A 47,672-nucleotide genomic window follows, 5' to 3' on the forward strand; every position below is an offset into this window, starting at 1 on the left:
GTTAAGATGTCAATTTTGAATCCGAAGATTCGTTTTGTCTCTTCCGCCGACGGGGTCGGCTTTGAGACTTTATTTGTTGACGTTTTGCTGTTCAGTTTTCAAGGTTCATTTACCGTCGTTTTTGACGGCGACTTTTCTATCTTAACACTTCCGATCTCTATCGTCAAGTGTTTCCGAAAAAGTTTTTTTAGATAATTATTGGAGCGGGTGAAGGGAATCGAACCCTCATCATCAGCTTGGAAGGCTGAGGTTTTACCACTAAACTACACCCGCGTATATTTTATAAATGTATGGCGCGCCCGACAGGAGTCGAACCCATAACCTTCTGATCCGTAGTCAGACGCTCTATCCAATTGAGCTACGGGCGCTCATTATAAATCAAAGTTTGGTGCGGTAAAGAGGACTTGAACCTCCACGGGGTTAACCCCCACTAGGCCCTCAACCTAGCGCGTCTGCCATTCCGCCACTACCGCATGATCATTATGCGACAAACTTTATTATACAACTCTCTATTCATTTGTCAATAAGTTTTTTAGAAAGAATGGTGAGCCATACAGGATTCGAACCTGTGACCCTCTGATTAAAAGTCAGATGCTCTACCGACTGAGCTAATGGCTCGTATATATTGTTTGGAAAGGTTTTTTCGTCAATCTTGCTACTAATACCTCGTGGTGTTTCTTTCTAAATGAAGAGTCACGATTTGCTCCTAATACCTTCCGGCATTACTCGCAAACCATTCTTTTCGTGGAGCGAAAAAAATGATTGGCTGGGGTAGCTGGATTCGAACCAACGAATGACGGAGTCAAAGTCCGTTGCCTTACCGCTTGGCTATACCCCAACGGATTAGCATTACGTAAACACACAGTTTGTTGTTTCCCTTTTATACTGTGTTCCAAACTCGGAATAATATACTATAAAAAATGGTGACCCCTACGGGATTCGAACCCGTGTTACCGCCGTGAAAGGGCGGTGTCTTAACCGCTTGACCAAGGGGCCGTTTAGTTATTTCATTCATGTTCGATCGAGAAGCTGTTTCGCATTTCCTAATCGACTTTTTCTATTATAGACACACTTGATTCATTCGTCAACACTTTTATTGAAATTAATCTATAATCAATAAAGAAATGCATAAGACCGCGTTTCGCGGCCTTATATCATCTAATAACCTTAATACATTTCATATGAAACGTTCCACTTCAATGATGAATAGCATCTTACAATTTTAAGGGGGTAGATCAATTACTCATACAATCCATTTGCGTTTGCTGATTAAAGACTAACGTAAACAATTTCACCTTTGCATTTTCCGCATCTATACTTTCGCACGTCCATTCTCCGCCGTCTTTTATAAACGAAAGAACATGATTTGCATTGATAAGTGTGGATAACGGATTGCTGCTTTGGCTTGGCCTGCAACGGTTTGCAATATCTTGGTGATCCGGTTTGCTGCAGCAGCATTTTAAAATCTGCGTCTCCATGTTTATAGCCTTTTCCTTCAAGGTGCAAATGGTAGTGGCATAACTCGTGTTTAATAATCCCGATTAATTCTTCTTCGTCATATAACTCGATTACCTTTGGATTAATTTCAATCGAGCCATCAGAAAGCTTATATCTTCCTCCTGTCGTTCGCAAACGGCCGTTAAAGGAAGCTTCGTGACGGAATGTTTTTCCGAAGTGCTCCAAAGACAATTGTTCGACAAGCAATTGCAAATCCTTATTATCCATATCTAAACTTCAATCTGCCTTATTTGGACGCTGGTGGGATCATTGTTAATGAAATACGCCCTTTTTGCTTGTCTACTGCTTCAACCCAAACCGTTACGATATCTCCGGAAGCCACGACATCTAATGGATGTTTGACAAACCCCTTTTTGAGCTTCGATATATGAACTAACCCATCCTCATGTACACCAATATCGACAAAAGCCCCGAAGTCTACAACGTTTCGGACAGTCCCTTGCATTTCCAAACCTTCATAAAGATCTTTCATATCCAATACATCCGCTTTTAGCAAAGGTTGAGGATAGTCATCCCGCGGATCTCGGTTCGGGCGTTTAAGTGTATCAACAATATCCCGCAACGTCACTTCCCCGACTTCCAACTTTTTGGCTGTCGCCTCGATGTCGAGATCAGTTAACGCTGCTACAGCTTCTTCTTTTCCTAATTGATCTTTTGTAATGCCCGCCACTTCCAAAATGCGCTCGGCAACCGCATAACTTTCCGGGTGGATGCCTGTTGCATCAAACTTGTCCTTCGCTTCAGGAATACGCAAAAATCCGATTGCTTGTTCATAGGTCTTCGCTCCGAGACGCGGGACTTTCTTCAATTGCGTCCTTTTTTGAAACAGCCCATTCTCTTCCCGTGCTTTTACGATATTATCAGCTACCGTTTTTGACAGCCCTGCCACGTATTGTAACAATGAAGAAGATGCAGTATTAACATTCACCCCTACCCGGTTAACAGCAGTTTCAACAACAAAGGATAAAGACTCGGACAGTTTCTTCCTTGCAACATCATGCTGATATTGGCCAACGCCAATTGATTCCGGGTCAATTTTGACTAATTCCGATAGCGGATCCTGCAATCTCCGCGCAATGGAAACCGCACTTCTTTGCTCTACCTGCAAATCAGGAAACTCCGCCCTTGCCTGTTCAGATGCAGAGTATACACTGGCACCCGCCTCATTGACAATGACATAGGATGCTTTGTGAGGCGAATCCTTCAGGCAATCAGCAATAAACTGTTCTGTTTCTCTTGAAGCCGTTCCATTCCCGATCGCGATCAACGGGATTGAATACTTTTCAAGCAATGAGAGAACTGTCTTTTTCGAACCTGCTTTATCAGGTTTTGGCTGATGCGGATAAATAACTGCGATTTCAAGCATTTTACCGGTTTCATCTATGACTGCTAACTTACAGCCTGTCCGGAATGCAGGGTCAACGCCCAACACCATTCTTCCTTTAAGCGGCGGCTGCAGTAATAGGCTTTTCAAGTTTTCGGAGAATACATGAATCGCCTGTGCTTCAGCTTTTTCTGTTAATGCAGCACGCACTTCCCGTTCAACAGATGGTGCGATCAATCGTTTAAATGAATCCTCTATTGCCTCTTTTACTTGAGTAGCAGAAGCAACATGCGATTTCTTTATTACTTTGCGTTCAATTTCTGAAATGATTCTTTCTGAGGGGAATGCCACCCCAATCCGGAGAACCTCTTCTTTCTCTCCTCTATTTAACGCCAACACGCGATGTGGAACGATGCGCTTCACAGGTTCTTCGTAGTCATAATACATTTCGTAAACAGAACGCTCATCTTCTGCGCCTTTTCGAAGTGCCGAAGTAATTTTCGCATCCGACCAAGTTAGCTTCCGGACACTTTCCCTTAAAGATGCGTCGTCCGCAATTCGCTCAGCGATAATATCACGAGCGCCGGATAAAGCTTCTTCTATAGAAGGTACATTTAATTCCTCGTTGACAAATGGAACTGCCATTTCCTCAGGTAACGCATTTGAAAAAGTGAGCAATTGTTCTGCAAGTGGCTCAAGCCCGCTCTCAATCGCAACCATTGCCCGAGTCCGTCTTTTTTGTTTATACGGACGGTACAAGTCTTCCACCCGTTGTAAAACGGTCGCCTGCTCAATGTCCTTCTTGAGTTCATCTGTCAGTTTTCCTTGTTCTTCAATAAGCCGGATGACTTCCTCTTTCCTTTGCTCCAACCCTTTTTCATAGTTATATGCTTCTTCTATCGCTTTAATTTGGACTTCATCAAGGGAGCCGGTCGCTTCCTTGCGATACCTTGCTATAAACGGAACTGTATTTCCTTCATCTAAAAGTGCGATTACATTCGCCGTTTGCTTTGAACTAATAGATGCTCTTTTCGCCGTGGCTTCAATAATTTTAGTCACCGCATTCACCACTCCTTCCGATATGTACATGTTACCATACATGGATGAATTTCATTTATTTACAGCCAATCATACGCAGGGATTAATTTCTTCGGTTGCTTTTAATTAAGTCAAATGATGATAGCAATTGACTCCAAATAAAAATCCGCTCCTAATAAGAAGCGGATTTTACTGAAGGAGGCTACCGGCGATGAATGTAGCATCGTCTCCGAAATCAGCAGATTCCTTCACTTGATTATATAATTCACAAGCACTTACACTTTGTTTCATGCTATTTTTCGGGCTTTTAAGCACAATACCATCCGAGTGGAGGAAAAACAAATCCCCAACCTCATAATCGAACTTCTGAGTTTTTAGCTTTTGCGGCCTTCCGGACAAATATCCCATGACCGGCAGCGGGTAGAGCATTTTTTCACAGCGTTGAAGGATATACATTCGAACATTGCCTACACAGCTATATGCGATCGTTTTTTCTATAAAATCCACCTTGACAATAGCGACGGCGGCTCCACGTTTTTGCACCATATGTTCATTGCAGCGGTTCAATAGCTCATCAATCGACTCATGATGATATTGCTCAAGAATACGCGGAACAATTTCTGCTGATTGGCGGGCAACAATGCCATTTCCTAATCCATCCGCGATGGCACAGATGAAGTAATCTTCTTCTGCATGAAGAAAATATGCATCGCCAGATTCAGCATTTCCGTGTTTAGCTGTATTGTAAACATATGCTTCCACATATTCATTTTTGAATGAAACCATTATGGGGCACCGCCAGCAGCTAAAATGGCTTCTTGAAGTTTTTTGATCGCCTTCCGTTGAAGCCTTGAAACATGCATTTGTGATATACCCAATCGTTCACCCGCTTCTTTTTGGCTTAACTGTTCGATATATGTATATTGGATAATTTGCTTTTCCCGCTCGGACAAGACATTCAAGGCATTTGCCACGACCAATCTATGGTCGGTTTTCTCAAACTCCTCATCGGGAGCTCCAATAATATCGAATAGTGTCACCGTTCCACCTTCAGAATCCGCTTCTAACGTATGGTCCATGGAAAGAGCTTGATAGCTGCGGCCCATTTCCATTGCTTCCAAAATTAATTCCTCATCTGTCTCCAAATACTCTGCGATCTCACTTACTAATGGAGACCTTTGCAATTCAGATGTCAATTGTTCAACAGCGGCCTTGATTTTCGGCCCTAACTCTTTAATGCGCCGAGGCACATGCACAGCCCAAGTTTTGTCGCGGAGGAAGCGTTTGATCTCGCCAACTATGGTCGGCACAGCAAACGCTTCAAAGCTACGCCCCAATTCAGGATCATACCTTCTGATCGCGCCCAGTAATCCTAACATACCGACTTGGACGATATCTTCATGGTACGGCTTTCCGTTTGAGTATTTCCTTGCAATCGAATGGACTAAACGTTCATAGTGAAGCACCAAATTTGTCTGGGCTTCATCGTCATTCTCCTCTTGAAACCGCTTAATCCATTCCAACACTTTCTCTTTTGTATCCGGCTTATGAGTTGGCTGTTCGTTTGACATTTTCTTCGCCTCGCTCTCCGCCGAGATATTTCGTCATGAAGACCGTCACGCCCTCCTCATGATGAAATTTCACATCATCCATTAGCGTTTCCATCAAGTACAGACCAAGTCCGCCTTCACGTAGAAATTGAGTGTCAGAGCTATCATCATAAGGTCCGATATGTTTTTTCGTTTCTTCGAAATCAAAACTCTTACCATGGTCTGCAATCATAATTTCCAATCGGTCTTCATAGAGAGCGCATCCTACAACAATCTCTCCATCTTCTCCATCTTTATACGCATGCTGAACTGCGTTCGTAATCGCTTCACTGGACGCAATTTTCAAATCTTCGATATCGTCATATGTAAACCCTAGACGGCTGGCGATTCCCGAGATCATTAATCTTGCAACGCCAACATATTGCGCTTTTGCCGGAATTTTGATTTCTATATAATCATAATGTTGCATCATTGTCCTCACTATCCTTCTTCTCGATGTCGATTATTTCACTCAACCCGGTGATTTCAAATAAACGGCTAAGTCTTCGATTCAAGCCTGTGATTTTTACATGGCCTCCATTTTCTTTTACAGCCTTGTAAAAACCTACGAATACACCAAGTCCTGTACTATCCATATATTCAACATCGGATAAATCCAGCACCGCTTGCAAATTGTCTATATTTTCTACAGCTGACAGACGTTCTCTAAGCACCGGTGCTGTAAACGCATCAATTTCGCCAACGATCTTAAAACATTGAACACTATTTTGTTCTAACAATTTTACTTGTAAGTTCATTTCTGCACCCCGAATCTCTAAATTCTTTTATACAATGTACTAACTAAATACGTACCCATTCATCCGGTTTTTAAAACATTTATTTTTCCTTTTTAAAAATAACGACCGTAAAATCATCACTGAGTCGATAGTTTTGAAGTTTTGAAAGCTCATTGTATAAATGTTCGGCAATCGCTCCTGCAGGTTTTTCGCTTACTTCTAACAGCAGCTTTTCAATCGTTTTCATATCAATAAATCCGTCTTCCGTTCTCGTTTCAGTTACGCCGTCCGTCATCATTACGATAAAATCGTTAACTTCCATTTTTTGTTTCCGCTCTTCATAAACAACATTCGGTTTAATGCCCAATAGCAATCCTTTTGCACTTAGCTCGGAAAATGTCTGTTCTTTTGCATTGAAATAGAGTGCAGGCTCATGTCCAGCAGATGCATAGGAAAACATAGAGTCTCTCGCATCAAACATGCCATAAAACATCGAGATAAACATTGAATTATCAACGCTTTTTTCCACAATTCGATTAATGATATTCAAAACGTTTTGCGGGCTCGTATTTTCATCTTGCAAACCGTCCATCCCAAACTTGATCATTGACATGCATAATGCGGCAGGAATCCCTTTCCCCATGACATCCGCCACCGCAACGCCCGCTTCATGCTCATGATTGAGAAAATAAATGTAATCCCCATTCATCTGCTTTGCAGGTTTAGATATCCAGCCAACATCTAGCCCTTTTAAATTGGGCGTCTTTGTTTTCAAAAGCGTATCTTGCACGCCTGTCGCTACATCCATTTCCATTTGAATCGCTTCCTGCTTGCGAATCAAACTTTGATGCTCTCGCAATGTGAGTCCGTAATGGATCATCATTTCTATAAGAAAATCAAAGGAATCCCACACTTCTTTCCTCAGCTCGGGCACTATGTCATGCAAAGCATTTTTATGGATGCTAATCACATCTTCCGGAGCGATGTCCTTTTCAATGAATCTCCTGCTGAACTGCTGTCCAACATATAAATCCTCTTCGCTTTGACTACTCAAATATTGTTTTAAAATCTCCTTATATTGTCTGCCGACTACTTGAGGCATTTTTTACCCCCTCCCTTAATGGAGCCATTTAACGGTCGTGATCGTAGTGCCTATCCCCGCCTCTGAGATTACTTTGAATTCATCCATCAGCCTTTTTACGCCAGGCATCCCTGCACCCAAACCGCCAGAAGTCGAAAAGCCGTCTTCCATGACCTTCCTTATATCTTGAATGCCTGGTCCTTCATCCGATGCGATGATTTTGATGCCCGACATCTTCCCTTCAGACACTCTCTCTATTTCTATTTTTCCTTTACCTGCATACAAATATATATTTCTCGCCAATTCACTAATTGCAGTAGTAATACGAGCTTGGTCCACAGTACCGAATCCAACTTTTTTTGCTTCATTACGGCCTAACTGTCTTGCAGCAACTATATCCCATTCCGTGTATATCTCTACAGAAGACCTAAAGTTCATTGTCAGGCCTCCAATTCTTTATGAAGTTTATCCAGCCCGTTTTCCAAGTCTAACGCAGTCATTACATTGTCTAACCGGATTCCTAACTCTATCAATGTAATCGCCACGGCAGGCTGAATACCCGTGATGACAACTTTGGCTCCCATAAGGCCTGTCATGTCGATGACGTCCCCTAACACTTTCGCGATGAATGAATCTATAAAATCAATCGGGGTTAAATCTATGACAACACCAAGAGCGGAAGTTTCATGCATTTTATTTAATAGATCTTCTTGAAATTGGATAGCCGTCTGATCGTCAAGTTCCCATTGGATCGATACGATGAGCACATCATTCAATTTCAAAATTGGAATTCTCGTTTTCAATTCCCTTCCACCTCCACAATTTTTCGATTCGTCATGCTGAGAGCTGCTTGCATCCCTCTTTGCAATGTGCTTTTCGTTTTAAATTCATGTAGGTTAATGCCAAGCGCCACAATGGTTTGTGCAATTTCAGGTCGAATGCCGACGAGCATACATTGGGCACCGACAAGTCGCACCGCATCTGCCGCTTGGATAATATGGTGTGCGACCATCGTATCGACAACTGGGACGCCTGTAATGTCTAAAAGTACGACTTCCGCTCTCTGGCTGACGACACCTTCCAACAAGTTTTCCATAATCAGCTTCGCGCGTTCTGTATCAATCGTTCCGACTAATGGCATGACAGATATTTTGTCGAAAACTGGTATTAGCGATGCAGAAAGCTCCTGCAACGCGATCTTTTGGAGACTTACTGTACGTTCCCATTCCGTCGAATAGGCGTCAATGATGCTTTCTCGCAAAGGATTGATCCAATTATCGAATAGGCGCATAAATGCCCGCAAGTTATCGTCTTTGATAACGCCTCGTTCCTCCAATAAATCGAAAACAACGTCCGAAAAATTGTCAATCGCTTTGTTTACTATTTTAATTGCCCAACCGAAACGGACAACTTTTTCAGTAAAATCGTTAATTTGATCTTCATTGATGCTTCCTTGCTCACTAATATTATTTGTCATTAATTCAGCAAATTCCCTGCTCGTCTTCTCAACAAGATGCTCAGGCATGAAGTGGAAAAAGCGTTCTCCTTTTTCCTCTCTCATCGCTTTAATCCAACGATCGATGATTTCGTCCATATTTTGTTTGATGTTTTCTACCATCAGTTTATTCATGACGTTCAAGTTCCTCCTCGCATTGTATGAATCTTATCTACACTTAACCCTTCTATCATTGTAGCAAAAGAATAATGAAAACATCTATTTTACCGCATAAATAATATCAAAATAAAATAACACTCCGGAATCTATTCTCCGAAGTGTTATTTGTATATGTATTCTAAAATTTAACTAACCCGAAACTGATTTCGAGTCCTTCATCAACCTGTTCCATCAACGTTTCGTCCAAATGGGTGATTTTGTCTGTCAGCCTCGACTTGTCAATCGTGCGGACTTGTTCGAGCAAGATGACCGAATCTCGCTCGAATCCGTAACGTTCCGCGTCGATTTCAACATGTGTCGGCAATTTTGCTTTTTGGATTTGTGCTGTGATCGCCGCTACGATCACTGTCGGACTAAACCGGTTTCCTATGTCATTTTGAATGACTAAAACCGGTCTCGTCCCTCCCTGTTCGGAACCCACGACGGGTGACAGATCTGCAAAAAAGACGTCTCCACGTTTTATTGCCAACTTTTCATCCTCCGCTTACGAGACGTTCCATCGTATGCTGTGCCTCTAATTCAGCATGCAAGCATTCCTTTGCAATTTTCAAATTGATTTGCGACATTTCGACATAGCCTTTCATCATTTCTTCTCGGATGACATTGGCTTTGTAATCAGTCACATACCGCTTTGTAGAAATGTAAACGAATTCTTCACGCTCCGGCTCGCGATGGACGACCGCATGTTCAATTTCATTTAACATATTCTTGGGGATTCTTACAATGACTTCTTTGATGTTCTTCTCTCGCACTCCTAGCACCTCCGACAGACCCCATTCCCTCGATCGATTCTATTCTTGTCTATCTTACCATTGAAGTTCGACAATGAGAAGACAAAGAAGGATTTTTATTGACAGGAATCTTCAATTCTGATGGCCACTTGTCGAAAGCTGCGATCTACATTATTTTATCCATTTTATACTGAATATAGTCTAGGAACTCGTTTCGAAATGGAGACGGCAATTTCGTACGGAATGGTATTCGTCCGCCGAGCCCATTCTTCCATTGTAATTTCCTCATCGCCTTGCCTGCCGATGAGCGTGACTTTTTCACCAACTGAGTATTCCTTCGTCAGCTTGACCATGCACTGGTCCATACAAATCGTGCCCACAATTGGCATCCTTTCACCGTCAATGAGCACTTCCTGACCGCGCAGCCCGCGTTTTAAACCGTCTGCATAGCCAATCGGTAATGTACCGATCCATTCGTCTCCCTTCGTTTCATAAGTTCCCCCATAACTTACGCGGCTGCCCCTCTCAAGCCGCTTTACGAAGGTTAACTCTGTCTCCAAGCGCAACGCCCGTTTAAGCGAAAATGGCAAACGGGATGCTACATAATCGGAAGGGGGTATGCCGTAAAGACTGATGCCAAATCGAACCGCATCCAACGAAAGTTCGGGATATAGTAATGTCGCTGCACTATTTGAAGCATGGACAAGTCGCGGCTTCACTTCCATTGACTGCACCATTTCCATAAAGAATGAAAACTGTTCCATTGTTGCAGAAGGATTATCTTCATCTGCACATGCAAAGTGGGTGAAAATTCCATCCACAATGAGCGCTGGATTTTTTTCTGCTACATCAATGATCGATTTCAACGTTTCTTTATTTCTTAGGCCAATTCTACCCATGCCGCTATCGACCTTAATGTGGAACCTTAATTTATATTTAAAAGCTCCGTACATGTCGATTGCATCCTGCAGCCATTCTGCATCCGATACGGTTACAATGATACCCGTCTCCGCCGCTTTACGAGCAAACTCTATAGGCGAAGGGCCCATTACTAAAATATCCTTCCGTATACCAGCTTCATATAGACGGACAGCTTCATCCGGCGTTGCGACAGAGACCATCGAAGCTCCGGCCTTTATTGCTGCTTTCGCCACCTCCACTTCTCCATGGCCATAGCCGTCAGCTTTGACGACGGCTATGACTTCAGTCTTTTTCGGCAAATAGCTTTTGAGATTTTTCACATTGTCTTGAATCGCTCTGCTATCGATTAAGGCTTTCGTCGGCCGATAATATGTGCTGTTTGTCATGATGATCCCCCGATAATTTACATTCTACTTATATTATCTAACCATTAACCATATATAGTCAATAAATTTTAATAAATCACAACGAACTGAATTGTTCCTCCCTATCGCTTATTTACTTTCACCCGGAGTCATTGAAGCTGCTACTTCAATTAATTCATCCGGAGTCAAATTAGAGGAAGCAACAAAGAAGGATACGCCGTTTTGCTCCCAGCGGATGGAGTTTTCCGTCAAAGCCGCTACTGCAAAGCCCAAATCTACAGGATCTCCTTCGATCGACACTGCCACTTGGCCTTCAGGTTTGACAGCAGGCTCTTGTACGACGACAAAATCTTTCGTTCCACCGCCAAACGTCATGAAATACCTCGTGCCATGTTCTGTCACTGTACTGTCTTCTTCATAGATTGTGCCTTCCCAGCTTACGTTCGGATAATACTTTACGTAGCCTGTTTGGTCTTTATCATCTTCAGTAGATTGCGGTTTTTTATCAGGCTGGATATTCTCCATCTCGACAGCAAAGTCGGATGCATTACGTTCAATGCCAAGCGTGATCTTCTTAAACGTAACCCTGATTTTTTCTTCCTTGCTTTCATCTAATACAGATACATGCTTCGGAAGCAAGGTTTTTTTATCGATATGGATTTGTTGCGTCGGCAATACTTTCTTATGATTGTTCCGGGAAGCCGTTTCAAAGATGTATGTTTTATCCTTATCCGTCATCGTTGCATTTTTATCGGCTTTTATATCGTCCGATAGTGTGCCGATCAAATACGGCATGCTGTTTTGTGTCGGCCAATCACTTTGGAACTTATACGTTTTACCGAGCGAAGGTGTAATAACAAATACCCCTTCTTCATTCCGCACGATCATTTGAGAATCCTGACTGCCGTCCTGTGTTACATTTACCTTGTAAAAATCAGGCTTCGTATGCCAGACCGTCACATTATACACGCGCGGCTCCGATCCGGTTTTGATTTCCATAGTTGCTTCCAATTCGTACCCTTTCGTGTCGTTCCATTTACCGCTAAGTTTTTTCATGACATCCTCTTTCGAAGGTGTTCCACAAGCTGTCAGTAGAATCATGACCGCCAATAGCATAAAGACAATAATTTTGCTGCGCATACAGTTCATCCTTTCTCATTTCAATCAGGTAGGTCATCTTATGAGATTGGACAGTCATTTATGCTACGTTGTTTATTTTCAAATAAATAAAGTGCGGCAAGTTGGCAAGCATTGTGGAAGAGTATTTGAAAAAGGATTGGTAAAAACCGTTAATTAAAACCCTATAGATGATGCAGCTGAACTATACGTTGTGCCTCTGTTTGAAGTAACAACTGCTTCCGAATCAGCACTTTTCTTCAATTTGAACAAACTATTTTTTCAGCTTGCCATCAAAATAACTTGTGCAGCCGCAACGGATTTCGTATGGGTAATGGAAACGAATCCCGTCACTTCCCTCCCATCGAAAAAGAGCGACGGCTTGCCGGAAGCTTCATTTAAAATTTCTATTTGAATGAAACTGCAGCCTTCCCCGATTCCAGTTCCTCTCGCTTTCGCAAACGCTTCTTTCGCCGCAAAACGACCAGCAAGAAATTCGATTTTCCGATGTGAAGGCAAACTTTCATATAGAGCTATCTCTCTTTCTGAAAGAATGCGTCTCCGGAATTTATCCGACTTTTCATCTAACGTTCTAATCCTATGTAATTCAACGATATCGAGACCGATTCCGGTTATCATGATTCCATCTCCTCCATATAAATTGTATAATGAATGCAAAGGTCGGTGAAAAAATGTTTATTCGTACAGAAAATTTCTCGCAATACATCCGTCTCTATCCAGTTGTATCTGTTCTGATTGCATTGAACATCTTCATTTATATTGCAACTGGATTGCCATTCACATTTAGCCGATATTGGTATTATCTTGGCGTCGGTCAAAATGGCCTAATTTCTTCAGGCGAATGGTGGCGTCTTTTTACCCCGATGTTTTTGCATGCGGGACTTATGCATTTGCTTTTTAATATGTTTTCGCTATTCGTCTTCGGTCCTGAATTAGAAAGAGTTGCCGGGAAGGCACGCTTTTTAACTATTTACATGCTTTCCGGTATTTTTGCCAATATCGCAGCGTTCTTTTTAGCGGACGCCGATTTCACCCATGTCGGGGCAAGCGGTGCGATCTTCGGCATATTCGGCGCATTCGGAGCGCTCGTCTATTACACAAAAAAAGCGTTTCCGCAATTGCGGCAAATCATCCTACCGATTATCGTAATTAGCGTCATTATGACTTTCCTACAACCAAATATTAATGTGATCGGACATATTGTAGGGCTAATTGTCGGATTTTTAATCGGTTTAAGTTATTTCCACCCGAAAAGAATTATAAGCTGGCGCTAAATTGTGAAGGCCTGTTAGACGAAACGCTAACAGGCCTTTTCCATATCAATCTTCCAATCGTTCACCGACGTTTTTGTCAGCCTGGCGATCTACCGCTTTTTTATTGCCACCGTACCAATCATATAGCCGTTCTGCTTCCTCAACTTCCATATGCTGAACAGTTGCGTGATGAACGCCGATACCCGACTTTACATTTGTGACAATCGTCGCAACGCCTTTCCGCTTATGGAAATAGCTTTGGCGCATTTCCATCGATTGAATTCTTTTCTTCATCATATAAGCGGTATGCAATCCAATTCCTCGGTAGCGCATCGTCAATTGCTGACCATCAAGGCCAATTGCAGCCGACCGATGCTGCCATAATCCCATACCGATAATAATTGGAATAATAGCCAAGGAAAACAGCCCATATGGGAAAAAGAAATATGAAAGCGCACCTATTACCGGCAGCATCCAGACGAAGTCGATTCGATAATAGAAATGCCTCCCCCTTGAAGTAAGCTTATAATTCGGCTCTTCCAAATTAAGCTCCGGGAAAATTTCTTGCAAAGGCTCCTTTAGCCGATTTTTCTTCACGAGCGGAAATAGATTGATTTTCGAACTATCCCCTACACCGCCACCCGCACTATGCAACACGACATTTGCATACCCGAACAATTGGCGCAGTGGGTTTTCATTGACGCTGACACTTTGCACACGTTTTAAAGGAACAGTCACTCGTTTCTTTTCTAACAAGCCTCTCGTAATGACAATATCCTCTTTTTCCAATGAAACCGTAAATCCATAATGCGATAAATAAGTCATCCCTACGGAAAGAAGCCAGACGAATAGAAGAGCTAAAAAGACTACAATCCCGACGATTAATATTCCGAATTTAATGAATGCGGAAATTTCCTCGAACATCCATTCATAAGGCAAAATATCTCCGAATTGCGAAAGGAAGATCGCAACCCCAGATAAAATAACACCGATACCACCTGAGGTTGTCGCCAATAGCAATAAATCCTTATTCGTCATCGAAAATATTTTCTTGGATGGAATTACTTCATCGATGACTTCTTCTACGGGCATTGCATCCATTATTTCCTTCGTTTCCAGCTCATTTACGCCGTTAACAGCTTCTTTTTTTCGCTTTTTAGCAGCTTGCATTTCATATTCAATGCGATTTGCCGCTTCTTTCGTAATAGCAGTCAATTCACCTTCCGCTTTTTTCAGCGATGAACTGCCTGCTGTCTCCACCTTCACTTTCACAAGCTGGAAAGGTCGATGGAAAATTCCTTCCGTGTAATCAAGGCTTTGAATACGATCAAACGGAATGTATCGTTTCTTTTTGACGAACAGTCCGGATTCAATTCTAAGCTCATCATCTTCAAACCAATATTCAAATCGTATCCATTTAATAATTCCGCTTACTAATAAAAATATGATAAGTACACCAAAGATGATGTAAGATAAATAATCTACATACCATAATCCAGTGCCGCCCTTTCTCCATCCATTCGCAAAAATTAAGACGATTAATGGAAAAATTGCCTCTTTCACAGCCTTTAAAGTCTCAATGACAGCCGTAATCCAATGAAGTTTGTAACGTTGTTCAGACATCATCTTCCGCCACCCTTGCAAGCACCGAAATCCTGCTGCGCATTTCATCAGCCTCATGCATGATTAAAGCGGGAATGGTATGGATTGTTGCAGCAGTAGAAATTGAAATTTCAGCAAGACCGTACTTCCGTAAAATCGGTCCTTGCGATGTATCAACGTGTTGAACACGCACCATTGGAATTAACGTACGTTTAACGATGAACAAGCCATGTTGCAGTTCGATCTCAGATTCCCTCACTTCATATCTCCACCGCATCCATCTAACTTTCGGAAACAGGAAAATGATGAAATATGCAAAAATGATAACTGCCGCAACCTCTAACGGATAAATCCACCAAGGCCCTTCGAATATGTATGCGATTATGCCGCCGCCAATAGCTAGTAAAGCCAAAATTGCTGTTTGAATAATGCCGTACAAACGCCATACTTTCAACCCTTTTTTAGATATGCGGTTTGCTGGTTGCATTATCATAGTTTCCACCTCTTTCTATTCTTCTATTGTATACGTTCTTCTAATCGTTTTGTTTCATTTTATAAAGAACTGTAGCACATAAAAATGCAATACTACGTAAAAAGCATAAGAAACATAAAGCGATCGCATCACAACGTAGACGCGTCCGAACACAATATAAACGGCACTTCACAATGCAAACCGCACACCTATTGCAAAAAGAGAAAAATCCGGGCCACTGCGTATAAACAGTGAACCCGGATTGTATACTTATCGTTCGTTTCGGTTTCTGGAGCGGTCTCTTCTTCCGCCTCCGTCACGGTTGTTACGACGAGAACCTCCGCCGCCGTATCCGCGCCCGCCGCCAAATGAACGGCCACCACCACGGCTTCCTTTGTATCCACCGCGATCACGTGATTGTGTTTTACGCATTGGCAAAGGACGTTCTTCCGTAATTTTGACAGGTGTGTCATCTGGCTCATTCGTCAATGACTTGATCGCTGCAGCGATAATATCCTGAGCATCAAATTTCTCTAACAGTTCAGCAGCTAAAGGCGCATAATCTGTTAGTTCGTTTTTCTGGATGACTTCTGTCAATTGCTCCATCGCCAAACGTTGTTGGCCAATCAATGCTTCGTCTTCAGTCGGTGGCTGTAAAGGAGTCATGCGTTTTTTCGTCGTTTCCTCAACGACACGCAAATAGCCCATTTCACGTGGTGTTACGAATGTAACCGCCACACCGCTTTTTCCTGCGCGTCCTGTACGGCCGATACGGTGGACATAGCTCTCAGGATCTTGTGGAATATCGAAGTTATACACATGTGTTACGCCAGAAATATCAAGTCCGCGAGCTGCAACGTCTGTAGCTACTAAGACATCGATTTTATTTTCTTTGAATTGACGTAAAACGGACATCCGTTTCGCTTGCGTCAAATCGCCGTGAATTCCTTCTGCAAGGTAGCCACGAATGCTTAAAGCATGTGAAAGCTCGTCAACTCGGCGCTTCGTGCGGCCAAAGACGATTGCAAGCTCAGGTTGGTGAACGTTCAATAGACGTGAAAGAATATCGAATTTTTCTCTTTCCTGCGATTTCACGAAATATTGGTCGATGTTTTCGACTGTCATTTCTTTCGACTTGATTTTCACGATTTCAGGTGTTTTCATGAACGTTTCCGCAATTTTACGGATCGGCGCTGGCATTGTTGCAGAGAACAGCAATGTTTGGCGTTCAGACGGAACACTTGCAAGAATCGTATTAATATCCTCAATGAAGCCCATGTTCAACATTTCATCTGCTTCATCCAAAACAAGCGTCTGTACATTGTTCAATTTCAAAGTTTTACGGTTAATATGATCTAAAATACGTCCCGGAGTGCCCACAACGATTTGCGGGTTGTTGCGTAGTGCTCGAATTTGCCTACCAATTTCTTGTCCACCATAAACTGTCAGGACGCGTGCACGCTTACCGTAACCAATTTTGTAAATTTCTTCTGAGACTTGGATTGCCAATTCTCGAGTAGGTGCGATAATCAATGCTTGCACAGATGGATTGGACATATCAATCTTTTCAATGATCGGAATACCAAACGCAGCAGTTTTACCAGTACCTGTTTGCGCTTGGCCAATAACGTCCTTGCCTTCCATGCTTAACGTGATTGTTCCTTCTTGAATAGGTGTTGCTTCTTCGAATCCCATACGTTGTAAAGCTTTTTGTGTAGATTCGCTAATATTTAGTTCTGAAAATTTCGTCAAAATTCTCAATCTCCTTTGGTTTCTTCATTTAGCAATTGGTTACATTTGCAAATGAAAGCACGGCAAATTCGAGCGTCGTACTTAATAGTGGGAACGTTTCCGATATTTTGTAATCTCCAAAGTGGGCAAAAGTCCAGCATCTTCAAGACTTTTATTGTTTAGAGGTAATCGTTGAAAAGGAAAGCCCGGTCTTTGCCGAGCGGCTTACAGGCATGTAAACCGATTTATTCAAAAAAAAGTACTCTTCGCCACTGGAAGAGTCTCTTGTGTAAATGTATCCAATACCTTAAGTAGTGTAACACGAGCGGCTTTCAACCGCAATCATTCAGCTTAAAAATCAATAGTCTGAAAACGGATTTATAATGATTTCATGAATGATAGAACGTCCGGGAACCAAGAATCGCAATCATCACTATAACAAATATGATGTTTTCCCTTTTCTGAGATGATCAAATGCTTTTCAGAAGAGCCAAGTGAATTGTAAAGATGCTCACCTGTTGAAAACGGCACGATGCCATCCCGCTTCCCTTGCACGATACATACCGGCGCTGTAATAAGCCTATAATAAGGTTCCACCATTTTAACAAGCCGCAAAAATTCAAAAGCAGCATGCAAAGGCGTATGCTTTAGTTTATATTCGTACAAATGGTAAAACGTATTCGGCGGATACTTTTTCGTCACCGACTCCTTTAGCATAATGCCCGCATCTTCCAACAGGATCCGCGGGCTTATATACTTGGCGGCAGCACTTAATAGCACCAACTTATCGACTGGGTAGCGGAGGGATAAATACATCGCAATCATGCCGCCCATCGAAAAGCCTATGATAATGACTTTATCCACTTCTTTTCGAAGTTTAGCGAGTGCCATCTCCGCTTCCATCATCCAAGATTCCGCTGTCGCTTTGCGGAGGTTGAGTGGAAACTCATGCCCCGGCAAAACGGGCACAGATATTATCCAATCCGTCTCTTTTTTGATGAATTCCATAAAAGGGCGAATTTCAAATGGCCCTCCGGTAAACCCATGTAGAAAGAGGACGCCCGTTTTCATTTTGCCAACATTCCATCTAGCACCCGTTCAAGCTCCATCCCTCTGGAGCCTTTCAATAGGACGATGGAGTTTTCATTTGTATCTTTCGATAATACGTTTACAATCGGCTCGATATCCGTTTCGGACCAATACACGTTTGGTTGCCCACTTTGCTGGAGTTTCTCAAATAGCCATTTCATTCGCGGTCCATATAAAAGAATTCCGTTTAAAGATAGAGTGCCTAATTGATCCGCAATTGATTCATGGTAATAACGTTCATCATCTCCAAGCTCTAACATATCTCCTAAAACAACCCACTTCTCACTGCGCAAAGCTGTTTCCTTCAAGAAATTCAGAGCAGCAGACATGGACGTTGGCGCCGCGTTGTACGCATCGTTTATATACAACGCTCCATTATCGGCCAATACGGGTTGCATGCGCATATCCGTCAAACGACAATTTTTAAGCGATTCCCGGATTTGGTCGGCGGTCATGCCCAGTTCATTTGCTATTAATATTGCAGCAAGCGCATTTTTCACTTGATGGGAACCATATACCGGAATCGTAAAAGTTCCATTCACTTTTCCTGAAATCGTAAAGCGGCTTCCCTCGTCACTCGCGTACAAATCCGTAATCGATAAATCCAAGCCATTCTGATGGCCGAATGAAACCGAAAATAGTCCATTTGCACTTTCGACAAACGGTTTCAGCAAAGGCTCATCGCCATCATAAAACAGGATGCCACCATCTTGCAGACCATCGATAATTTCAAATTTCGCTTTCGCAATGCCTTCTCTCGAACCAAGGTCTTGCATATGCGCCTCGCCGATATTCGTAATGACCGCAAAATGAGGCTCAGCCATTTCGGATAAAAATGAAATTTCCCCGAACCCACTCATGCCCATTTCAAGCACAGCCACTTCCGTATCTTCTTCCAACGACAGCAAAGTAAGCGGCAATCCTAATTCATTGTTGAAATTGCCTTCCGTTTTCTTTACTTTGAAATGTGGAGACAGTACGCCTGCAATCAAATCTTTCGTCGACGTTTTACCATTCGAACCCGTAACGCCGATAATTTTGCAATCCAATAAATAGCGGTAGCTTTTAGCGATTTGCTGCAGCGCTTTTTCCGCATCATCAACAAAAATTAGTGGAAGATCTTGCGGAGCATCCGGCTCGTCTTTCAGCCAAAGAGATGCTGCAGCCCCTTTTTCAAATGCTTGCCGAACAAAACGATGCCCGTTTACTTGCTCTCCTCGAAAAGGGATGAACAAATCACCCGGCGCAATCGTACGCGTATCAATCGACACACCTGTCACAATGCTGTTTTCCAACATCTGTCCATCTGCATTCAACCATTGCGCCAATTCTTTTAATTGTCGTCTCACGTCAAATCACGCTCAATCCATTTTATATTGTATCTGCTTTTTTTCTTCATGCCTTTCAAGCCCAAGCCCGATCAACTTTTCAATCAATTCAGGGTAAGAGATGCCTGCGTGCTGCCATAATAGCGGAAACATGCTCGTTGGCGTAAAGCCTGGCATTGTGTTGATTTCATTAATTAACACTTCGTCATTGTCTGTCACGAAGAAATCCGCACGCGCTAGACCGGCGCAATCCAATACTTTGTATGCTTCAATCGCCATGCTTTTCAACGTCTTTTCTACTGCCTCACTGACAGGGGCCGGAATGAGCAATTCCGTGTTTCCGTCCTGATATTTCGCTTCATAATCATAAAAAGCAGCAACAGGTTTAATTTCTCCTAATACGGAACAAGCCGGTTGATCGTTGCCTAATACACCCACTTCCACTTCACGTGCCGTAATGCCTTGTTCTACAATGATTTTACGGTCAAATTTCAACGCTGTATCGACCGCCGCATAAAGGCTTTCACGATCCGTCGCTTTGCTAATGCCGACACTTGAACCTAAGTTTGCTGGCTTAACGAACATCGGATACGCTAGTTCACTTTCCATTTTTTCAATTAAGTGTTCCCTTTTTTCTAACCAAGCATTACGTAAAAAGTGTACATAGGGTACTTGCTTCAAGCCAGATTGCGCAAACAATTGCTTCATGACAACTTTATCCATACCTGCAGACGAAGAAAGAACGCCATTTCCAGCATAAGGAATGTTCATTACTTCAAACAAACCTTGCACAGTGCCGTCCTCCCCGTTCGTACCATGCAATAGCGGTAAAACAATATCAGGCAGCCCATCGCCATTCAAAAAATCATGAATGCTATCGGGCTTCTCCTCATCCTTTTGAAGCCGCAGTTCATCGATCGAATGAACCGGAGCCAATAAAGGCTTGCCTTTTCTCCACTCACCTTCATATGTGATGTATACAGGAATTACTTCATATTTATCAAAATCGACAGCGCGCGTAACCGCTTGAGCAGTCGATAAAGAGACCTCATGCTCAGCGGATTTCCCGCCGTAAACTAAACCTAATTTTCTTTTCATAGTAACTCCCTCGCTAACCGTTAAATTTCATTCCTCTATTTTACCACGAAAACCTTTTAAGCTGATACATAGACCTTATATTTTCCAAATCGGTTCGAAGTGCTTAGATAAAAAGAACACTAATCATTAATAAGTTCCAGAAAAACTATATAGTTTACACGTTAAAATTGTAGACAAATACATACTTTCAACTTGTTTCAGCTTCAAATTCGCTATTATGTTCCTTTGGGATGATTCTATGGATCGCCTAATTTGATGCGGCAACCTATCGCTTTTCTGATCGTCTATAGTTAAGATATGATACGAACTCTTTTTTAGGTTATACTCAAGTAAACTATCGTAGTAGAAAAGGTGAATCGTTTGAATTTGAATAATAGGCCGGCGGATCGTTTTGATTGGACGCTTGCCTTTATATTGGCTTTATTGGCAGTTGTGAGCTTCTTCGCTATTTCATCTGCTCAAACTTCCGAACAATATGGAGAAATCAATTTCGTCCTGCTTCAAATAAGATGGTATGCTGTCGGCATGTTCATCATTGCATTTACTATTCTATTAGAGCCGGACCAGTACAAAAAAATTGCCTTTCCTTTATATGGGTTAGGTGTTCTTCTGCTTTTGTTTCTAATGTTAGCTCCTGGCGGACAGGGACAAATTGCGGAAATTCGGATGGGCGCGAAGAGATGGCTTACACTTCCAGTGATCGGTAGAATACAGCCTTCTGAATTCATTAAAACGTTTTTCATATTAGGAATGGCAAAAATGGTAGCCTCCCACAATGAAAAACATATTTCGAGAACGTTGAAAACAGATTTTCTTTTATTGAGCAAGATTGGCATTATGTTGATCATCCCACTATTTTTCATTATGAAACAGCCGGATTTAGGCACTTCTCTCGTATTTATTTCTATTACAATTGCAATGATCCTTGTAGCCGGGATTTCTTGGAAGTTTATTGTTCCCCTTTTCTCAGGTGGGGCAGTATTAGGTGTTGGCTTGCTTTATATGGCGCTTTACGCTCAGGATTTTATGGAAAACGTATTGGGATTTGACCGATATCAATTTAAAAGAGTGTATTCTTGGCTGGATCCTCATTCCTACCCTTCTGATGAAGGATATAATCTGATCCAAGCGATGACTGCAATCGGCTCGGGCGAATTATCCGGCAAAGGATATCATGGACGTGAAGTATACATTCCGGAAAACCATACCGATTTTATTTTTAGCGTCATTGGGGAGGAATACGGGTTTATTGGCGCAAGTATTGTCATCTCAATCTTTTTCATCCTTATTTATCATTTGACGAAAGTTGCGTTGGAATTGAAGGATCCATTTAGCGTATACGTCTGCACCGGAATTATCGCTATGCTCGCTTTCCACGTTATAGAAAATATTGGCATGAACATTCAGCTGTTGCCAATTACTGGAATTCCATTGCCTTTTGTCAGTTACGGGGGGAGTTCTCTTTTCAGTAATCTTCTTGCAATCGGATTAGTATTTAGCATGAAGTTCCACCATCGCACATATATGTTTGCTGCGGATGAGGATGAGGAGTAAAACAAAAAAATAATAGAATATCATAACATAATTGCAGATTTTCAGTTATAATTAATTTCTGCGTAAACATCGAAATTGCTACGCGGATCCAAACTATTCATAAGGTGACCTTTCATGAAGATAGATAAAAAACCGGCGGATCGATTTGATTGGCCACTTGCTTTTATATTGCTGTTGTTTTGTGTCATTAGTCTGATTGCCATTTCCTCTGCCCAAACGACTGGGCAGTATAACATTAATTTCATACCGTCTCAGATACAATGGTATGCAATTGGCTGTGTCATCATTGCAATTACGATGTATTTAGAACCTGAGCAGTATAAGAAAGCCGCTTGGATCATTTATGGAGGCGGCGTTCTTATCTTAGCACTGCTTTTCATTTTGCCTGAAAGTATGGAGCTTGTCGCTCGCCGAAATGGCGCGAAGAGCTGGTTCCATTTGCCGGGCATCGGAAGTATCCAGCCTGCAGAGTTCATGAAAACATTTTTTATTATCGGGTTGGCAAGGACCATTACAAAGCATCATGAGCATTATTTGGAAAAGACGCTGCAAACGGATTTTCTTTTATTAGGCAAAATCTTAGGTGTGATGTTCGTACCTTTCGCCCTCATTATGTTGCAGCCCGATTTAGGAACAGGCCTTGTGTTCATTGCCATTACGGCAGCTCTGATCATTGTCGCAGGGATTACGTGGCGAATCATTTTGCCTATTTTTATCGGAACGGCTGCAATTGGGGCGACTTTGCTTTGGATGGCGTTGTACGCGCAGGAATTTTTGGCAAAGTTCGGTTTTAAACCTTATCATTTCGAGCGTATTTACTCGTGGCTTGATCCGTATTCATATGCTTCCAATGAAGGGTTGCATTTGATTACATCATTGAATGCGATCGGATCTGGTGAGATTTTCGGTAAAGGGTACAAAGGACGCGAAGTATACGTTGCTGAAAGCCATACCGATTTTATTTTCAGCGTTGTCGGAGAAGATTGGGGATTTGTCGGTGCAAGTATCGTCATTTGCCTATACTTCTTCCTGATCTATCATATGACGAAAATCACGTTGGAATTAAAAGATATGTTCAGTACGTATATTTGCGCTGGCATCATTGCGATGATTACATTCCACGTTTTCGAAAATATCGGCATGACGACACAACTATTGCCAATTACCGGAATCCCTCTTCCTTTTATAAGTTATGGAGGAAGCTCACTGATGGGAAATATGCTCGCAATTGGTCTCGTATTCAGTATGAAATTCCACCATCGGACCTATATGTTCAGTTCAGATGAGGAAGATTAATTTCAGCAAAAAAGGTATCTCCAACCGTTTAAACGGCTTGGGATACCTTTTTTCATGTACAGTCATGACTGTATTTGCGGGTCATTTGCAGGTGGCGCGAGGGCCTTCAGCATTTCCAGACGGGATTTCGTTGCTGTCGCCGAAACACCCAACTTCGCCAAGTTGGAGATGATTTTTTTCAAATCAACCTTTTCTTTCGCCATCTTTTCCACCTCGACCTTTCTATATAATGTTGACGTTTCACACGATGGTATGTTTCGTCAACGAAATGAAAATTGTTCCATTTTGTATCTATACACATCATACCACTCCTGTCCACTTTTAAATCTTTCATTTCTGTTACAATTGTAGGTTTTTTGTAAACCTTTCATACATCATAAAATGATTTCAGAGTAATTCGTTTTGAGCGTATGCAATGCGGCTTCAAAGAAGCTTTGAGCGTATTATATGTATAACCGGATTAATGAATGGGTTTTATCGTTATGTGGCATGGCGCTAAACGGGATGACTTATGGGTTATCAAAATAGATTATCGTAGCATTGTTCCAATTATCGACAATTTAGGGAATGAATGACTTGGAGGTTGGTAAAATTACCATATCTTTTGTATGCGTTCGACAAGAGGAGTAGAATGGTCGTAGCGATTTTTATTAAAGGCGGGTAGTCATATGAATATAAAAAAGGCGATTCTTCTGTTGATGTCCGTGCAATTTTTCGTTTATTTAGGGTTCGGGCTCATTATTCCAATATTGCCTGAAGTTGTCGTACAGCAAGGGCTATCAGAGATGCATGTTGGTGGGCTATTGACCGTCTATTCTTTGGCCTCTTTCTTCACAGCCCCACTTTGGGGGTCATTGTCTGATCGAACGGGGCGCAAAAAACTCATCATGGTTGGATTGGTTGGGTTTAGCCTAAGCTTTTTCTTGTTCGCATTTTTCATAGAGAATCTATTTTTGCTTTATTTATCGCGCGTAGTCGGCGGTATTTTCTCGGGTGCCCTTTATACAGCGGTTACCGGGTTTGTTGGCGATATGACGACAGAAGAGAACCGCAATAAATATATGGGTCTTTTAGGGATGTCAATCGGCTTAGGCTTCATTTTTGGTCCAGCGATTGGTGGAGTGCTTGGTGATATTAGTTTGCGGGTTCCGTTCATCGCGTCAGGCATTCTAACTTTACTTTTATTTGTCTATGCCGGATTCATTTTAAAAGAGCCTAAGCGGCTTGGCGAAGCGAATAAACGGGCAATACTTCCAAAAGGTGGAGCAATGCTGTGGCAATATCGGATTCGTAATCTATTCTTACTATCGTTCATGGTGACGTTAATTCTTGCAGGGATTGAGGCAACATTCCAATTGTTTCAGATTTCCAAAATCGACATTACACCGAAGCAAGTCGGCTACTTGTTCATGGCGAGCGGATTTGTCGATGCTGCCATCCAAGGTGGAGTTGTAAGGCGGGTCAAGAACGGTGCAGAAACGAAATGGATAATAGGAGCGCAGATCATTACTGCAATCGGCCTTGTGCTAATTCCATTCACATCAAACCTGTTTTGGGCGGGATTTGCGTTAAGCGTCTTCACTGCAGGTAATGCGCTTGCAAGAACGGTCCTTGTTTCTCTAACATCCAAAGAATCTGGCGGAAAGTATGGAACAGCAGCTGGCATGACGTATTCGATGGATAATATGGGGCGGATTATCGGTCCATTGTTGTTCACAGGTCTATTCACTCAATTAGATGGCGGCATCTATACTATTTCAGCGACGCTTGCAGTGCTGTCAATCGTTTTCGTATTCCTTTATCGAAAGTCTTTAAAAACGTTACGCTCAGCATAATAAAGTTTCGATCAATCTGCCATAATTCTGTGAAGAAGAACAGAATTGCTGTCGAAGAGGATACTTTTCTTTGACAGCCTTTTTGTTTCAATATGACAATTCCCTGACTACTACAAGTGAGGACAGATTGTAAGGGATTACAGCCTTAATTAGGATGTGAAATACTGAACAACTTTTCCATTTCCATCCTCCACACTCACATCTCCAGACATTAAATAAGGCAATGGGTGGAAGCTCATATCGCTCCCGCCATAATTCACGCTTACGTCGATTATCCATTCCCCGCTTCCCTCTAATTTCATTCTTGGACCGCTTTCGCTTTTATCATTTTTGTTTTCGCCAATTCTGGATGAGCCTTTCTGATGATAGAAGGTCTCGCCATTATAAGCGTAACGATCATGAGCAAAATACCCGAACTAACGAGGATCCACTGTGCTGGCACTGCATCATAAAGGAATCCGAATAACACAACGCCTAATGGCATTAATGCCATGGACATTGTTTCAAGTATTGAAAACACACGTCCTTTGAAATCGTCGTCGATCGACTTTTGCATAAGCACTTGAATTGGCGTATTGACGATCATCATATTAATACCGAATAAAAAGATCACAATTATATAAAATGCAAAAAACGCATTATATTGCATAGAGACGATCAATGGCAGCGGAATGAGCATGAGGATAATACCGAAAATAAGAATGCCCCTTTTCGAGACTAATAAAGGGTATTTCACCTCTTTTTTCATTGAAAAATAAATGGACATGAGCAGCATGCCTACCGCAAACGAACCTTGTGTCACACCGAAATGTTCGGATGCCATCTTTAGTTTCTCGATGAGGATGAAAGAAAACCCTACTTCAAATGCACCGAAAAGGAAGTTGATAATTAATGAGATCCAGACAATTGTTAGCAGTACCGGCTGCAATCGCAAATAGGAAATGCCCGCCTTTATACTTTGCCACATCGTTTCTTTCGCTTCCTCTTCCGTCTTCTCCTTCCTTTTCGCAAAAAGCTTAAAGTTCATCGTAGATTCTAATAAAACAGCAAGCACTGACGCTGACATATACAGTATTAAAAACGTATTCATCGACACTGTTCCGTACAAAATACCTGCAATGGCAGGGCTTCCAATAGCCGCAAACGAAATTGACATCTGGTTCAGCGACATCGCACGTTGAATCCTCGCTTCATCGATCAAACCTGTAATGGAGGAAGTAAATGTCACTCCTGAAAACGTTGACGCAATCGATAAAACAACGGTTGTCGCATAAATCGCGATCAATGATAAACCATATGTCAAGCTGTAAATAAGTAGCCCGCCAATCGCAAGAGTAGAAACAATTTGAGCAATTATGACAATCGCTTTTCTCGAATATTTATCTGCTGCATAACCCGCAAAAGGCGAGACAAGCGTTCTTGGTAAAATATTGCAAATGAGATTTGTAGCAAAACTCGTTGCAGAACCTGTCATCTGTAAAATGTAAAAGCTAATTGCAAATGCATACACTTGCGCGCCGAATGCGGAAATCAGCTTGCTAATCGTAAACGTCCACATATGGTAAGTCGCTCTTTTTAAATTCGCTGCCATTTCCAAATTAGTCACTCCAATCAGTAAGTTTAATTTAATTAAACAAAGAATAGCACACTTTATTCTTCCATTGCAATAGAAAGTTTAATATAATTAAACTATATAAAACCTTATTATCATATGAACGATGTTGACGAATTGGAACTTTGGATTGTACGGTTATGTAGTCAAGGAGAGTGAACACTATTAAAACTTTAGGCGAGCGCATAAGAAGTTTGCGCAAAGAGCGTAAAATGACATTGGAAGTGTTAGCTGGAGGGAAACTTTCAAAAGGGATGCTCAGTTTAATTGAAAATAATAAAGCAAAGCCTTCCATGGACAGCCTCCTCTATCTTGCCAATCGATTAGATGTCGATATGTCTATGCTTTTGGAAGAAGTGAGTAGCCAAGAGCTACGGGATGTTTTAGAGAAAGCAGAGGAACTTTATAATACGACTATTTCAGAGGAAGTCGATAAAAATGAACAGCTGATCGCCTTATTGCAGCCTTACGTCGAAAATTTATCCGATAGCTATGAAGCTGCGCGAGTATTGGATATGTACGGACAAGGGCTGTATTTAAGCGGTTCCCCTAATTGGAAAGAATATATAGATAAGGCGGCAACGATGTATGACCGACTGAATATTGTGCGCAGGAGAGCCAACCTTGCCATTTTCAAATCTTGGACAAAGTTTAGAGATCATTTATACTCGGAGGCCTTAGAAGATTTTTTACAAGAACGGCAATATATAAATGATAAATACGCCTATATCGATCCGATTTCCCGAATTGATCTTGATTATCATGAAGCCGTTTTCCATTATGCAGTCGGTAATTATGAAACAGGCATCGCAGTTATGGAGGAGGCAATTGAATTTTCGAAAACGCACCGTATATTTAATAGTATTGATAATTTGTACAGGTTAGCCGCGATTAATGCAATGATGAATAACGACGAGGAGCGTATCGCTTTTTATGCAAATAAATTAAAGCAATACGGCGAATTCGCAGATGACAAAGAGCCGTTATACTTATATCGCTTCATGGAAATCCATCAATTGACATCCTATACACATCAATATGAAAAAGCATCTGAATTGATTTCTGAATATGAGGAGGAGTTGAATAGGTCCGTTTATTTTCGTTCTTATTTACTTGCGGAAAAAGGCAAAGCACTTTACGGAATCGGACGTTATGAAGAGGCGATTGAACGATTGAAGCAAGTTGAAATTGCCGACTACATTCATCACCCGATTGACCTCTCCATTTTTTACGAAGGAGATGCCTATCTTGCAAGAAGTTATTTTGCGTTAGGGTTGCAAGAAGAGGCTGAAAGCATAGCAAAAAAGACAATGGAACTGATTGCACCTATGCCCGCATCTCCCTATAAGCGCTATATCGAAGAGACTTATCAATTAATCGTGAAATAAAAAATCCGCAGGAAGCACAATTGCTTTCCTGCGGATTTTATCATTATAAAGCTTCGATGGATTGATTTTCCATGGAACCATTATAAATCTCTTTATCAATTTCCCCAGTCACTCGAGCAGTTGCAACGCCCGCTGTCATGGAGCCGCTAACGTTCAGCGCTGTACGTCCCATGTCAATTAACGGTTCAACGGAGATGAGCAAGCCTGCGAGGGCTACAGGCAAGTTTAATGCGGATAATACTAAAATCGCAGCGAAAGTTGCGCCGCCTCCAACACCAGCTACCCCAAATGAGCTAACCGCCACAATTGCAATCAATGTGATCAAAAATGTCGGTTCTAACGGATTTTGACCGACTGTCGGTGCAATCATGACTGCCAACATTGCTGGGTAAATTCCTGCACAGCCGTTTTGACCGATTGATAATCCGAAGGAGCCAGCAAAGTTTGCGACACCATCCGGCACTCCTAAGCGATCTGTCTGTGTTTTAATATTTAATGGCAATGTCCCGGCACTTGAGCGAGAGGTGAAAGCAAACAACAAAGTCTCTGCTGTTTTCTTCACATAGGTGATCGGGTTGAGCCCTGAAATCGAAATGATGATTAAGTGAATAAGGAACATGACCAAAATTGCTGCATAGGAAGCTAACACAAATTTACCTAAACTGTATATCGCCGCAAAGTCTGAAGTGGCGACTGTTCTCGCGATGATGGCTAAAATTCCATATGGTGTTAAACGCAACACAATGCGAACAACGCCCATAATTAAGGAGTACAAAGCATCGATTCCCTTTTTAACAAGGTTTGCATTTGTTTCATCACGTTTAGTAAGGGCTAAATAAGCAAAGCCTAAGAATGCCGCAAAAATAACAACACCAATTGTTGAAGTTGGACGAGCGCCAGTGAAGTCAAGGAACGGATTCGCAGGAAGTAGATCTAAAATTTGATCTGGCAAAGCCTTACCAGATAGATTCGATGAACTTTCCTCAATCGAAGCCCCACGAGCCGTTTCTGCTTCGCCTTGCACAATTTCCGAAGCGTCCAGACCGAAAAGTAAAGAAGAGGATATTCCGACAGCAGCAGCAATAGCAGTTGTGCCAACTAAAATCCCTAAAATGAGTCCGGCCATCTTTCCGAAGTTTTTGCCGATCGTCACTTTTGTAAAAGCACCCAATATTGAAATGAAAACTAAAGGAATGACTATCATTTGAAGCAATTTAACATAACCAGTTCCGATAATATTATACCAAGCTACTGATTTTGAAAGCACTTCAGAGTCTGTGCCATAAGCAATATGCAATACAAATCCAAGCAGAATACCAAGCCCTAACCCGGTAAATACCCTTTTGGAAAACGAAATGTTTTTGCGATGCATACTATATAGGAGTCCGACAAACAGCAACAGTGCCGCAACGTTAATAATTAATAATATTGTATCCAATCTATATTCCTCCTGATTCAACTTATAGCAAAACTATAAACCCCTTATCCTAATCAGTCAAGTAGGATTTATTGGATTCTATAAATACTCTTATTCTTTTAGAAAGCTTCAACTACAGAATCCTGTAGAATGAAAGCTGTGTTGGATTTACAAACAATCAGAATCACACGATAGACGATCGGAAATCATTTTAAAAGCACATTGCCCAAAAACGCCGATTCATAACTAACATTTTTATTGTTCCCGAAATGAATTAAGACTCTCGAGATTTTGATTATCTTCTTTTTCTTCTGTTTTTCGGTATACTGTAAGAAAGGAAATGTTTAAGGAGGGTGAAAATGTCAGGATTATTTAGCATTTCAGTTACAATTATATTTATATTGAACATTTTTCTTGCAATCGCCCTCATATTTTTAGAGAGGCGTGATCCAACAGCTACATGGGCTTGGCTTCTTGTTCTTTTCTTCATTCCTCTATTCGGTTTCATTATTTATTTATTTTTAGGCAGACAGTTAAGAAAGAAGCATTTATTCCGCTGGGAAGGAAGAAATCGCATTGGGATAGAACAGCTCATCGATTATCAAATCGAAGCGATCGAAGAGGATGCTTTTGAATTCAGATTGGATGACACCGCTCATTATAAGGATATGATCTACTTGCACTTGCGCAATAACCACGCTGTATTGACACAAGATAACAATGTGCAAATATTTAATGACGGTGTGGAGAAATTTGATGCATTGCTCAAAGATCTTGAAAATGCGAAAGACCATATCCATTTCCAATATTATATTTTACGTTTGGATTCATTAGGCAAAAGGATATTGGATGTGCTAATCCGAAAAGCGAAACAAGGTGTTAAAGTACGTGTGCTATTCGATGATATTGGCTCTAGAGGTCTGCGCATAAGCCATTTGAAAGAACTCATTGCCGTTGGCGGTGAAGTAGCTGCGTTTTTCCCTGCAGTCCTTCCACTCATCAACCCACGGCTGAACTACCGGAATCATAGAAAGATCGTAGTTATCGATGGACGCGTCGGATATGTCGGCGGCTTCAACGTCGGTGATGAATATTTAGGATTAAACAAGAAATTTGGCTATTGGCGGGATACGCATCTCCGCATTGAAGGCAGTGCAATTCATCCGTTACAAACCCGTTTCATCTTAGATTGGAATCAAGCGTCTGAAAAGCACAATATCGAATATGCAGAGAGGTACTTTCCCGCTATTCCTCGAAAAGGCACCGTCGGTTTGCAAATCGTTTCGAGCGGACCGGACGCTCAGTGGGAACAAATTAAAGATGGCTATTTAAAAATGATCTTTTTAGCGAAAGAGTACATTTACATTCAAACACCTTATTTCATCCCAGATGTTAGTTTCCTGGATGCGCTTCGGATTGCTTGCCTCTCTGGTGTCGATGTACGAATTATGATACCGAATAAGCCGGACCACATGTTTGTTTACTGGGCAACCTATTCAAACGTGGGGAAACTCTTAGAAGCTGGAGCAAGAGTGTATATTTACGAAAACGGCTTCCTGCATGCCAAAAAAATTGTTGTTGACGATGAACTCTCTACAGTAGGTACTGCCAACATTGATGTGCGCAGCTTTAAATTGAATTTTGAGATTAACGCCTTCATCTATGACCGAGAAAAATCTCATGAGTTAGCGGAACTGTTCGAGCAAGACATGCAGTTATCGACTGAATTGACGTATGAAGCATATAAGAATCGTACTCGTATCGTGAAGATCAAGGAATCGGTCTCCCGCCTACTATCACCGATACTATAATTTTGGAAAAAGAAATGCAGCAATCATAGCGAATGGTAGGTTTCGGGTAAATTGTATTCCTTTTCAACGAACGTTTCACGATTGGGGAAGTTTCTTCTTTTCCGAAACAATTCTTATTATATAAAATAGTGAAGAGACATCGACAGTCTCTTCACTATTTTTTATTGACTAGGAAGTTAGCTGGAAACGTCCAGCCCAATCACTCATAATTTACGAGGATCGCCGCGGCCTTCACATTCAAAAGCGCCATTAGTCTATCTAAACAAAAAGGCTGCCTCCTTTCGAGGCAACCATATTTCAACTAAACCTTGCAAGCCTAAATCTATTCTATTCCTAAATATTCTTCCAACGTAATATTGCGTTTAAAGACCTCTTCTGCAATTTCTTTGCCAACGTAGCGGAAATGCCATGACTCATGCATATAGCCTGTCACATCTTCTTTCCCTTTCGGATAGCGGAGGATGAACCCGTAACGATATGCATTCGCTGCTACCCATTTTCCAGCTTCCGTATCTCCGAATGAGGAGGAAGCCCAGTGTTTCTCGAAATTCACTTCCCCTATATCGAATGCCAAACCTGTCTGATGCTCTGAATAGCCTGGACGAGCGCTGTACCGGTCAGCAGCATCTTTGCCATCCTTTTGGACATAACGATCGTAAAGAGAGACTTGGTATTCATATGAGCGGTATGTGCTGAAAGCAGTTAGATTGATACCAGATAGTTTTGCTTCTGCAGCCATCTCATCAAATGCCGCTCTTGCCTCTTTACTTTCACCGGGTGCATAATCACTTGGCAACGGGTATTTTTTATTGGCAATTAGGACGCCCTTTATGAATGTCGGTTCTTTAGGCAGCTTCTGGCCTTCAATATAGCCGCCATTTTTCGAAATAGTTGGCGGATTATTTTTCACATTGGCTTTATCGTTTTTCTTCACGGGTGTTTCGATCTTAGTTGGTGTTTCAACTTTTTTCTCTTCATCCGTTTTTTCTTGTGGTTGATTTGGAGCCTGTTGTTCCGGTTCTTGTTCTTCATCGCCTTCTTCTGTTGCATTTGGCAACTCATCAAGCGGCTCTTCCTCTTCTTCCGGTAATTGTATCGGTTCTTCCTGTGGCTCAGTTACATCTTTTTTCAATCCTAAACGGCTTAAACTTTTATCAACATTCCACTCATTTATCCCTATCCAAACGATGGCGGAAATAAAAAAGATACTTATTATTAATAAAATGATTGTTCCAATCTTACTCTTCGTCTTCTTATGCTTGCTTCGTTTCATGTATAAAGGCCTTCCTTCTGCTATATATCTCGTTAAATATCATTTTTTCACACTAAGATAGTTTACCATCAATTCTCTTTACTGTGTGCATATGCTATCATTTATTTCTAATAACGTATTCGAAGATTGAGAGGATAAACAATGAATACACAACGCTGGCTATCTTTTAGTTTCTTAACGTTCTTCTTTACATGGGGCATCTTTCTCCCCTACTGGACAGGATTTTTAACGAATGACAAAGGTTTATCAGTAAAAGCTGCCAGCGTTGTTATGGGCGCAGGCATGGTTGCTCGGTCCTTTGCGACTTTTTTGTTTTTCCCCTACATGACGAGAAAGCTATCCTTAATCCGAGCAGTGCAATGGACTGCATTGATCTCCCTATTGCTGGCCATTATGTATTTACCCAATTCGCCATTCGCTGTTCTGTTGCTGATAACAATCTTATTTAGCGCAGTCTATCCGATGATATTGCCCGCGGTGGAAAGCGGTGCATCGGTTCTTATGCAAGCCGATCGCATTCATTATGGCAAAAGCCGCTCCTATGGTTCCATCGGCTATACAGTAGCGTTATTAATTGTCGGAGCTGCAACTGCTGTATGGGGCGAAAAATCAATCCTTCTGCTAATGATCGCAGGTCTTGGATTTATTGTACTGTTCTTTTCTCGCCCGGCACCTGCCATTTTGCAATCAAAACCTGAATATAAGAGCGGTAGCAATGTAAAAACCGGCTTAAAAAGCCTTTTCCAATCAAAAGGCTTTGCCGTTGTTATGCTGTTGGCGATTTTATTGCAAGGTGCTCACGCTTCCTATTACAACTACGGCTTTATATTTTTGAATGATTTAGGAGTGAACAGCTTTTATATCGGCATTGTGCTGAACATCGCTATATTGTTCGAAATCTTATTTTTCGCAAAAGCAGATCGATTGCTTTCAAAAGTAAAAGTGTCCACGATGTTTTTAGTTTCAGCAATCGGCTCTACGGTTCGATGGGTAGCAATTTTCCTTTATCCGATGACGAGTGTATTCATAGCATCTCAAGTGCTACATGCCCTATCATTCGGCGTTGCCCACTATGCGTTTATCCAGTATATTTCTACAAAGCTCCCAAACTCACATATTGCTGCGGCACAAGGCTTCTATGCTGCGTTCGCTATGAGTTTAAGTACAGCAATCCTGACATTCCCTGCGGGCTTCCTATATGACGAAGTCTCTCCTAATGCGGCATTTTTAGGAATGACCATTTGTTCAGTGCCAGCCATTATCATTGTATTGCTAACAAGAAAAAAGCTAAATTACTAACTATATTGACGCACCAACAGCATAGTTGGTTCATTACATGAAAAATATAAGTGCAAACACAACTACGAAAGCGGCTCCAAAGGTAATCGACAAATAGCGCATCCATTTGGATTCTCTTTCATAGCCTTGCTCTTTAAATGATTTCGCTCTTGATGCATTTGTTAATGAAAATAGGGCCATCATTGTTAATATGGCGATGTCCAATTTTCCTTTGATGATAAAATAAAGCGTAATCAATGCAATTACAATAATGATTGGAACGAAAAACTTTTTTTGGCTCATCATAGATTCCCCTCTCGAAAAATGAAGAAAGGCTGGAGAACATTCTCCAGCCCCTAACTTGTTGACTAACGCTCGCATACTGCGAATCGAACAATAAAGAGTTCGATTTGCCGTATTTTCGAGCCTTTGTGGAAATAAAGGCACTGCGGACGTTGCACACCTATACTGCCTTCCACGTGTCAAGCGTTTTCAAGCCAAGCTGGGCAAACACCTATCTCATAACTACAAATCTTAAAAAGACTGTAGACAAAGTGAAGAAGATACTTTGTCTACAGCCCCCATACTTACTTTGCTTTATCTGTAGTTTGGCTTAACTCGGCATCCGTATGCTTGTAGTAAAATTTACGTCCTAAATACGTTTGGAGTATGAGGAGAATACCGCCTACAGCCCAATATAATGGCAATGCTGCCATAACACTGAACGAAATGAACATAATCATAATCGGTGACATGTAGACGAACAGCTTCATTTGCTGTTTTTGCTGCTCAGGCATCGTCCATAAGGATACGCGCGCTTGTACAAAATAAACAGCTCCTGCGACTAACATCATGATTTTATCCGGCTCACCAAGATTAAACCATAGGAATTGGTGCTCCTTTACTTCAGGTGGTGCATAGAGAATTGCGAAGTAGAGTCCCATAATAATCGGCATTTGAATAATTAGCGGCAAACAGCCCATGTTGAGCGGGTTGACGCCGTGCTTCGAGTACAATCCCATCATTTCTTGCTGAAGCTTCATTTGCTCTTCTTTATCTTTCGCCTGTTTCAGCCGTTTTTGAATGTCTTCCATTTCAGGGCGAAGCGCATCCATCTTTACTTTCATTTCTTGCTGTGATTTATAGTTCTTTAACATTAAAGGCATTAGAACTAAACGTATTGCAACAGTGATGACGATGATCGCCCAGCCGTAGCCTCCGTTAAACGCTTCTCCTAAATAATGCAGAAGCCATTCCATCGGTTTTACGAATATACTATAAAACGTTCCCTCTTTGTTTTGTACACCTGAACAGCCGCTCAAAAATACAGCTGCGGTAATCAGTATCGAGAATAAACCAATTCTTTTCTTCAATAGATTCACCTTCACTATAATCAATTGCGCCTCGGCGTAATTGCATGTAATTTTGTAGTGCTTTTCTTCTGCCGAGCATTCGTTAGGTACTTGTTCATTTTATATAGATGAATAACCTTCTGACAGATAAATTCAAACTACTGAAAAGTATACATCATATGTAGGTATAATTACAATGAATGTTGCCATTTGAACAGGGAATTGTGAACATAAAAAAACGCCTCTTTTAGAAAGAAGCGCTCTTTGAAGAGATTTGTCTACTGTATCGTAGATTGCAATTGCGCATAAAGATTGAAAATGCAAAGCAATTCTATTTTACGTAAAACGCCTTTCATTTGACGCATAAATAACAGTTGGCGTGCTAACCCCTATTTTCCAAAGCTTACATCGAAATGAACTTAACCTTCTTTTTGTTCTCCTTGTTTCCAATGTGGATCATTTTCTTTTTGTTTAGTGTAAAGCCCATCTTTCTCTGATTCTTTCGAGTCGTCTTCAACTTCTTGGTTGTAGTAATGGACGCTCGTTTGGGCCCCTTCACTCACCATTTTATTGTCTTGAAAATCATAAGGGTCTGAATGCCCTGCCTTCGTTTCATCTGAACGGTTCAATTGCTGAGAATTGACAAAAGAATTTACTTTCGTTTTCATGTTATTGAAGGCTACCATCGCCTTATCTCGATTTTCTTTTTTACTAAAATACGCATATGCACCTGCAGCTAATGTTGCAAGGAGCAATCCATTTCCTTTTTTACGTGCCATATATATCATCCTCCATCCCATCAAAATTCATTTTGATACGAGTAGTATACCCTCATTCTACTTTTCGAAAACTTTTCTTTGCTAACAACATATCGATATGTGGAATACCATCATCTTCGTATGGTTCTCCTATCACCTCAAATCCATGCGATCCGTACAGTTGTTGCAAATGCAATTGGGCTTGCAATTGTATTTTTTCGGCATGAAAGTTTTTTATCATAAATTCTACTGCTTTTGAAATCAAAATATGACTAACTCCTTTGCCTCTCTGATCTTCATGGACAATCACTCGTCCTAAAGAAGGTTCTTCATATTTCACTCCCGCAGGTAAAAGACGGGCATAGGCTTTAATCTCCCCATCTTTCATCCCAAATAAATGAACAGCTTCCATGTCGTGACCGTCCACTTCCATGTATGGGCATTGTTGCTCTACTACGAATACTGCAACCCGCAATTTTAGCATTTCATATACTTCGATTCCGCTTAGTTCGTTGAATCGCTTGAAAGACCAGTTCAGCTCTTTTTCCGTCATAGTATATCCCCCAATGATTAAATGTCTAAATTTTATATTTCATTATGATGACAACCATAGTTTATTAGACTGTTATTTGTTATGATAGCAGAAAGGATTGCGGAGGTGACAGCGACATGATACGACCGATGACCGTTGGCGATATTCGCCATATACAACAAATTGCTCATGTAACGTGGAATGATACATACTCGGGGATCATTCCTAAAGACATTCAGACAGCATTTATCAATCGCTCCTATTCCGATGCAATGATGATGAAACGGATGGAAAAGACTCATATGTTAGTCGCTGAATGTGAAAACGGAACCCCGATCGGATTTCTTAACTTTACAAAAGAAGATGAAGATGGCGATTCAGAGTTGACGGCGATGTATATTTTGCCGGCTTACCAGCATTCAGGATACGGTAGAAAATTATTCGACTATTCGATGGAAGTGCTCAAAACAGCAAAACAGCTTTATGTCTATGTTGATAGCCGAAACGACGCAGGACGCGCCTTCTATGAAAAAATAGGCTTTGAACTTTTAGATACATTTGAAGAAGAATTCGAAGGATACCCTGTCGAAACAGCTCAATATGTCTACTTCATTCAACAGCCTGCTCTTGTTTAATAATAAAAGGCAATCCCTTTAATGAATAGGGATTGCCTTTGTTTTTTATAACGGTCTCATTGAGTCGCTATCGTAAGGCTGATCCACAAATTGTGGTTCTTCCTGCAATGGCGGTTTTTTCGTGAAGCAAAGAATTGCCGCGATGTATAGCAAGATGGATGGAAGCGATACGATTCCACCAAATATCCCAGCGATGATGAACATAATACCTGCCAATTTAGAATTCTTATCCTTCCAAATATTAACGATGCCGATAATGTTCAATACGATGCTAATGATCATCGCAATGATAAGGAACCATAAAAATCCGCCTAACACATCAAAGAATACAAATACCGCATCAACATCGGCCTGCGTATAAGTTGGATCTGCGAGCAATTCCATTTTCATTTCTTGCTGGAAGCCCGGATCATTTTGCAGGAAGCTATAAAATGCCATAAAAATAAATCCGCAAATCGTTCCAATTGCAGTCATGATGACGGCGATGATGGATAACACTCTCTCGGCCGTTCGATTCATGCAAAGCACCTCTCTCTTTCTACTATTTTGTATATCATAACAGAGTATACGTCGAAATAGACAATTAGTTTCGTAATCATTTTATTTTAGGGCAATGGTTTTATTTTCATCTATTCGGGTAATGTTGAAGCAAGGAGAAAATGACTATTCGAGCGAAAGGAGAGCATGCAATTTATGAGGAAACATGTTTTATTTACCTCGACGGACATGCTTTATACCGTCGCAGGGGCATCTGTACTTACCAGTATTTTATACTTTGTAACTTTGGCATGGGGTTTCTAACTATTTTTAAATATAAAAAAGGCAATCTAATAGTGAGATTGCCTTTTTTTCTTATGCTTTAATATCATCATATTCCTTGTATCGTTCAAAAGCAGTTACGACATAGGAGCAGACAGCTTCCATTTTGTAACCTTTTTCCCTTGCGTATTGTGCAGCACGGTCCAATAGTTTCTTAGCAACCCCTTGGCCACGCAAGTCTTGGGATACAAAAGTATGATCCATCACCATGACATCCCCTAAAAGCGTCCATGTGATTTCCGCTAACATCTTGCCATCCTGCTCATAGCGGAACGCAAAAGTGTCGCCGCCTAATTCCACAAATTCAAAGTTCATGAAAACCTCTCCTCCTTTTTTTAGATTATATCAAAATCTTATTCTCTTCAGTTGAACCATGACTTCACAGACTCTGCAAGGTCCGCGAAGAACTGTTTCACTTTTTCCCAGAACCCTGGGTCAATTTCACCGATTTTATCTTTAATTTTTGATGCCATATCAGATAGTTGGTCAGAGAGCTTACTGAAATCAATGTCCAAATTGCGAATCCGATCCATAAGGTCAATTAACAATTGACGATCTGCATCACTAAGTTCGATATTCAGTTTTTTCAGCTGATCGTTTACAATCTTCTCTACTTCTTCTTTCGTAGCCGGTTTGTTTTCGGCTATTGTTTTCTTAATTTCCGTTAATAACTCAGCAACTTTGTCTTGGTCGATATCCAAGTTCTTTGAAAACCTCGTTGCCAAATTCAATTCATCATTTGCGACATCTGTTCGCTCTGTATCCAATGTCTCGCCGGATACTTCATACGCTTTGTAAATACCGATGAGCGCAGATTCACCAGTTACCGCTTTCGGTGCAGCCACTTCTACAATCGCATCTTCAATTCCTGCAGTCAGCATCGCTGTCGCATACATTTCAGAAGTCACTTGTGTAATATGATCCGGTGTCACGATTGAAATGACAAGCCCTTTCCCTTTATCCTGCCTCGTAATTTTGGCGGATGAATACATTCTTGCCTTGTCATTGCCGTCCGTAATATATTTCACAAGATCTTTTCCATCTACAATGATTTCTTCATACTCGCCATCCTGCTCCACTTTCAAGCTTTTTCGAACGCTTTCCTTTTCAGCATCTGACAAGTTTGCTCCATAAACGACGACCGGCACACCTAATTTTTCATCTACTACTGAATCTGCCTTTGCTGCAGTCGGAATGACCATCCCTATACATAATGCAAAAATCATTACAAATGTTATAATCCGTTTCATTGTTTCTACCTCCTTTGTCATAAAATAAGTACGTTATGACGTAACAAAAGTTCCCCATTGCTTTTATTTCACAGAGGTCCAGCCATCGTTCTGCTCAATTTTTCCTTCTTTCATCAATTTCCCTAAAGCCCTTTTAAATGCCGCTTTGCTCAAACCGAACATTTCATTGATCTCATCAGGAGATGACTTATCCCAAAACGGCATTTTCCCGCCGACTTCAGTCAAATAATTGAGTATCATTTCCGCATCATCGCCTAAACGTTCCTGTTTCCGTGGCAATAAAGAACCGTTTAATGTGCCGTCTTTATGCACTTCGATAATGCGGACGTCAACGGCCTGTCCTAAACGGGGTTCTTGTTGTCGTTCCGACTGATGGACAAAAATTCGATAGTTGTCAGGGATGCTTAATAGAAAGGAGCCAACCGGCAATAGTCGATAAGGTCTTGCCGTCAATGTTTTGTTAAACACCGTTTCTGGGGCCTCATTGATCAGCTCCAACACTCGTTCCTCGGTCGCTAATCGGCCAAAGATATTGCCTCCTAAATCTGTCCGCAATGTCATGAACAATTCATCGTCCGTTTTCGGCCAAAGTGCTTTAACTCTCGGCAAATCCGCCTTATTGACGAGCACTTCAAATGATGAGCCGACATCTACATACGCACCTTCTTTCTCATCGATGCGGATAACCCGCCCCCAGCCGAATGTATCGCATGTAACGGACGGCAAATTTGCTGTTGCTGTCAATTCACCGCGTCGATTCATATAAAGAAATACTTCTATCGTGTCGCCTTCATTCAATGTTCCTTCAATTTCCGAGGCGTTCAGCATAATTGTTTGATCACCTGCTGACAACACCCATCTCGAGCCTTCTTTGCTTGCCACTGTTAGTCGGACATTATATCCCGGCTTTAGTTCTGTCATTTTTCATCTACCTCTTCCGCAATTGCTTGACGCTCTTTCAAATTACGAACAAATTCTTTATCTTCTTCCATTGCTTCAACAAGATCTGTAATCCGATCCATTGCGTTCCAACTTAAATGATGCTCGATTCCTTCGACGTCTTGATAAATATTTTGTTCTTCTACACCGATAATACGCAAAAATTGTTCCAATAACTCATGTCTGCGCAACAATTTCTTACCGAACTTCAAACCTTTTTCCGTTAGTTCAAGGCCTCTGTAACGCTCATAAATGAGATATCCTTCACGATCGAGCCGTTGCGCCATCTTTGTTACGGACGAAGGCAATACTGACAGCGCTTCCGCAACATCGGATACGCGCGCCTCTCCCTTTCCTTCAATCTGTAAATAAATCTGTTCAATATAGTCCTCCATACTTGGTGTTGCCACAGTTCCACCTCCAGTATGTATATTCCCTTGCGATTCTTTCTTGAACCCTGTCGACCAAGGCTGTTTATCATCTTTTCCAAACGGGTAAATTTACTATACCACTTCAAAGGGGTGAAAAAAATGGGTAAGGTTCTTTGGTTTATAATTGTCTTATTAGTAGCGTTCTGGTTAATTGGGTTTATTATGAAAATCGGGGGCGGATTAATTCACCTTCTATTAATTATTGCAGGCATTATTTTTGTCATTCAATTATTAACAGGAAGGCGATCGCTTTAAAGATAGAGTACCAATAATTGGACACACTACTATCTTGTTTGATTCTGATACCCACAGAACGCAAGTCATGCAACCGTTGATAGGTGAGCAAAGAAAGGTTTAATTCGTTATATTACTTCCCTATTTGCAGCAATTTAGGCAATTGCAGTCGTCTCAGAATGCCTCGACACGGCAATATTTTTCGGCTAAAAAGAGGAGCTATTCTGTTAGAACAACCTATCCAAATGGCTGTATACAAAGTGAAAGGGTACCTGTAGGGCACCCTTTCACTTTGTATACTATTTTATTTTCGCATAAATACAAGTGTTCCTCAAAGAACTACCATCTGCTGATAAGGAATCCTGCTTCAATACGCCTTCAAGCTCATAGCCTGCACGTTCCGCAACAGCACGGCTCCTCACGTTTTCTTCGTCGCATCGGATTTCCACTCTTCGTGCTCCTAATTCTTCAAAGGCAAATGCCGTCAATCTTTCAACAGCTTCCGTTATATACCCTTTACCTTCAAATTTCGTATCGACCCAATAGCCAATTTCGAATTTAGGAATAGACCAATCAATTCGGTGAAGACCTGTAGATCCTACAAATTCTCCTGTTTCCTTGGAAAACAGATGCAATCGTAAATCTTTCCTTGTAATGAAATCCGCAATGGACTCGCGTAAATTCTCTTCCGTCACATGAAGCTCAGGCTGCTGCTGGGCAAACGGCATCCAATTCCGAAGCGCCGGCAATGAATTGCGGATTGCATTCCAAACATCCAACGCATCTCCCACTTCAGGCATTCGGATTATTAATCTTTCCGACTCGAATTGACTTGGGAAGTCGGGAATCCTCTTTTTCTTTCGAGTTTTATGCTCTTCATCTTCCCAATGAACCGGCGTCGTCGTGCCAGCTAAAAAGTCTTCTCGCGTCATGCCGTATGTGACAGCGTCATAATACGAGTTCTCTTTCGGAGAAAACCATGCTTTCCGTAAATGCGCTTCCTTGACGAAGCCTGCACGTTCAAATGTTTTTCTCATTGCCAAATTGTCTTGTCGTGTATGACCTTCCAATCTAATCTTTTCTTCAGGAAGTCCAAAAACAAACTCTGTAATAAGACGGAGCGCTTGAGGTCCATAGCCGAAGCCACGGTAGCGATCTGCAATCCGCAAATCAAATAGCGGGATTTCATCTTGCAAATCATATATTTTTACGATCCCGACAATCTCCTCATCATCCGTTTGCACCCAAAATGTCTTCACTTCATCCGACTCATAGCCGCCTTCTTCAATCGTTTTTTCGATCAAATCTCGTTCGGGATGAGCATTGCCATGAAACGGCCAAGTGTTTGTCGTTAAAAAGTGAATCAGCTGCTCTTGCTCTTCCATCGTCCATTCTCTTAAACGCATTGCCTTCTCCCCCAATCACCTACTGAAAACTATTTACGAATACGGATGAGTCGCATGGAATTTAATACGACTAGTAACGTCGCCCCCATATCCGCAAAGATGGCGATCCACAATGTAAGCCATCCCGGAATAATCAACAGCAGTGCTACAATTTTTAAGCCTAATGCAAACATAATATTTTCTTTAATAATACGCAATGTTTTTCGGCTTAATTTCATTGTATATGGCAATTGGTGCAAGTCGTCTGCCATTAATGCGATGTCTGCCGTTTCAAGAGCAGTGTCTGTTCCTGCTCCCCCCATAGCAATCCCAACATTTGCAGCCGCTAAAGCGGGAGCATCGTTAATGCCGTCCCCGACCATCGCCACTTTATCGTACTTGCCGGACATTTCTTTGATCGCTGTCAATTTATCCTCGGGCATGAGCCCTGCACGCACGTCGGTTAAACCTGCTTGCTTTGCTATCGCCTCAGCAGTATGTTGGCTATCGCCTGTTAGCATGACCGTATGACGAATGCCAACTTGCTTAAGGCGATTCATCACTTCAAGGCTTTCCGCTCTTAACGGATCCGTAACCGCGATAAGCCCACGGAAGGTTTCATCCACAACAACTGCCATGACGGATTTTCCTTCTTTTTGCAAATCTTCAGCTTTGTCATTCATGACTGCCGGAATATTGCTAAGCTCAGATGCCCATTGAATGCTTCCGATATACGTTGCTTCCCCATCTACTACTGCATAGGCTCCTTTTCCGGTAACTGATTGGAAGTTTTCAGCGACCTTGCGCTTTGCGCCCATTTCTTTAGCATATTTGACGATCGCTTTAGCGAGCGGATGCTGTGACATCGATTCGACAGCAGCAACGGCAGACAACGTATGCTCTCTCTTTGTTCCTTCAATGATAAAATCAGTCACTTCTGGATAGCCTTTCGTCAATGTACCTGTTTTATCAAAGGCGATCGCATGAATTCTTCCCATTTCTTCAAGATGCACACCGCCTTTAATTAAAACACCATTCCGTGCGGCATTTCCGATTGAAGTTACGATTGCAACAGGCGTTGATATGACGAGCGCACATGGACAACCGACTACCAAAACGGCAAGTCCTTGGTAAATCCATTCATGCCATTCACCGCCGAATAACGGCGGTATGACAGCAACTAAAAAAGCAATGGCAATAATGGCTGGTGTGTAATATTTTGCGAATTTATCTACAAATTTTTGCGAAGGCGCTTTTTCGGCTTGTGCGTCTTCTACAAGGTGGATGATTTTAGCGATCGTTGTGTCTCCGCTCAGTTTCGTTACAGTTACTTCCAATGCGCCTTCTTCATTTAACGTTCCTGCGAAAACTTCATCGTCTTTCTGCTTGAAGACTGGAACAGATTCTCCTGTAATCGGCGCTTGGTTCACTGTTGACTGCCCTGATAAGACGACGCCATCCATCGCAATTTTTTGCCCCGGTTTCACGATGAGCACATCACCAATACGAATATCCTCAGTACGCAGCTCAACCAATTCGTCATTTCTTTTGACGATTGCGGATGAAGGTGCAATATCCATTAGCTGTCGGATTGATTGACGTGCTTTGTTCATCGAATATGCTTCCAGAGCTTCGCTTACCGCAAATAGAAAGACGACGACAGCACCTTCTTGCCATTCCCCGATTATTGCAGCGCCAATAATCGCAATCGTCATGAGCGTCTTCATGTCAAAATCCAATTTGAATAAGTTTTGAATGCCTGTTTTAAACATGCCCGCCCCGCCTACTACGATTGCAGTGGCGTACAATATAGTCGCTACAGTCGGAAGCGGCTGTGCTTTATATGTGAAAAAGACACCTGCAATCAGAAACAGGAACGATAACAGGGATACGATATTTTCTTTTCGTTTAAAGAATGGTGTCTTCTGTTCAGGTTCCTTTTTTGATAAAGGCACGACTTTTATGCCATCAAAGGCACCAGCGGATTGTAGTTCCTCCATCGTCGCATCACCGACGAAAGACAACTTGGAAGCGCCAAAGTTAACATTCGCCTCCACTACTTTCGGCAAATTTTTGACGTTATTCTCAAATTTCATTGCACAATTGGCACAACTCAAGTTTTCAAGCCGATACTCCGTTTTATTCGCCGTCGTCATACTGTTCACCCTCCTCAGAATGATCATGAGCAATTTTAACAAGATCGTAGACATGCGAATCCGCAAGTGAGTAATAAACCATCTTTCCTTTACGCTTCGATTTCGCAAGGCCGTGTTCACGCAAATAGCGCAAATGATGTGAAGCGGTCGCATTCGATGACCCGATGACTGCCGCAATGTCGCAAACGCACATTTCATCCTCACAAGTTAATGAATAAGCGATCTTTAGCCTCGTTTCATCAGCTAACGCTTTAAAGATTTGCACCATGCCCGAAACGTCCGGTATTTTCGCTTGAACTTCTTTTACAACATCCTCATGCACAACCGTAATATCACAAATATCTTTATCCATAACGCACCTCATTCAAATGTCCATTTGATTATCTTTAGTATATGTACCACGTAAAAATATTGCAAGGATAATCAAACAATTATTTGAATGTTTATTTTTTATTTGTCTAGAGACTGCTATAGTAAAGAAAACGGTTCATGAAAGGTGGATGCTTTATGGAGAGAGGGAAATGGAATTTAATTACTGATGTGCCTGGGGTAAAGGTTGGCCATGTCACTTTATATGAACAGGAAGGTGATGAGTGTGTCTGCACAGGCGTCACAGCAATTTTGCCCCACAGCAGAAACTTATTTGAAGAGAAAGTGACAGCAGCCCATTTTGTGCTGAATGGATTTGGCAAAACAGTAGGTCTTGTACAAGTTGAGGAGTTAGGTGTGATCGAGTCACCAATTATGTTGACCAATACATTTAGCGTTGGGGCCGTTTTGGAAGGAACACTCCAGTATATGTTGGATGAAAATGAAACTATTGGCGATTCAACAAGTTCCCTAAATATCGTCGTTGGAGAATGCAATGACAGTTATTTAAACTCAATGCGCCTCATGCGAGTCAGGCCGGAACATGCGATAAAAGCAATTCAGTCAGCGCACTCTGGACCATTTACGATGGGAGATGTCGGCGCGGGCAAAGGGATGATCTGCTACGATCGGAAAGGCGGTATTGGCTCCTCTTCACGCATCGTCAATAATGAGGATGTTCAGTACACAGTCGGCGTGTTGGCGTTAACGAATTTTGGACGGAAAGAAGAATGTAAAATTGACGAATGGCTACGCAAAAACGGCTTGCATGCTTCTCCCGCTTCGAACATAAAGGAAGCCGACATTGACAAGCCTGATGGTTCCGTCATTATTATTGTTGCAACGGATGCGCCAGTTAACGAAAGGCAGTTGAAAAGACTCTCCAAACGGGCAGCAATCGGGCTCGGGAGGACTGGCACGCATGTACATAACGGCAGCGGGGACATCATGATCGCCTTTTCGAATAGCCAAAACGTACTTCATTCATCCGACTCTGCCGTCCGGACGATGGACTGCTTGCGAGACGATCATCCGGTAATGAACTCGATGTTTGAAGCGGTCATTGAGGCTACAGAAGAAGCGGTCTATCAATCTTTATTGCACGCCGAAACGGTGGTAGGGCGTAAAGGTCGTGTTATTGAGAAGTGGCCGACTATCGCAGATGGTGCCCAATTCAACTCTTAAGTCTAGAAGAAACATTTGTAGCTAAATTATAGCCTACTGGAGTGCGACAGAAAATCTGTTTAAATAATGCTATATTACACTGCCCTTTGCCCCTAAGCAAAAGGGGGCCTGCTCTCGTGTGGCGTTTGAAAATTAGCAAGGGGCAGGTAGTATTTTGGAAATTCGCCCAAAAAAGTTTCCTAAACCCTTGCCAATTTCCATTTTCTCCGTTCCTATTTCCATACCGAAAGTCAGACTCAGCAAAAATAAATGTATTATCTTTCGCTCCCATCCCATACTTAAATACTTATTTCAAACACGCAAAAACAATCCTTATTTTCACAGAAAAAAACACAAGAGAGATCTCTCGTATCTTTTATGTCACAACCGCGCCCGATTGCAGAAGATCGGGCGCAGTTTGCTATAGAAACTGACCATCCGGAAAATCAAGATTAATAGTAGTATGATGCAAGATCGATTCATAAGCCTTGGCTTTTTCTGAAAACAGACGCATTAGAACAACAACGTCTAAGGATTCACTAGATAAAGCCCCCTCATCTCGACTTCCAATAAGCACTACGTCCGGTACTACAGTCCAAGCACCAGCATGATGATAGAAAGAAGCTAAAGATGGTTTACACGTGAATATGCCAAAATCTATGTCTTTTTGTTTTTCAATCCATTGAGTAGCCGCAGCGACTGTACGTAAACCTAATCCCTGACCTTGATACTTGGGGTCAGTTGCCACACAGCTAAGCCCAGCAATATTGTATGTTTGTCCTTCATGCCTGATAGTCTTATGCACCACACCTGCATAGCTAACCAACTTCTCATTTATATAGGAATAAAATGAGCGTGCATTAAGTTCTTTATCGTGAGCTTTCGGAATTGTTGGCCCCGGCATAGGACAAACATCTGGCCATACCTGATGTAGCATTGAGGCAATTCCACGTTGTAATGTATCAGGTGCTTGATTATAGTAGATTGATTGCACAATATTTGTCATTAATTTATGCCCTCACCTTCTGCTATTTCAAAGATGTTATTTTTCGAATCCTGCTCTTCAATTAAATTAAGCAGGTTTGTGAATGGTAAGTCAATATAGGTATACTTTTAAAGATGTAATAGAGAACTAATAGCAGTGCAATAGCTTTCAAACATAACACCCCTGTTTACTTTGCTGAATGTGGAGTGTTCATACACATACAAATACCACTCAAACCACACATTAAAATATTCCCCTAAAGAAAAAGTCAATGCTTGGGTTGTATCAGATACTAACCAATGCAGATTATCCGGATATAAAGGATATTTCATGAGCGCTTCTTTTTGCCATCTCTTTAGTTTTTTCAAATGTATGCTTACTTCGACCACTCCAGAAAAGAAGGGGCTGTCCAATAAGTCCCTAAAATAGAACAGGTGGCGAAAAACGAATCGTTTTTCGCCACCTGTTCTTGTATTTTTCTCATTCAATACTGAAAGTAGCACGCGGATG

51 protein-coding genes and 6 tRNA genes are annotated in these 47,672 nt (G+C 41.7%); 11 read left to right on the plus strand and 46 right to left on the minus strand.

The window, feature by feature from the left end:
* A partial coding sequence (locus WFH04_RS12495) for a hypothetical protein (protein WP_336824392.1) occupies nt 1–195 on the plus strand: 195 nt, incomplete at its 5' end.
* A gap of 4 nt (nt 196–199) precedes the next feature.
* Here the strand turns inward: WFH04_RS12495 and WFH04_RS12500 are convergent.
* From WFH04_RS12500 to acpS, 21 genes are all read right to left on the minus strand, one after another.
* Nucleotides 200–273, minus strand: a tRNA-Gly gene (locus tag WFH04_RS12500).
* 18 nt (nt 274–291) lie between these two features.
* Nucleotides 292–368: transfer RNA gene (locus WFH04_RS12505), tRNA-Arg, on the minus strand.
* An 18-nt stretch (nt 369–386) separates the two neighbouring features.
* Nucleotides 387–473, minus strand: a tRNA-Leu gene (locus WFH04_RS12510).
* A gap of 69 nt (nt 474–542) precedes the next feature.
* Nucleotides 543–618: transfer RNA gene (locus WFH04_RS12515), tRNA-Lys, on the minus strand.
* Nucleotides 619–763: 145 nt separating this feature from the next.
* A tRNA-Gln gene (locus WFH04_RS12520) sits at nt 764–838 on the minus strand.
* Between the two features lie 83 nt (nt 839–921).
* A tRNA-Glu gene (locus WFH04_RS12525) sits at nt 922–996 on the minus strand.
* Nucleotides 997–1,269: 273 nt separating this feature from the next.
* Nucleotides 1,270–1,725 (minus strand): SprT family protein, encoded by a 456-nt coding sequence (locus tag WFH04_RS12530; RefSeq protein WP_336824393.1) that lies wholly within the window; start codon nt 1,723–1,725, stop codon nt 1,270–1,272.
* Nucleotides 1,726–1,744: 19 nt separating this feature from the next.
* Complete coding sequence (locus WFH04_RS12535; protein ID WP_381481016.1) at nt 1,745–3,901, minus strand: Tex family protein; 2,157 nt, start codon at nt 3,899–3,901, stop codon at nt 1,745–1,747.
* 168 nt (nt 3,902–4,069) lie between these two features.
* Entirely contained in the window at nt 4,070–4,666 is a 597-nt protein-coding gene (locus WFH04_RS12540; RefSeq protein ID WP_336824394.1) for a PP2C family serine/threonine-protein phosphatase, read from the minus strand.
* Nucleotides 4,666–5,451 (minus strand): RNA polymerase sigma factor SigB, encoded by a 786-nt coding sequence (sigB, locus tag WFH04_RS12545; RefSeq protein WP_336824395.1) that lies wholly within the window; start codon nt 5,449–5,451, stop codon nt 4,666–4,668. The genes WFH04_RS12540 and sigB overlap by 1 nt, the downstream gene beginning before the upstream one ends.
* Nucleotides 5,426–5,899, minus strand: a complete 474-nt coding sequence (gene rsbW / locus WFH04_RS12550) for an anti-sigma B factor RsbW (RefSeq protein WP_336824438.1) — start codon at nt 5,897–5,899, stop codon at nt 5,426–5,428. Before rsbW ends, sigB begins: the two co-directional genes overlap by 26 nt.
* Entirely contained in the window at nt 5,886–6,227 is a 342-nt protein-coding gene (locus tag WFH04_RS12555) for an anti-sigma factor antagonist (RefSeq protein ID WP_336824396.1), read from the minus strand. Before WFH04_RS12555 ends, rsbW begins: the two co-directional genes overlap by 14 nt.
* Nucleotides 6,228–6,306: 79 nt before the next feature.
* Entirely contained in the window at nt 6,307–7,308 is a 1,002-nt protein-coding gene (locus tag WFH04_RS12560; protein WP_336824397.1) for a PP2C family protein-serine/threonine phosphatase, read from the minus strand.
* 15 nt (nt 7,309–7,323) lie between these two features.
* Nucleotides 7,324–7,725 (minus strand): anti-sigma regulatory factor, encoded by a 402-nt coding sequence (locus WFH04_RS12565; protein ID WP_336824398.1) that lies wholly within the window; start codon nt 7,723–7,725, stop codon nt 7,324–7,326.
* A 2-nt stretch (nt 7,726–7,727) separates the two neighbouring features.
* Nucleotides 7,728–8,090, minus strand: coding sequence for an STAS domain-containing protein (locus tag WFH04_RS12570; protein ID WP_336824399.1), 363 nt, complete (start codon nt 8,088–8,090; stop codon nt 7,728–7,730).
* On the minus strand, nt 8,087–8,917 hold the full coding sequence (locus WFH04_RS12575) for an STAS domain-containing protein (protein WP_336824400.1): 831 nt from the start codon (nt 8,915–8,917) through the stop codon (nt 8,087–8,089). Before WFH04_RS12575 ends, WFH04_RS12570 begins: the two co-directional genes overlap by 4 nt.
* 163 nt (nt 8,918–9,080) lie before the next feature.
* Nucleotides 9,081–9,431, minus strand: coding sequence for a type II toxin-antitoxin system PemK/MazF family toxin (locus WFH04_RS12580; protein ID WP_336824401.1), 351 nt, complete (start codon nt 9,429–9,431; stop codon nt 9,081–9,083).
* A gap of 4 nt (nt 9,432–9,435) precedes the next feature.
* Nucleotides 9,436–9,714: a transcriptional regulator gene (locus WFH04_RS12585; RefSeq protein WP_336824402.1), complete on the minus strand. Its 279-nt coding sequence runs from the start codon at nt 9,712–9,714 to the stop codon at nt 9,436–9,438.
* Between the two features lie 164 nt (nt 9,715–9,878).
* Nucleotides 9,879–11,000, minus strand: coding sequence for an alanine racemase (gene alr, locus WFH04_RS12590; RefSeq protein ID WP_336824403.1), 1,122 nt, complete (start codon nt 10,998–11,000; stop codon nt 9,879–9,881).
* A 108-nt stretch (nt 11,001–11,108) separates the two neighbouring features.
* Entirely contained in the window at nt 11,109–12,119 is a 1,011-nt protein-coding gene (locus WFH04_RS12595) for a LolA family protein (RefSeq protein ID WP_336824404.1), read from the minus strand.
* 258 nt (nt 12,120–12,377) lie between these two features.
* Nucleotides 12,378–12,734: a holo-ACP synthase gene (gene acpS / locus WFH04_RS12600; RefSeq protein ID WP_336824405.1), complete on the minus strand. Its 357-nt coding sequence runs from the start codon at nt 12,732–12,734 to the stop codon at nt 12,378–12,380.
* Between the two features lie 53 nt (nt 12,735–12,787).
* Here acpS and WFH04_RS12605 point away from each other — a divergent pair, with 53 nt between their 5' ends.
* Nucleotides 12,788–13,390: a rhomboid family intramembrane serine protease gene (locus WFH04_RS12605; protein ID WP_336824406.1), complete on the plus strand. Its 603-nt coding sequence runs from the start codon at nt 12,788–12,790 to the stop codon at nt 13,388–13,390.
* 45 nt (nt 13,391–13,435) lie between these two features.
* On the opposite strand, the gene WFH04_RS12610 is transcribed toward WFH04_RS12605, so the two are convergent.
* From WFH04_RS12610 to WFH04_RS12635, 6 genes are all read right to left on the minus strand, one after another.
* The gene (locus WFH04_RS12610; protein WP_336824407.1) at nt 13,436–14,992 is read right to left on the minus strand and encodes a PH domain-containing protein; all 1,557 of its coding nucleotides are present in this window, start codon (nt 14,990–14,992) and stop codon (nt 13,436–13,438) included.
* Nucleotides 14,985–15,464: a PH domain-containing protein gene (locus WFH04_RS12615; protein WP_336824408.1), complete on the minus strand. Its 480-nt coding sequence runs from the start codon at nt 15,462–15,464 to the stop codon at nt 14,985–14,987. The genes WFH04_RS12610 and WFH04_RS12615 overlap by 8 nt, the downstream gene beginning before the upstream one ends.
* Before the next feature lie 249 nt (nt 15,465–15,713).
* A complete protein-coding gene (gene cshA, locus WFH04_RS12620) occupies nt 15,714–17,195 on the minus strand; it encodes a degradosome RNA helicase CshA (RefSeq protein ID WP_336824409.1) in 1,482 nt (493 codons plus the stop codon).
* A gap of 357 nt (nt 17,196–17,552) precedes the next feature.
* Complete coding sequence (locus WFH04_RS12625; RefSeq protein WP_336824410.1) at nt 17,553–18,245, minus strand: alpha/beta hydrolase; 693 nt, start codon at nt 18,243–18,245, stop codon at nt 17,553–17,555.
* Entirely contained in the window at nt 18,242–19,612 is a 1,371-nt protein-coding gene (locus WFH04_RS12630; RefSeq protein WP_336824411.1) for a UDP-N-acetylmuramoyl-tripeptide--D-alanyl-D-alanine ligase, read from the minus strand. The genes WFH04_RS12625 and WFH04_RS12630 overlap by 4 nt, the downstream gene beginning before the upstream one ends.
* 12 nt (nt 19,613–19,624) lie before the next feature.
* Complete coding sequence (locus WFH04_RS12635) at nt 19,625–20,689, minus strand: D-alanine--D-alanine ligase (protein ID WP_336824412.1); 1,065 nt, start codon at nt 20,687–20,689, stop codon at nt 19,625–19,627.
* 360 nt (nt 20,690–21,049) lie between these two features.
* On the opposite strand from WFH04_RS12635, the gene WFH04_RS12640 reads away from it, so the two are divergent.
* Nucleotides 21,050–22,243 (plus strand): FtsW/RodA/SpoVE family cell cycle protein, encoded by a 1,194-nt coding sequence (locus tag WFH04_RS12640; RefSeq protein ID WP_336824413.1) that lies wholly within the window; start codon nt 21,050–21,052, stop codon nt 22,241–22,243.
* A gap of 114 nt (nt 22,244–22,357) precedes the next feature.
* Complete coding sequence (locus WFH04_RS12645; RefSeq protein WP_336824414.1) at nt 22,358–23,539, plus strand: FtsW/RodA/SpoVE family cell cycle protein; 1,182 nt, start codon at nt 22,358–22,360, stop codon at nt 23,537–23,539.
* Nucleotides 23,540–23,601: 62 nt separating this feature from the next.
* Here WFH04_RS12645 and WFH04_RS12650 read toward each other — a convergent pair whose 3' ends face one another.
* The gene (locus WFH04_RS12650; protein ID WP_283733817.1) at nt 23,602–23,742 is read right to left on the minus strand and encodes an Lmo0850 family protein; all 141 of its coding nucleotides are present in this window, start codon (nt 23,740–23,742) and stop codon (nt 23,602–23,604) included.
* A 471-nt stretch (nt 23,743–24,213) separates the two neighbouring features.
* On the opposite strand from WFH04_RS12650, the gene WFH04_RS12655 reads away from it, so the two are divergent.
* Complete coding sequence (locus WFH04_RS12655) at nt 24,214–25,374, plus strand: MFS transporter (protein WP_336824439.1); 1,161 nt, start codon at nt 24,214–24,216, stop codon at nt 25,372–25,374.
* 149 nt (nt 25,375–25,523) lie between these two features.
* Here WFH04_RS12655 and WFH04_RS12660 read toward each other — a convergent pair whose 3' ends face one another.
* Nucleotides 25,524–25,676, minus strand: a complete 153-nt coding sequence (locus WFH04_RS12660; protein WP_336824415.1) for a hypothetical protein — start codon at nt 25,674–25,676, stop codon at nt 25,524–25,526.
* On the minus strand, nt 25,673–26,971 hold the full coding sequence (locus WFH04_RS12665; RefSeq protein ID WP_336824416.1) for an MFS transporter: 1,299 nt from the start codon (nt 26,969–26,971) through the stop codon (nt 25,673–25,675). The genes WFH04_RS12660 and WFH04_RS12665 overlap by 4 nt, the downstream gene beginning before the upstream one ends.
* A 170-nt stretch (nt 26,972–27,141) precedes the next feature.
* Between WFH04_RS12665 and WFH04_RS12670 the strand changes: the two genes are divergently transcribed.
* Nucleotides 27,142–28,374, plus strand: a complete 1,233-nt coding sequence (locus WFH04_RS12670) for a helix-turn-helix domain-containing protein (RefSeq protein ID WP_336824417.1) — start codon at nt 27,142–27,144, stop codon at nt 28,372–28,374.
* A gap of 43 nt (nt 28,375–28,417) precedes the next feature.
* Here WFH04_RS12670 and WFH04_RS12675 read toward each other — a convergent pair whose 3' ends face one another.
* Nucleotides 28,418–29,746 (minus strand): L-cystine transporter, encoded by a 1,329-nt coding sequence (locus tag WFH04_RS12675; protein ID WP_336824440.1) that lies wholly within the window; start codon nt 29,744–29,746, stop codon nt 28,418–28,420.
* 404 nt (nt 29,747–30,150) lie between these two features.
* Between WFH04_RS12675 and cls the strand changes: the two genes are divergently transcribed.
* Entirely contained in the window at nt 30,151–31,602 is a 1,452-nt protein-coding gene (gene cls, locus WFH04_RS12680; RefSeq protein ID WP_336824418.1) for a cardiolipin synthase, read from the plus strand.
* 322 nt (nt 31,603–31,924) lie between these two features.
* On the opposite strand, the gene WFH04_RS12685 is transcribed toward cls, so the two are convergent.
* Entirely contained in the window at nt 31,925–32,875 is a 951-nt protein-coding gene (locus WFH04_RS12685) for a M15 family metallopeptidase (protein WP_336824419.1), read from the minus strand.
* A gap of 141 nt (nt 32,876–33,016) precedes the next feature.
* Between WFH04_RS12685 and WFH04_RS12690 the strand changes: the two genes are divergently transcribed.
* Nucleotides 33,017–34,174 carry an MFS transporter gene (locus tag WFH04_RS12690; RefSeq protein WP_336824420.1) on the plus strand — a complete coding sequence of 386 codons (1,158 nt, stop codon included), beginning with the start codon at nt 33,017–33,019 and terminating at the stop codon, nt 34,172–34,174.
* A gap of 33 nt (nt 34,175–34,207) precedes the next feature.
* On the opposite strand, the gene WFH04_RS12695 is transcribed toward WFH04_RS12690, so the two are convergent.
* From WFH04_RS12695 to WFH04_RS12710, 4 genes are all read right to left on the minus strand, one after another.
* Nucleotides 34,208–34,456 carry a hypothetical protein gene (locus tag WFH04_RS12695; RefSeq protein ID WP_336824421.1) on the minus strand — a complete coding sequence of 83 codons (249 nt, stop codon included), beginning with the start codon at nt 34,454–34,456 and terminating at the stop codon, nt 34,208–34,210.
* 284 nt (nt 34,457–34,740) lie between these two features.
* Entirely contained in the window at nt 34,741–35,526 is a 786-nt protein-coding gene (gene yidC / locus WFH04_RS12700; protein ID WP_336824422.1) for a membrane protein insertase YidC, read from the minus strand.
* Between the two features lie 398 nt (nt 35,527–35,924).
* Nucleotides 35,925–36,284, minus strand: coding sequence for a hypothetical protein (locus WFH04_RS12705; RefSeq protein ID WP_336824423.1), 360 nt, complete (start codon nt 36,282–36,284; stop codon nt 35,925–35,927).
* A gap of 52 nt (nt 36,285–36,336) precedes the next feature.
* Nucleotides 36,337–36,816, minus strand: a complete 480-nt coding sequence (locus tag WFH04_RS12710) for a GNAT family N-acetyltransferase (RefSeq protein ID WP_336824424.1) — start codon at nt 36,814–36,816, stop codon at nt 36,337–36,339.
* A gap of 116 nt (nt 36,817–36,932) precedes the next feature.
* Here WFH04_RS12710 and WFH04_RS12715 point away from each other — a divergent pair, with 116 nt between their 5' ends.
* Nucleotides 36,933–37,430 (plus strand): GNAT family N-acetyltransferase, encoded by a 498-nt coding sequence (locus WFH04_RS12715; protein ID WP_336824425.1) that lies wholly within the window; start codon nt 36,933–36,935, stop codon nt 37,428–37,430.
* A 45-nt stretch (nt 37,431–37,475) separates the two neighbouring features.
* Here WFH04_RS12715 and WFH04_RS12720 read toward each other — a convergent pair whose 3' ends face one another.
* From WFH04_RS12720 to mntR, 5 genes are all read right to left on the minus strand, one after another.
* Nucleotides 37,476–37,949, minus strand: a complete 474-nt coding sequence (locus WFH04_RS12720) for a DUF4064 domain-containing protein (protein WP_336824426.1) — start codon at nt 37,947–37,949, stop codon at nt 37,476–37,478.
* Nucleotides 37,950–38,282: 333 nt separating this feature from the next.
* Nucleotides 38,283–38,564 (minus strand): GNAT family N-acetyltransferase, encoded by a 282-nt coding sequence (locus WFH04_RS12725; protein ID WP_336824427.1) that lies wholly within the window; start codon nt 38,562–38,564, stop codon nt 38,283–38,285.
* A 47-nt stretch (nt 38,565–38,611) separates the two neighbouring features.
* Nucleotides 38,612–39,499: a DUF1002 domain-containing protein gene (locus tag WFH04_RS12730; RefSeq protein ID WP_381481280.1), complete on the minus strand. Its 888-nt coding sequence runs from the start codon at nt 39,497–39,499 to the stop codon at nt 38,612–38,614.
* 63 nt (nt 39,500–39,562) lie between these two features.
* Entirely contained in the window at nt 39,563–40,420 is an 858-nt protein-coding gene (locus WFH04_RS12735) for a CvfB family protein (protein WP_336824428.1), read from the minus strand.
* Nucleotides 40,417–40,848 (minus strand): transcriptional regulator MntR, encoded by a 432-nt coding sequence (gene mntR / locus WFH04_RS12740; RefSeq protein WP_336824429.1) that lies wholly within the window; start codon nt 40,846–40,848, stop codon nt 40,417–40,419. The genes WFH04_RS12735 and mntR overlap by 4 nt, the downstream gene beginning before the upstream one ends.
* 120 nt (nt 40,849–40,968) lie before the next feature.
* Between mntR and WFH04_RS12745 the strand changes: the two genes are divergently transcribed.
* On the plus strand, nt 40,969–41,124 hold the full coding sequence (locus tag WFH04_RS12745) for a lmo0937 family membrane protein (RefSeq protein ID WP_336824430.1): 156 nt from the start codon (nt 40,969–40,971) through the stop codon (nt 41,122–41,124).
* Between the two features lie 278 nt (nt 41,125–41,402).
* On the opposite strand, the gene WFH04_RS12750 is transcribed toward WFH04_RS12745, so the two are convergent.
* Genes WFH04_RS12750 through WFH04_RS12760 form a run of 3 tightly spaced genes read right to left on the minus strand, consistent with a single transcriptional unit; the run spans nt 41,403 to nt 44,996 of the window.
* Complete coding sequence (locus WFH04_RS12750; protein ID WP_336824431.1) at nt 41,403–42,509, minus strand: GNAT family N-acetyltransferase; 1,107 nt, start codon at nt 42,507–42,509, stop codon at nt 41,403–41,405.
* A 29-nt stretch (nt 42,510–42,538) separates the two neighbouring features.
* Entirely contained in the window at nt 42,539–44,644 is a 2,106-nt protein-coding gene (locus WFH04_RS12755) for a heavy metal translocating P-type ATPase (RefSeq protein WP_336824432.1), read from the minus strand.
* A complete protein-coding gene (locus tag WFH04_RS12760) occupies nt 44,628–44,996 on the minus strand; it encodes an ArsR/SmtB family transcription factor (protein WP_336824433.1) in 369 nt (122 codons plus the stop codon). Before WFH04_RS12760 ends, WFH04_RS12755 begins: the two co-directional genes overlap by 17 nt.
* Before the next feature lie 155 nt (nt 44,997–45,151).
* Between WFH04_RS12760 and WFH04_RS12765 the strand changes: the two genes are divergently transcribed.
* On the plus strand, nt 45,152–46,198 hold the full coding sequence (locus WFH04_RS12765) for a DmpA family aminopeptidase (RefSeq protein WP_336824434.1): 1,047 nt from the start codon (nt 45,152–45,154) through the stop codon (nt 46,196–46,198).
* Nucleotides 46,199–46,598: 400 nt separating this feature from the next.
* Here the strand turns inward: WFH04_RS12765 and WFH04_RS12770 are convergent, their stop codons facing one another.
* Together WFH04_RS12770 and WFH04_RS12775 are read right to left on the minus strand one after the other, a co-directional pair.
* On the minus strand, nt 46,599–47,183 hold the full coding sequence (locus WFH04_RS12770; protein WP_336824435.1) for a GNAT family N-acetyltransferase: 585 nt from the start codon (nt 47,181–47,183) through the stop codon (nt 46,599–46,601).
* A gap of 107 nt (nt 47,184–47,290) precedes the next feature.
* A partial coding sequence (locus tag WFH04_RS12775; RefSeq protein ID WP_336824436.1) for a hypothetical protein occupies nt 47,291–47,672 on the minus strand: 382 nt, incomplete at its 5' end.

Source organism: Sporosarcina sp. USHLN248, assembly GCF_037144575.1.
Taxonomy (GTDB): domain Bacteria; phylum Bacillota; class Bacilli; order Bacillales_A; family Planococcaceae; genus Sporosarcina; species Sporosarcina contaminans.

What these genes read in the sequence shown, in the direction of transcription:
- WFH04_RS12530 (WP_336824393.1), bottom strand. Translation starts at nt 1,725, where the DNA reads ATGGATAATAAGGATTTGCAATTGCTTGTCGAACAATTGTCTTTGGAG.
- WFH04_RS12540 (WP_336824394.1), bottom strand. Translation starts at nt 4,666, where the DNA reads ATGGTTTCATTCAAAAATGAATATGTGGAAGCATATGTTTACAATACA.
- sigB (WP_336824395.1), bottom strand. Translation starts at nt 5,451, where the DNA reads ATGTCAAACGAACAGCCAACTCATAAGCCGGATACAAAAGAGAAAGTG.
- rsbW (WP_336824438.1), bottom strand. Translation starts at nt 5,899, where the DNA reads ATGCAACATTATGATTATATAGAAATCAAAATTCCGGCAAAAGCGCAA.
- WFH04_RS12555 (WP_336824396.1), bottom strand. Translation starts at nt 6,227, where the DNA reads ATGAACTTACAAGTAAAATTGTTAGAACAAAATAGTGTTCAATGTTTT.
- WFH04_RS12560 (WP_336824397.1), bottom strand. Translation starts at nt 7,308, where the DNA reads ATGCCTCAAGTAGTCGGCAGACAATATAAGGAGATTTTAAAACAATAT.
- WFH04_RS12565 (WP_336824398.1), bottom strand. Translation starts at nt 7,725, where the DNA reads ATGAACTTTAGGTCTTCTGTAGAGATATACACGGAATGGGATATAGTT.
- WFH04_RS12575 (WP_336824400.1), bottom strand. Translation starts at nt 8,917, where the DNA reads ATGAATAAACTGATGGTAGAAAACATCAAACAAAATATGGACGAAATC.
- alr (WP_336824403.1), bottom strand. Translation starts at nt 11,000, where the DNA reads ATGACAAACAGCACATATTATCGGCCGACGAAAGCCTTAATCGATAGC.
- WFH04_RS12595 (WP_336824404.1), bottom strand. Translation starts at nt 12,119, where the DNA reads ATGCGCAGCAAAATTATTGTCTTTATGCTATTGGCGGTCATGATTCTA.
- acpS (WP_336824405.1), bottom strand. Translation starts at nt 12,734, where the DNA reads ATGATAACCGGAATCGGTCTCGATATCGTTGAATTACATAGGATTAGA.
- WFH04_RS12605 (WP_336824406.1), top strand. Translation starts at nt 12,788, where the DNA reads ATGTTTATTCGTACAGAAAATTTCTCGCAATACATCCGTCTCTATCCA.
- WFH04_RS12610 (WP_336824407.1), bottom strand. Translation starts at nt 14,992, where the DNA reads ATGTCTGAACAACGTTACAAACTTCATTGGATTACGGCTGTCATTGAG.
- WFH04_RS12615 (WP_336824408.1), bottom strand. Translation starts at nt 15,464, where the DNA reads ATGATAATGCAACCAGCAAACCGCATATCTAAAAAAGGGTTGAAAGTA.
- WFH04_RS12625 (WP_336824410.1), bottom strand. Translation starts at nt 18,245, where the DNA reads ATGAAAACGGGCGTCCTCTTTCTACATGGGTTTACCGGAGGGCCATTT.
- WFH04_RS12635 (WP_336824412.1), bottom strand. Translation starts at nt 20,689, where the DNA reads ATGAAAAGAAAATTAGGTTTAGTTTACGGCGGGAAATCCGCTGAGCAT.
- WFH04_RS12645 (WP_336824414.1), top strand. Translation starts at nt 22,358, where the DNA reads ATGAAGATAGATAAAAAACCGGCGGATCGATTTGATTGGCCACTTGCT.
- WFH04_RS12650 (WP_283733817.1), bottom strand. Translation starts at nt 23,742, where the DNA reads ATGGCGAAAGAAAAGGTTGATTTGAAAAAAATCATCTCCAACTTGGCG.
- WFH04_RS12660 (WP_336824415.1), bottom strand. Translation starts at nt 25,676, where the DNA reads ATGAAATTAGAGGGAAGCGGGGAATGGATAATCGACGTAAGCGTGAAT.
- WFH04_RS12675 (WP_336824440.1), bottom strand. Translation starts at nt 29,746, where the DNA reads ATGCATCGCAAAAACATTTCGTTTTCCAAAAGGGTATTTACCGGGTTA.
- cls (WP_336824418.1), top strand. Translation starts at nt 30,151, where the DNA reads ATGTCAGGATTATTTAGCATTTCAGTTACAATTATATTTATATTGAAC.
- WFH04_RS12685 (WP_336824419.1), bottom strand. Translation starts at nt 32,875, where the DNA reads ATGAAACGAAGCAAGCATAAGAAGACGAAGAGTAAGATTGGAACAATC.
- WFH04_RS12690 (WP_336824420.1), top strand. Translation starts at nt 33,017, where the DNA reads ATGAATACACAACGCTGGCTATCTTTTAGTTTCTTAACGTTCTTCTTT.
- WFH04_RS12695 (WP_336824421.1), bottom strand. Translation starts at nt 34,456, where the DNA reads ATGAGCCAAAAAAAGTTTTTCGTTCCAATCATTATTGTAATTGCATTG.
- WFH04_RS12705 (WP_336824423.1), bottom strand. Translation starts at nt 36,284, where the DNA reads ATGGCACGTAAAAAAGGAAATGGATTGCTCCTTGCAACATTAGCTGCA.
- WFH04_RS12710 (WP_336824424.1), bottom strand. Translation starts at nt 36,816, where the DNA reads ATGACGGAAAAAGAGCTGAACTGGTCTTTCAAGCGATTCAACGAACTA.
- WFH04_RS12715 (WP_336824425.1), top strand. Translation starts at nt 36,933, where the DNA reads ATGATACGACCGATGACCGTTGGCGATATTCGCCATATACAACAAATT.
- WFH04_RS12720 (WP_336824426.1), bottom strand. Translation starts at nt 37,949, where the DNA reads ATGAATCGAACGGCCGAGAGAGTGTTATCCATCATCGCCGTCATCATG.
- WFH04_RS12725 (WP_336824427.1), bottom strand. Translation starts at nt 38,564, where the DNA reads ATGAACTTTGAATTTGTGGAATTAGGCGGCGACACTTTTGCGTTCCGC.
- WFH04_RS12730 (WP_381481280.1), bottom strand. Translation starts at nt 39,499, where the DNA reads ATGAAACGGATTATAACATTTGTAATGATTTTTGCATTATGTATAGGG.
- WFH04_RS12735 (WP_336824428.1), bottom strand. Translation starts at nt 40,420, where the DNA reads ATGACAGAACTAAAGCCGGGATATAATGTCCGACTAACAGTGGCAAGC.
- WFH04_RS12745 (WP_336824430.1), top strand. Translation starts at nt 40,969, where the DNA reads ATGGGTAAGGTTCTTTGGTTTATAATTGTCTTATTAGTAGCGTTCTGG.
- WFH04_RS12750 (WP_336824431.1), bottom strand. Translation starts at nt 42,509, where the DNA reads ATGCGTTTAAGAGAATGGACGATGGAAGAGCAAGAGCAGCTGATTCAC.
- WFH04_RS12755 (WP_336824432.1), bottom strand. Translation starts at nt 44,644, where the DNA reads ATGACGACGGCGAATAAAACGGAGTATCGGCTTGAAAACTTGAGTTGT.
- WFH04_RS12760 (WP_336824433.1), bottom strand. Translation starts at nt 44,996, where the DNA reads ATGGATAAAGATATTTGTGATATTACGGTTGTGCATGAGGATGTTGTA.
- WFH04_RS12765 (WP_336824434.1), top strand. Translation starts at nt 45,152, where the DNA reads ATGGAGAGAGGGAAATGGAATTTAATTACTGATGTGCCTGGGGTAAAG.
- WFH04_RS12770 (WP_336824435.1), bottom strand. Translation starts at nt 47,183, where the DNA reads ATGACAAATATTGTGCAATCAATCTACTATAATCAAGCACCTGATACA.